This window comes from Streptomyces incanus, assembly GCF_042656345.1.
Taxonomy (GTDB): domain Bacteria; phylum Actinomycetota; class Actinomycetes; order Streptomycetales; family Streptomycetaceae; genus Streptomyces; species Streptomyces incanus.
Map to the genome: position 1 here is coordinate 99,585 of NZ_JBHSPC010000012.1, position 57,671 is coordinate 157,255.

Sequence of the window (57,671 nt, forward strand, 5' to 3'; positions counted from 1 at the left end):
GGGGGCCGAGCCCTGTGATGCGTCCGGGGGGGCCGGAGCCGCTCAGTTCGCTCCGGTGTCGTCCGTCTCTCCGGTCACCGACGCCGTCCGCGCGGGCAGCGCGTCCGCCGGCTCCACGTCCGGGCCGCCGACCACGGTCCGGGACTCCTGGCCGAGGTTGCGCGTCTCGGCCTTCCGGGCGAGCTGCGCGACCGCCGCGTTGAACTGGTCGATGGACGTCGGCTCGTCCGGGCCCAGCAGATAGCGCTTGAGCTCGCCCCGCTCCCCGGCCAGCGGATCGGCCCGCGGATCGCGGACCGCCTCGAGCAGCTCGGTCAGCCCGGCCGCGTCGTTGGACAGGATCACCGCGGCGCGCACCGCCGTGTTCTGCCGCTTGAACTCCTCCGCCCCCAGGGCGGCGGAGTCGGTGACCGCGTACGGCTTGCCGCTGGCGATGAAGTCGGAGACGACGCTGGAGATGTCGGAGACCATCGCGTCGGCCACGTTGAAGCAGTCGTACAGGCCCGGCTGGGCCCCCGTGATGACGCGGTGCTCCCAGTGGGGGAAGGAGTTCCAGTACACGGTGTTCCACTCGGCGCGCAGCCGGGCGGTCTCCTCGTACAGCGCCACGTCGATCACGCCGTCGCGGCTGGCCTCGGCCTCGTCGCCCTTGTCGACGGAGGCGCTCAGCTCGGCCAGCCGGGCCTCGATACGGGCCAGCTCGGCCCGCGCCCGGTCCTGCGCCGTCGTGTCGACGGTGAAACGGGGGTCGGCGGCGCGCTCGGCCGCGGCCTGCTCGACCAGCGCGGTGATCCGCTGGTGGGCGGCCTCGGCCTGCGCGCTGCGGGTGCCGGTGAAGGGGTGCGGCTTGTAGAGGACGCGGACCGCGGGGTCGGTCGCGATCAGCCGCTTCACGATGTTCTCGCCGGCCAGCAGGAGCGAGGTGTTGCCCGGGTTGTCGTCCCAGCCCTCCCAGGTGGGGGCGTACAGCACCGTCGGGCAGTGCTTCTCGGCGGAGCCCGCGGCCGTGGCCCGCCAGGTCTCGATGGGGGCCAGTTGCGGACGGCCGACCTCGACGATGTCCTCGTCCCGGACGCCGATGTCGGCGATGGCGTAACGGTCGCGGCCCGCGCGGCCCGCCGTCCACACCTCGTCGTAGACCTTGCTGAACGGGTTGATGCTGGCGATCTTGTCGCTGTCGCCGTGCCCGACGAAGACGTGTTTCATGGTCGGCACGCGCAGTAGGTGGATGTTCTTGCCGACGTTCGCCGCGTACAGCGCGACCCGCACCGTGGACAGGTCCAGGTTCATCAGGTGCACCCCTCCGGGCACGCAGACGACCGGCACCGCGGTGGGGGCCAGGTTGGCCAGTATGACCCGCTCGCGCAGGATGACCAGCGGCCGGGTGTCCAGCTGCTCCATGGTCTCCAGCCACATGTTGGCCTGGTACGTGGATTCCTTGGAGCCGGAGAAGTACAGCACCGTCTCGGGCCGGTACTCGCGCAGCCAGTCGTCGACCGCCACCAGAACCTGGTCGGCCTTCGGCGGTATCCGCCGGCCTCGTAGGTAGGGCACCAGGGCCAGCACGTAGGCGAGGCCCAGGACGAGGGTGATGCCGATACCGACGTACCCGACGAGGGCCGAGTCGAGGGCCGCGGCGAGGAGTATGCCGCCGACCGCCACCAGGTCGAGGTGGAGCATCTTCTCCGCGGCGCGGTGCGTCAGCACGCGCGGCGGCGCGTCCGGGATCCGGATACGGGACGCCAGGTCCACATTGCGGGTGGCCACCGGCATGCGCCGGCGGTTGCGGATCAACGTGGTCAGCGCGCCGTGCGGGGCCTGAAGACCGTAGAAGGCGATGAAGCAGGCGATCGCCCCGTAGTAGATCAGGTTGTCCGCGAGGGACAGCCGGGCCAGCAGCAGGACCAGCAGCAGTTGCCGGATCAGGAAGCGGATCGACAGGCCCGCCCGTACCTTGCTGAGGCGGCTGACCAGGTAGCTGCCCCTGCGGTGCAGATAGTGGTCCGCCAGGTACGTCACGGCGGCCGCTGCCGCGAAGGCGGGGACGCTCGGGACGAGCGCGGCCAGCATGAGGCAGGGGAAACCCAGCATCATGAGGACCGCCGCGGCCAGCTCGGCCGCGCTGCCCACCCGGGCGACGCGAATAGCGGTGGATATCAACGGAGAAACCTGCTCTTGGTGGGGGAGTGCGGGTTTGTACCTGTGAGTAATTCTTTGACGACGGATTCAGGCCCCCGCGAACACCCGCGCAGGAACTGCGTCAACGGGAGGCCGCAGAGGCCTGAATTACCGAAGTCTATTTGCCGCCGATTATTACACGCCATCCTGACGGTCCAGCACCGACGCCAGTGCCTGTTCGAAGCCGCTGGCACGGGCCGCGCCCGCCGTCGGGTCCTGCTGCCGCACGTCGATGACATGGCCGGTGAGCTCGGAGAGCAGCACGTCCAGGGACGTACGGGCCACCGCCTCGGAGGACAGCAGACTGCCCGCCGGCTCCTGGCCGAAAGCCTTGGTCCGCATCGGCGTGGCGGTGCGCTCCGGGTTGACGCAGTTGACGCGGATGCCCTCGCCGGCCCACTCGTCGGCCAGTGCCTGGGTGAGGTTCACCATCGCGGCCTTGGTCGAGGAGTAGAGGCTGTACTCGGCGCGCCCCCGGGTGTAGCTGCTGGAGGTGTAGAGCAGCAGCTGGCCCTTGCTCTCGGCGAGGTACTTGTACGCCGACCGGGCGATCTGCACGGGTGCCAGGTAGTTGACCTTCAGCGCCTCCTCGATGGTGGCGTTGTCGGTCTCGGCCAGCTTCCCGATGCGCAGCACACCGGCCGTGTTGACGACGTAGTCGATGCGGCCCGTCTCGGCGTACGCCTTGGACAGCGCGTCGTCGACCTCCTCCGGGTTCTCCACGTGAGTGCCGGTGGTGGAGCGGCCGAGCGCGTACACCGTGGCGCCGTAGGACTCGGCGAGTTCGCAGATGTCCTTGCCGATGCCGTACGAACCGCCGAAGACGACGACGGTCCTGCCGGTGAGCAGCTCGCGGTAGGCGGCCTCCCCCCTCTGCTCGGGGGTGGCCGTGGAGGCGAGCTGGAACAGCTTGTCGGCGATGAAGACGTCGACCGGCTGGGTGACCTTCATGTTGTACTCGTCGCCCGCGACGACGTGGATCGGCACGTCGGGCAGGTACTTGAGCACGACCGAGCAGTCGTCGGTGGCCTGGAAGTTGGGGTCGTTGGCGGCGACCTCGTAGGCACGGCGGATCGTGGACAGCTTGAACGCCTGCGGAGTCTGTCCGCGGCGCAGCCGGGAGCGGTCCGGGATCTCGGTGATGAACTCGCCGTCCTCGCCGTGGGTGCGCGTGACGATGATGGTGTCGGCGGACGGGATGGCCACGTCGACGGCCTGGTAGCGCTCCAGGGCGCTCACACAGTCGTCGATGACGCGCTGTGACAGCAGGGGGCGGACGGCGTCGTGGAAGAGGACGTTGCGGTCCTCACCCTCGGCCAGGCCCTCGCCGAGCGCCGAGATGGCCCGCTCGGTGGTCTCGTTCCGCGTCGAGCCGCCCTCGATGACCCGGGTGACCTTCTTGAACCCGGCCTTGGCGACGATCTTCTCGACGTCGGGCACATAGCCCGGCGCCATCAGCACGATGATGTCGTCGATCGAGTCGGTGTTCTCGAAGGTGGTCAGGGTGTGCTCGATGACTGCCTTGCCGGCGATCTTCAGCAGCTGCTTGGGAATCGAAAGACCCACCCGCTGACCGGTGCCACCGGCCAGGATCACTGCGGTGGTACGGGGCTTGGCTATGGACTGAGACACAGGTGACCTACCTTGGGGCATCAGGGAACTGCAAAATGGTCCCACTTGCGGTTACCGCGATGCAAGGTGAGCACCCCTCATCGCATATGTGCGCGCAACCTCTCATTCACTTTAGACCCCCGGTGGCCGGACCACGGTTCCCGGGTCGCCCGAACTGTCGCTGTGAGTGACCGCACAGGCGGGGAGCCCGTGGCCACGCGCACGCCGCCGGTCGCCGCGGCGGCCCGGCCCCCTTCCGGGAGGTACGGACCTTCACGGCCCGCAGGGCGGGACTGCACCTTTTCTTCATATTCGGGGCGCGACAAAGGGGGAAGCGCCCGACAACAGGAAATTCATCTTGTCCATCCACCCTTTACCGAAGAATTCCCTATGAAGATTCGGCGGCTTTTCGGTCTCGGTGAGGGAAACGGATCGGAGCCCGGACCGTGTCGGTCCGGGCTCCGATCCCGTCGAGTGGCGGCCCGACGAGCGCCGGCCGGCCATCGGTCGGCCATCGGTCGGCCGTCACACCACGTGGACGCCGGGGCGGCCCGCCTCCACCCGCAGCCGCGCCAGCGTACGGGGCGTGGCCTGCGGCTTCACCACGGTGTCCACCACCCGCACCCGCGCGTCGATGCCGCCCCGGCGGATGTCGAACAGGTGGTAGCCGCGGTGGGCGTCGAGCAGCTTCCAGTGCGGGTTGTCCGCGCGCCGCGGGTCCCACTGCTCACGGAAGGCGGCCTGGTCCTGGTCGCCGTTGCTGGAGACGGACGTACCGACGAACTCGGCGCCCACGACCGCGGAGGACGGGTCGGCGAAGTCCTCCTTGAGGTCGCTGATCATCGTCAGATGGCGGTCGCCGGCGAGCACGACGGGGTTGCTCACCCGCCGGAACTCCCGGAGCAGCGCGTTGCGTTCGGTCTGGTAGCCGTCCCAGGCGTCGTAGTACCAGAGCTTGCCCTCACCGACCTGGAGGTCGGTCTCGGCCATCATGATCTGGGAGGCGATCAGGTTCCAGCGGGCGGGCGAGTGGCGCAGTCCGTCGACCAGCCACCGCTTCTGCGCGGCGCCGAGCATGGTCAGCGACGGGTCCTGGGCCCCCTCCTGGCTGGTCGCCTGGTCGCTGCGGTACTGCCGGGTGTCCAGCACGTTGAGCCGGGCGAGGCGGCCGAACTCCAGCCGGCGGTGCATCCGGATGTGCGGGCCGTTCGGGACGGCGCTCGCGCGGACCGGCATGTGCTCGTAGTACGCCTGGTAGCCCGCGGTCAGCCGGGCCGTGAACGCGTCGTGCGGCTGCTTGCCGGGGTCCTGCGGGATCTCGCCGGCGAAGTCGTTGTCGATCTCGTGGTCGTCGAAGGTGACCACGAAGGGGGCGCCCGCGTGCATCGCCGCGAGGTCCGGGTCGGAGCGGTACTGGGCGTACCGGTTGCGGTACTGGGTCAGACTGTACGGCTCCCCGCTGCCCTCGTGACGGCGTACGCCGGTCGCCGACGGGCTGGACTCGTAGATGTAGTCGCCGACGAACACGACGACGTCCGGGTCCTGTTGGAGCATGTCGGCGTACGGCGTGAAGTAGCCGTGCTGCCAGTTCTGGCAGGAGGCGAGCGCGACCGTCAGGTGGCCGCCCGCGCTCTGCGCGGGGGGAGCGGTGCGGGTGCGGCCGGTCCGCGAGAGCTGTCCGCCGGCGCGGAAGCGGTACCAGTACCGCCGGTCCGGGCGCAGCCCGCGTACGTCGACGTGGACGCTGTGGCCGTAGGCGGGCCGGGCCCAGGCGGTGCCCCGGCGGACGATCCGCCTGAAGCGGGGATCCTCGGCGAGCTGCCACTCGACGGGCACCGTGCGGTCCGGCATGCCTCCGCCGTTCAGGGGGTCGGGGGCGAGCCTGGTCCACAGCACGATCCCGTCCGCGTGGGGGTCCCCCCACGCCTTCAAGGCAGTGGGGGAGGGTCACCGGAGGCGACTCCCAAGCTGAACACCCCGTCAGGCAAAGGTTTTTGCTCTGCCGCGCGAGCGGTGGCCGGCAGCCACAGCTGGGCGGAGGCCGCCGCGCCGAGTGCGGCGGCACCGGCGGTCAGAACGCGGCGGCGGTCGGGCGATACTGCTCCGGACATGGGTGGACTCCCCTGCCTCGCATGCGACGTGGACACGGGGAAGTTTTCGGTCCGGAAGGTCCGCGCACTGAACCCAGAGGGTCGCGCGCATGACAATAAAACGGACAAGGGGAAACCCGCCCCGGCACGGGAACGTCCCGTTGCCCGGACGGGTCCTGAAGGTGAGCGGCGGGCGACGGACGGAAATTTCCGCCGCCGAAGCCGCCCGGGGTCCTCCTCAGGCCTCACGGGGCCTACAGGCCCCTGCGGGCCCTACGACTTGTCGCGGAAGGGGTCGAACTCGTCGTACTCCTGCTCGGCCTCGTCCCGTTCGGCCTGCCGGTCGCGGCGGCGCTGGACAGCCGGGCGGGGCGCCTCGAAGCGGTGGTCCTCGCCGCGCCGGCCGAGCATCTCCGCACCGGCGGTCACCGTCGGCTCCCAGTCGAAGACGACGGCGTTGTCCTCGGGGCCGATGGCGACACCGTCGCCGCTGCGGGCGCCGGCCTTCATCAGCGCCGCTTCCACACCGACCCGGTTGAGCCGGTCGGCGAGGTAACCGACGGCCTCGTCGTTGCTGAAGTCGGTCTGGCGGACCCAGCGTTCGGGCTTCTCGCCACGTACCCGGAACAGTCCTTCGTCCTCGCGGGTGACGGTGAACCCGGCGTCGTCCACGGCCTTGGGCCGGATGACGATACGCGTCGACTCCTCCTTCGGACGGGCGGCCCGCGCCTCGGCCACCAGCTGGGCCAGCGCGAACGACAGTTCCTTCAGCCCGAGGTGGGCGACGGCGGACACCGCGAAGACCCGGTAGCCGCGTGTCTCCAGGTCAGGCCGCACCATCTCGGCGAGGTCCCTGCCGTCCGGCACGTCGGTCTTGTTGAGGACGACGACGCGGGGACGGTTGTCGAGACCGCCGTACTGCCGCAGCTCCTCCTCGATGACGTCGAGGTCGGAGACGGGGTCGCGGTCGGACTCCAGCGTCGCCGTGTCCAGCACGTGCACCAGCACACTGCACCGCTCCACGTGCCGCAGGAACTCGAGCCCGAGCCCCTTGCCCTGGCTGGCACCCGGGATGAGCCCCGGCACGTCGGCGATGGTGTAGACGGTCGAACCGGCCGTGACGACACCCAGGTTGGGCACGAGGGTGGTGAACGGGTAGTCGGCGATCTTGGGCTTGGCGGCGGAGAGCACGGAGATCAGCGAGGACTTGCCCGCACTCGGGTAGCCGACCAGCGCCACATCGGCGACGGTCTTCAGCTCCAGGCCGATGTCCCGCAGGTCCCCCGGCTCACCGAGCAGCGCGAACCCGGGCGCCTTGCGCCGCGCGGAGGCGAGGGCGGCGTTCCCGAGCCCGCCCCGGCCGCCCTGTGCGGCGATGTACGAGGTCCCGTGCCCCACCAGGTCGGCGAGCACATTGCCCGCCTTGTCCAGGACGACGGTCCCGTCCGGCACCGGCAGGACCAGGTCCTGGCCGTCCTTGCCGCTGCGGTTGCCGCCCTCGCCGGGCTTGCCGCTCGTGGCCTTGCGGTGCGGGGAGTGGTGGTACTCGAGCAGGGTGGTCACGGACTGGTCGACGGTGAGGATCACATCGCCGCCCCGCCCGCCGTTCCCGCCGTCCGGTCCGCCCAGCGGCTTGAACTTCTCACGGTGGACGGAGGCACAGCCGTGACCTCCGCTACCCGCGGCGACATGCAGCTCGACGCGGTCCACGAAGGTGGTCATGTGGGGTGCCTCCAGAGACAGTGGGGTGTACGTGCGTACGTGTTTCCTGTGTTAACACGCGAAAGGCGGACCCGCCTTCCCGCCAGGGAAGTGAGGTCCGCCTCGCGAAAGCTTCCGATCAGGCGACCGGAACGATGTTCACGACCTTGCGGCCACGGTGGGTGCCGAACTGCACCGCACCGGCCTCCAGCGCGAACAGCGTGTCGTCGCCACCACGGCCGACGCCGGCGCCCGGGTGGAAGTGGGTGCCACGCTGACGGACGAGGATCTCACCCGCGTTGACGGCCTGACCGCCGAAGCGCTTCACGCCGAGCCGCTGGGCATTGGAGTCGCGACCGTTCCGGGTGGACGATGCGCCCTTCTTGTGTGCCATCTCTCCTCAGTCCCTTACTTCGCAGCCGCGGGGATCTCAGTGACCTTGATCGCCGTGTACTGCTGGCGGTGGCCCTGACGACGGCGGTAGCCGGTCTTGTTCTTGTAGCGCAGAATGTCGATCTTCTGGCCCTTGTGGTGGTCCACGATCTCGGCCTGGACCTTGATACCGGCCAGCACCCACGGGTCGCTGGTCACGGTGTCGCCGTCGACGACGAGCAGGGTCGAGAGCTCGACCGTGTCGCCGACCTTGCCCGTGGAAATCTTGTCAACCTCAACGATGTCGCCGACAGCAACCTTGTGCTGGCGACCACCGCTGCGCACGATGGCGTACACGCGGATCTCACTCTCACTCGAAGAACGGCACCCCGCAGGCCAGCCACCCGACAGACACACGGGCGACCTCTCCCGAGCCGGTCCATGCACCCGGGAGGAAAAGGTTTACGGGGATGTGGCGGTCCCGATGGACACGCCGACGGTCAAGGTTACGGGGCATGGCCCCAGGGGGTCAAACCGGGTTCGGGCCACCGGTGGCGGTGACGGGCGCCCGGTGGCCGCGCCCGGTGGCCGGGGCCCCACCCGATGGGTCAGTTCTCGAGCAGGTGGGCGCGCCCGAACATGGTCGCCGCGACCCGCGCGGTCGGCGTGCCGGAGTCCAGATCCGCACCGGCCTCCCGCAGGACCCCGACCACCTCGTCCGCGCCCTTGAACAGGGCGCCGGCGAGGGGGGTCTGGTCCCGGGCGTTGCGCAGATCCGGGTCGGCGCCGAGCCGGATCAGGGCCCGCACGGTGTCGGCGTGGCCGTGATAGGCGGCGAGCATCAGCAGGGTGTTGCCGGCCGCATCCGTCACGTCCACCGGCAGCCCGTGCTCCACGAACTCCACCACCTGCTCGGTGCCGCCCTCGCGGGCCAGATCCATGGCGAGGGCCACGACGCGCTCCGTCTGCTCAGGCGTCAGACCATCCCTGCTCATGCGCATCTCTCCTGATCAAGCGGTAGTGCTGGTCAAGCGGTTGTGCCGGTCGTGCCCACGAGGGCGTCGGGCGGTGACTGCGCCGTGCCCGGCGCGGGCCACTGTGTGGTCCACGCCGGGCACGGTGCGGGGCGTACCGCCTGCCCCCTTGAGCGGCCGGGCTCAGAGGTTGCCGGCGGCCAGGGCCTCGATCGCCTTGCGGACGCCTTCGCCGTAGGCCGGGTCGGCCTGGGTGCAGTTGCCGATGTGTCGTTCCACGGTCTGCTCCGACGCGCCGTTGATGGCGCGCGCCGTGTTCTCGAAGAGAACCTGCTGCTGCTCGGGGCTCATCAGGCGGAACAGGTTCCCGGGCTGCTCGAAGTAGTTGTCGTCGTCCTCACGGAAGTTGAACCGGTCGGCGACGGCGCCCACGGCCTGGCTCGGCTCGCGGTAGGCCGGCTGCTCCGGCCAGCGGCCGTAGGAGTTGGGCTCGATGCCCGGGGTGGACCCCTGGTTGCCGTCGATCCGCATGGCGCCGTCGCGGTGGTAGGTGTTCACCGGGTTCTTCGCGGCGTTGACGGGGATCTGGTGGTGGTTCACGCCGAGGCGGTAGCGCTGGGCGTCGCCGTAGGAGAACAGCCGGCCCTGCAGCATCCTGTCGGGCGAGTAGCTGATGCCCGGAACCACGTTCGCCGGGGTGAAGGCGACCTGCTCGACGTCCGCGAAGTAGTTCTCGGGGTTGCGGTTGAGCTCCCACTCGCCGACCTCGATCAGCGGGTAGTCCTTCTTCGACCAGACCTTGGTGAGGTCGAAGGGGTGGAAGCGGTAGTTCTCCGCGTCGGCCTCCGGCATGACCTGGACGAACAGCTTCCACTTCGGGAAGTCGCCGCCCTCGATCGCGTCGTAGAGGTCGCGCTGGTGGGACTCGCGGTCCTTGCCGACCAGGGCCTCGGCCTCGGCGTCGGTGAGGTTCTTGATGCCCTGCTGGGTGCGGTGGTGGAACTTGACCCAGAACCGCTCGCCCTCGGCGTTGATCAGGCTGTAGGTGTGCGAGCCGAAGCCGTGCATGTGCCGGTACGAGGCGGGGATGCCGCGTTCGGACATCACGATCGTGACCTGGTGCAGGGCCTCGGGGAGGTTGGTCCAGAAGTCCCAGTTGTTCTCGGCGTCGCGGAGGTTGGTGCGCGGGTCGCGCTTCACCGCGCGGTTGAGGTCCGGGAACTTCAGCGGGTCGCGGAAGAAGAAGACCGGGGTGTTGTTCCCGACCAGGTCCCAGTTGCCCTCGTCCGTGTAGAACTTCAGGGCGAAGCCGCGGATGTCGCGCTCGGCGTCGGCCGCGCCGCGCTCACCGGCGACGGTGGAGAAGCGGGCGAACATCTCGGTCTTCTTGCCGATCTCGGAGAAGATCTTCGCGCTCGTGTAGCGCGTGATGTCGTGGGTCACCGTGAACGTGCCGAACGCACCCGAGCCCTTGGCGTGCATCCGGCGCTCCGGAATGACCTCGCGGTCGAAGTGCGCGAGCTTCTCCAGGAACCACACGTCCTGCAGGAGCATCGGACCGCGCGGACCGGCCGTCATGGAGTCCTGGTTGTTGGCAACCGGCGCGCCGGCGGCCGTCGTCAAGGGCTTCTGGTTGTTCTCGGTCAAAACTCGCTCCTCGGTGAGTGGTTCTTCGCTTGGGATCAAGGCCTGCGGTCCTGGCCGCCCGAGTATCCGCGCAAGCCGCTCCGCAGCTCGCATCGCATACCCTACGTTGGACAAGGTCTAAGTCAAGGCAACCTTCAGAACCATACCTGTTCTCGAGATGGGTTCCATCGCTGGTTAGGGTGACGTACATGAGTGATCTCTTGAAGAGGCTTCGGGAACGTGGCTGGCGCCTGACCGCACAGCGGCGTGTCGTCGCCGAGGTTCTCAGCGGAGACCACATCCACCTGACCGCCGACGAGGTGCACACGCGGGCGACGGAGCGGCTGCCCGAGATCTCCCGGGCGACGGTCTACAACACCCTGGGCGAACTGGTGTCCCTGGGCGAGCTCCTCGAGGTCTCGACCGACCACCGCGCCACGCGCTACGACCCGAACGCGCACCGTCCCCATCACCACCTGCTCTGCGACCGCTGCGGAACGATCCGCGACGTGCACCCGACGGGCAACGCCCTCTCGGCCCTTCCGGAGCCGGAACGCTTCGGATACACGGTCTCCGACGTCGAGCTGACGTACCGCGGCATCTGTCCGGACTGCACGGCGTGATGCCGGGGCCGGGGCGCGGCCGGAGGCGGCGGCCCGGCGCCAGGGCCCGGACGCGCGTCCACTCGTCCGCTCGTCCGCTCGTCCGCTCGTCCCGGCCACGGTGTCCTACGGGGCGGCGGGCCGGCGTTCGAGGTCCGGCCCGAGGAAACGTGCAGAGGCGCGGACACCGGTGACACCCGGTGTCCGCGCCTCTGCACGTGCCGCCCTGTCGGGCGGGTCCTGATCAGTCCTCCGTCGACGCCGTGACCGAGGGCGACGGCTGCTGGGCCGCTGCCGCGGTCTTCTTCGCCGTCGTCTTCTTCGCGGCCGACTTGGTGGTCTTGGCGGCGGCCTTCTTGGCCGTCGTCTTCTTGGCGGCGGTCTTCTTGGCCGTCGTCTTCTTGGCCGCCACCTTCTTCGTGGCGGCCTTCTTCACCGTGGCCTTCTTGGCCGCCGCGCGGGCGGTCTTTTTGGCCGGAGCCGTCTCCTCGGCGGATTCCTCGACGGCCTCCGCCTCGGTGGTGACCGCTGCCGCCTCGTCCGCCGGGGCCGCCTGGCCCCCCGTGGCCGACGGGACGACCACGACGGCCGCCTCCTCGGACGCGGTGGACACGGTCGGCTTGCGCACCGCGCGGCGGCGCGGGCGCGGCGGCGCGGCGGTCTCGGCCGGCTCGGCCGGAGACTGCCCGGCCACCGGCTCTGACACCTGCTCGGGCTCCGACGGGGCGGCCGTGGGGACGGTCTCCGTGACCGTCACCACCATGGCCTCGGCGCCCGCCGGGGAGCCGGCCGGCGCGGACACCTTGCGGGTGGCCCGGCGACGCGTACGGCCCTGGGGAGCGGCCTCCTCGGCGGCGGGTGCCCCGGCAGGGGCCTCGACGACCGGGTCCTCGACGGCGGCCGGTACGGCGTACGCCTCGGCGGCCGGCTCCGGCTGCACCGGACGCGCGGCTTCCTGGGCGACCGTCGTGTCCTGAGCCGTCGGCACCTCAGCCGTCGGCTCCTCGGCGGCGGACCCGCCCCGGCTCTCGGCGGCGGCCGGCTCGCGACGGCGTTCCTCGCGCCTCGGCGCGCCCGCCGGGGCCGAGGCCCTCCGGCTCACCCGGCGGCGGGTGCGTCCGCGGGTGGCGGCGGCCTCCGCCTCGGCGGCGCTGCTGTACAGCTCCTCGTCGGGGGTGTACTCGGGGGCGGGAAGCGCGATCGGCTCGGCGGCCTCGGCGGCGACCTCGGCCTCCGTCTCCGGCTCCGCTTCCGCCTCCTGCTCCCCCGTCACGGCGACGTCGGCCTCGTGTTCGTGGACGTGCTCCCCGGCCCCGGCCCGCGCCCGCTTCCTGCGCTTGCCGCCGCCTCCGGCGGAGGTGGGCTGGTCCAGGTGGACGATGACACCGCGCCCGTTGCAGTGGACGCAGGTCTCCGAGAACGACTCCAGCAGACCCTGGCCGACCCGCTTGCGGGTCATCTGCACCAGGCCCAGCGAGGTCACCTCGGCGACCTGGTGCTTCGTACGGTCCCGGCCCAGGCACTCAAGGAGGCGCCGCAGAACAAGATCCCTATTGGACTCCAGGACCATGTCGATGAAGTCGATGACGATGATGCCGCCGAGGTCGCGCAGCCGCAGCTGGCGCACGATCTCCTCGGCCGCCTCCAGGTTGTTCCTGGTGACCGTCTCCTCGAGGTTGCCGCCCTGACCGGTGAACTTGCCGGTGTTGACGTCGATGACGATCATCGCCTCGGTCCGGTCGATCACCAGCGAACCGCCGCTGGGCAGCCAGACCTTGCGGTCGAGCGCCTTGGCGAGCTGCTCGTCGATCCGGTACGTGGCGAAGACGTCGACCTCGCTGGTCCACCTCTGCAGCCGGTCGGACAGGTCGGGCGCGACATGCGCGACATACCCGTGGATGGTCTCCCACGCCTCGTCGCCACTGACGATGACCTTGGAGAAGTCCTCGTTGAAGATGTCCCGCACGACCCGGACGGTCATGTCCGGCTCGCCGTACAGCAGCGTCGGCGCGTTCGAGCTGCCGCCGCTCCTGGACTTCTTCTTGATGTCCTCCCACTGTGCCTGCAGCCGCTCGACGTCATGGCGCAGCTCGTCCTCGCTCGCGCCCTCGGCGGCGGTGCGCACGATGACGCCCGCGTCCTCGGGGACGACCTTCTTGAGGATGCTCTTCAGCCGGGCCCGCTCGGTGTCGGGCAGCTTGCGGCTGATACCGGTCATCGAGCCCTCGGGGACGTACACGAGGTAGCGGCCCGGGAGGGAGACCTGGCTGGTCAGACGGGCGCCCTTGTGTCCGATCGGGTCCTTCGTCACCTGGGTGAGGACCGACTGGCCGGACTTCAGCGCGGCCTCGATCCGGCGCGGACCGTTGGCCATGCCCAGCGCCCCGAAGTTGACCTCACCGGCGTAGAGCACGGCGTTGCGGCCCTTGCCGATGTCGATGAAGGCGGCCTCCATCGACGGCAGCACGTTCTGCACCTTGCCGAGGTACACGTTGCCGACGTACGAGGTGGCCTGCTCCTTGTTGACGTAGTGCTCGACGAGCACGCCGTCCTCCAGGACGCCGATCTGCGTACGGTCGCCGTACTGCCGGACCACCATGACGCGCTCGACGGCCTCGCGACGGGCCAGGAACTCGGCCTCGGTGATGATCGGGACGCGTCGGCGGCCCTGCTCACGGCCTTCCCGGCGGCGCTGCTTCTTCGCCTCCAGACGCGTGGAGCCCTTGATGGACTGCACCTCGTCCGACGGCTCGAAGGCCTTGCGCGGCTCGCGGACCTTGACGACGGTGCGCTCGGGATCGTCTCCGGAGGCCTCGGCCTCGCCACCGCTGTCCCCGGCCCGACGGCGCCGGCGACGGCGGCGCCGGCTGCTGCTGGAGCCGCCCGCGGCGCCCGTGTCGTCACGGTCCTCGTCCGACTCGTCGGTGTCCTCCGCGTCGTCGGCGGACCCGTCGGCGGTGTCCTCGGCGTCCTGTTCGCCGTCGTCCCCGGGCTCGCCGTCCTCGGCGTCGGCCTCGGTGTCGGCGGACTCGCCGCGCCTGCGGCGACGGCCACCCCGGCGGCGGCGACGGCGGGAGCCGGGGCTCTCGTGCTCGTCCTGGTCGTCGTCCGCGTGGTCCTCGGCCTGCTCGTCGGCGTCCGCGTCGGCGTCCGCCTCGTCCTCGGCGCGGGCCTCCACAGCGGGCTCGATACGGGTGCTGCCGCCGGAAGCGGCCTGGGCGGCCGGTGCCGCCTCGGCCTCGGCCGCGGCGCCCCGGCGACGGCGCCGGCGCCGGGAGGCGACGGGCTGCTCCTCCGGGAGCTCCTCGGTCTCCTCCGGCTCATCGGGCTCCACCGTGCCGACGGCCTCGGCGGCCGCTTCGGCGGCGGCCCGTTCCGCGGTCTGGAACTGGGGCTCGGTGAACACGGGAGCCTGGAAGACGGCGACCGGAGGACGTGCGGGACGCTTCGACGTCCTGGCCTCGGCGGCCCCGGCCGACCCTGCGGCGGACCGGGCGGGCTCGGCGAACCCGGCGGCGGCCTTGCGGACCGTACGGCGACGGCGGCGCGGAGCGGCGTCGTCCGCGGCAGGCTCCTCGGGCACCTCGGACGTCTCGGACGCCGTGGGGGGCTTCGGGGTCTCTCCGGTGGTCTCGGTCACGAGAGCCTTCGCCTCCTCGGCGGCGGCCTCGGCGGACGGAGCTGCCTGCACCGCCTCGGCGGTCGCGGGGGCGGAGGCACGGCGCGAGGCACGACGCCGGGTACGGCGGGGAGCCGCGTCGTCGGCGACGGCGGTCTCGGCGGTGTCCTCGGGTGCGGCCTCCGCGGGGGCGGCGGTGTCGGAGGCAACCGCGGTGTCGGCGGCCTGCGGGCTGTCCGCGGTCACGGCGCTCTGTGCCGGTTCGGTGGTTCCGCCGACGGTGGCCGTCGGCGAGGTCACACGGCGCGTGGCACGACGGCGCGCACGCGGCGGGGCCGCTTCCGCGGCCGGCTCGGCGGGCTCTGCGGCCGGAACGTTCGGCACGGCCGGGGTCTCGGTCGCCGGTACGACGGTCTCGGCGGCGTCCGCCGCCTCCGGCTCGCCCGCGGACGAGGCCGGCCGGCGCACCACACGACGGCGCCTGCGTGGAGCGGCGTCCGCTTCGGTCGGCGCCTCGGTCCGGGCCGTCACCGGCTCGGAGGATGCGGCCGTGTCGGTCCCGGTGCTTTCCTCGGCCGCGAGCTCGTCGTTCTCGTCGAGCGGCTCGGCGGCCGGTATGGCCGGGGCGGTCGTCTCATCCGCCGTACTGGGGGCCGTCCCGGGCGGGCCGGCCGGGCGGGACGCGGCCCGGCGCCGGCGGCGCGGCGGCAGGGTGTCGCTGGGGCTGTTCGGTTCGGAGCCCTCTGTGGGCTCGGTCGGTTCGAGCATGCGGGGGTTTCTCCCGTCAGGCTCCCGGGCGCCGCACCTGGTCCGGCGATGCCGGTGACGTCCGCGGTTCGCGCGAAGCGCGTGTACCGCCGTCCGGGGCGCGGGCGCCGCACGGGAACTCTCTGTGTCCTGTCTCACCGGTTCCGTACACCGAATGCGCACGGCCTGGCGAAAGTCTTGTGGTGGGTGCGCTGCCCGACCCAGGTGGCTCCCGAGGTACGAGGGCAACGCTACGACGTCCGTCCCTACGCGGAATTCCTTACGCCGGCACCGTCGCGGTGGCAGTGGCACCGGCCGGATGCGGCTCGGTCGCTGCTGCCTCGCGGTCGGGCGCGAGCGGGTCGGTCACCGTGCCGGTCTCTTCATCGAGCAGCCCCTGCGCCAGCCTGGTCACCGCTGCGGGGACCGGCGGCGCCAGATCGGCCACGGCGCGGAGACCGGACAGGACGTCGTCGGGTCGAACGGCAGGCGTCACGTGCCGAACAACCAGCCGCAGTATCGCACAGGGCCGGCCGGTCGGCCTATCAGCCGGTGAAGAGGGCGTTTCCGCACTCTCCAGTTTCACGACCGCGGAACGGGCGTCGAACGTACGGACGCCGTTCTTCGTCCGGCGCTGCACCTCGACGGTCTCCGCCGTGTTGAAGGCGCCCACCGCTCGGCGGGCCTCCTCGGCGTCGACACCGTCCAGCCGCAGCTCCCACACCGAGGCTGTGAGCCGGTCGGCGAGCCCCGAGGTGCGGGCCTCGGCCGCCTCCACGATGTCGAGGCCGGTGGGCAGCGACTCGTCGAGGAGCGTTCTGAGCAGTTCCGGATCGCGCTCCTGGGTGAGCGCGATCTCGAGGTACTCCGCCTCACTGCCCGTGCCGGTGGGTGCGGCATTGGCGTACGACACCTTCGGGTGCGGCGTGAACCCCGCCGAGTACGCCATCGGCACCTCGGCACGGCGCAGCGCGCGCTCGAAGGCACGCTGGAAGTCACGGTGGCTGGTGAACCGGAGGCGGCCGCGCTTGGTGTAGCGCAGTCGGATGCGCTGCACCGCGGGTGCGGGCGGCGGGCCTTCGGGCTGTCGCTTGCCCAGTGTCGTTCAGTCCTTCGTGAGTGCGGTCGTACTGCTACCAAGAGTACGCGTGTCACCGCCGATAGGTTCCCGTCGGTCCTCGCCCCGTGCCGGCCGTTGTTCCCCGACCAGCACCCGGCGGAGGTCGGCGCGCGCCTGCCGCAGCGTCAGGCGCGCGGAGGCGAGGGACTCCCGTACGGCCCGCCCCACGGCACGCGCCGCCGTGGCGGCGGGCCGCAGCACCACGTCCCGCACCACATGTCCCACCGGCGTCAGCACACGCGCGTACACCCAGCGCACCGGTTCCACGACGACCCACCGGAAGAGCTCCCTCAGGAACCGCCCCACCGCGAGCGAGACGTACCCGGCGACCCGCCAGGCATGCCCGAGGGCGTTCCAGATCTCCCGCGCGACGACGGCGAGCACCCGCCCCACCGGCACCAGAACCCAGCGCCACACGGCGAGCAGGGGCAGCACGAACAGGATCCGGGTGATCCAGTACAGCCCCGCACCGATGCCGGTGACGAGCATGCTCACCAGTCGTACCAGCCCCATGGCGCACCAGGCGACGGCATGTCCGACGGGCGTGAGCACCCACGTGTACAGCCACCCGCAGGGCACGACGACGAGGTAGCGCGCGAGCCGGGCGAGGACCGTGGACACCCCGCGCCCGAGCGCGGCCAGGACGGCCACGATCCCGCGCAGCACCCACATGACCCCGTGCCCGAAGGGCGTCAGCACGCGCGCGTACAGCCACACCAGCGCGAGCCCGGCCGGCACGAGCGCGTACCGGTACAGCCACCCGGCGGGCACGACGACCAGCAGGTTCCCGAGCCGGGCGAGGACCGTGGACACCCCGCGCCCGAGCGCGGCCAGGACGGCCACGATCCCGCGCAGCACCCACATGACCCCGTGCCCGAAGGGCGTCAGCACGCGCGCGTACAGCCACCCGGCGGGCACGACGACCAGCAGGTTCCCGAGCCGGGCGAGCGCACTGCCGAGCGGCACGAGGACATACCGCCACAGCCCCACCAGCGGCCACACGAAGATTGCGCGCCCGGCCCACAGCAGTGCTCGCCCCAGCGGACGGAACACGGCGCGGCCCAGCCACCGCGCGGCGACGGCACACGCGTCCCACGCCAGCCGCACCGGCAGGACCACGAGGAACACGACGACGCGCACCGGCAGGCGCATCGCCACGACCAGACATCCCTCGCCCGCCGCCTCCGGCTCCGACCGCTGTCGCGCCGGCCGCCGCGCGGACGGGGTCTGTCTTTCGGCATCCGGCTTCTCCAGGTCCATGGCGGTGAAGACGCACCGGCAGCCCGTACGGATGCACCGGCGACGGCGCGGGTTCTCTCCGCCCCCACGTCAGAACACCCACACCCCATGCACACCACATCTACAATGCTGTAGAAATCGGCTCTGGAGTGTCACCACCGCGCAAACCCTCCGCCCCGTCCGCACCACGGGCATGGCGCGCGGCACGAAGGAGCAGATAGAGCACGATGAACGACCACCCTGCCCCCACGGGCGCCATGCCCCGATCCCTGCGCCACGTCCTGGCGCAGAGGGCCCGCGCCCTCACCGAAGCCCGCTGGTTCGCCCTGTCCGTCTTCACCCTGATCATCGTCAACGCGGTCCTGCTCGGAGCCGAGACCTACAGCGGACTCACCCGGGACTGGCACCACTGGTTACGCCTCGCCGAACACCTCTGCCTCGCCGCCTTCACCGCCGAGATAGCCGTGCGCGCCTGCGCCCACGCCGACCACCCCCGCGACTTCTTCCGCGACCCCTGGAACCTCTTCGACCTGGCCGTCGTCGTCTGCGCGTTCCTGCCCCTCGTCCGCGAGAACACCACCGTCCTGCGGCTCCTGCGACTCGCCCGCGTCCTGCGCACCGCCCGCTTCCTGCCCCAACTGCGCATCGTCATCGTGGCGGTGGCCCGCAGTCTGCCCGGCACCGTCAGCTTCCTGCTGGTGGGCGCGCTCCTGCTGTACGTCTATGCCATGGTCGGCTGGGTCTTCTTCAGCGAGGCGAACCCGGGCCAGTACGGCTCACTCGGCCGCGCCGCCCTCACCCTCTTCCTGCTGATGACCCTGGACGGCCTCGGGGACGCCGTCCACGCGGGCCTGGAGGTCTCCCGCTGGAGCATCGTCTACTACGCCTCCTACGTACTGATCGCCTCGTTCGTCCTGGTCAACGTCCTCATCGGAGTCGTCCTCAACTCCTTGGAGGAAGCCCGCGAACTGGAACGCGAACAGTCCCCCGCTCCCGCCGCTCCCCCGCCCCTCTCCCCCACCTCCGAGTCACCCGCCCCGGACCCCGCCGTGGACCTGCGCACCCGAATCACCATCGCCAGAAGGGCCTTGGACGACCTGGAAGCCGTCCTCCCGCCCCTCCTCACCACCCACCCGCCCGAGCAGGCCCTGACCCCCACATCTGACACGGCACGGCCGTAACACCGCACCCCGTCGCAGGCCGCGAACGCCGGTGGGCCCACTCCGATGTTCCGGAGTGGGCCCACTGAACGTCTCAGGACGAACGTCTCAGGACGTCGCACCGCTGGGGGCGGGTGCCGTGTTCTTCACCGTCAGCGGGAGCAACTTCTTTCCCGTCGGTCCGATTTGAATACTTGTGTCGAGCTGAGGGCACACGCCGCAGTCGAAACACGGGGTCCAGCGGCAGTCCTCGACCTCTGTTTCGTCGAGGGCGTCCTGCCAGTCCTCCCAGAGCCATTCCTTGTCGAGACCGGAATCGAGGTGGTCCCAGGGGAGGACCTCCTCGTAGGCGCGTTCGCGGGTGGTGTACCAGTCGAGGTCCACGCCGAACTGGGCCAGGGACTTGTCGGCGCAGCGCATCCAGCGGTCGTAGGAGAAGTGCTCGCGCCAGCCGTCGAAGCGGCCGCCGTCCTCGTAGACCGCGCGGATGACCGCGCCGACGCGGCGGTCGCCGCGGGAGAGCAGGCCCTCGATGATGCCGGGCTTGCCGTCGTGGTAGCGGAAACCGATGGAGCGGCCGTACTTCTTGTCGCCGCGGATCTTGTCGCGCAGCTTGGTCAGGCGGGCGTCCGTCTCCTCGGCCGACAGTTGCGGGGCCCACTGGAAGGGGGTGTGCGGCTTGGGGACGAAGCCGCCGATCGAGACCGTGCAGCGGATGTCGCCCGAGCCGGAGACCTCACGGCCCTTCTGGATGACGTTCATCGCCATGTCGGCGATCTGGAGGACGTCGTCGTCGGTCTCCGTGGGCAGGCCGCACATGAAGTACAGCTTCACCTGCCGCCAGCCGTTGCCGTAGGCCGTGGCGACGGTCCTGATCAGGTCGTCCTCGGAGACCATCTTGTTGATGACCTTGCGCAGGCGCTCCGAGCCGCCCTCGGGGGCGAAGGTGAGACCGGAGCGGCGGCCGTTGCGGGTCAGCTCGTTGGCCAGGTCCACGTTGAAGGCGTCGACGCGGGTGGAGGGCAGCGAGAGGCCGATCTTGTCCTCTTCGTAGCGGTCGGCGAGACCCTTGGCGATGTCGCCGATCTCCGAGTGGTCGGCGGAGGAGAGGGAGAGGAGGCCGACCTCCTCGAAGCCGGTCGCGCGGAGCCCTTTCTCGACCATGTCGCCGATGCCCGTGATGGAGCGCTCGCGCACCGGGCGGGTGATCATGCCGGCCTGGCAGAAGCGGCAGCCGCGGGTGCAGCCGCGGAAGATCTCCACCGACATGCGCTCGTGCACCGTCTCGGCGAGCGGGACGAGGGGCTGCTTGGGGTAGGGCCACTCGTCGAGGTCCATGACCGTGTGTTTGGAGACGCGCCACGGCACGCCCGACCTGTTCGGTACGACGCGGGCGATGCGGCCGTCGGGGAGGTACTCGACGTCGTAGAAGCCGGGGACGTACACGCCGCCGGTCCTGGCCAGGCGGAAGAGGAGTTCCTCGCGGCCGCCGGGGCGGCCCTCCTCCTTCCAGGCGCGGACGATCCGGGTGACCTCGAGGACGGCCTGTTCGCCGTCGCCGAGGACGGCGCAGTCGATGAAGTCGGCGATCGGCTCGGGGTTGAACGCGGCGTGGCCGCCGGCCATGACGATCGGGTCGTCCAGGCCGCGGTCCTTGGCCTCGAGCGGGATGCCGGACAGGTCCAGGGCGGTGAGCATGTTGGTGTAGCCGAGCTCGGTGGAGAAGCTCAGGCCGAACACGTCGAAGGCCTTGACCGGGCGGTGGCTGTCGACCGTGAACTGGGGGACGCGGTGCTCGCGCATCAGCTCCTCCAGGTCCGGCCAGACGCTGTAGGTGCGTTCGGCGAGGACGCCGTCCTGCTCGTTGAGCACCTCGTAGAGGATCATGACGCCCTGGTTGGGCAGTCCGACCTCGTACGCGTCGGGGTACATGAGCGCCCAGCGGACGTCACAGCTGTCCCAAGGCTTGACCGTGGAGTTGAGCTCTCCGCCGACGTACTGGATCGGCTTCTGCACATGCGGGAGCAGAGCTTCGAGCTGTGGGAACACAGACTCGGCGGCTTCGGCAGGCATCTCGGGAACCTTTGTGTGCGGGCTGGGGTCCCCCGGCCGGGGCTGGGGGCGGGTGACCATCCAGCCTAACCCGGCCGGGGAGGTTCCCCCGCATGCCGGCCGGAGGCGGTGGACGGCGTCAGAAGTCGGTGCTGTTCCTGATGGATGTCCAGGTTTTCGGGAGCGCCGCCTCGGTGATCTCCGCGCGGCGTTCCTCGTGTCCGTACAACACCCCGTATGTGAAGGTGCTCTCCTCCGCCGCGTGGGCGACGGCGGACAGTTCGCGCAGGGTCCGGCGGGCCATGACGCTGTCCTGGTGGTCGCCGAGCAGGCTCTGGAGCGCCTTCATGTTCTTGACCAGGTCCATGGCGGGAGCCTTGAGGGCCGGGCCGGCTGCCTCGGCGGCGTAGCGGGTGCGCTTGGTCTTCTTGCGGGCCTCGTGGACGGCGACGTCGCGGTCGTGGCCGGGTGGGAGGTCCAGGGCCTGGGCGACGAGGCCGGACACCTTGGCGAGGTCCTTGCTCACGGCCTTGGCGAGGACCTTGTCCGGGTCGCCCGCGGCCTTCTTCCGCAGGGGCGGGTCGGCCAGCAGGGCGTCGAGGGTGTCGAGCAGGGTGAGGTAGCGGCGGGAGTCGAGGACGGCGGTGACCTTGCCGTGGGCTCCTCTGTGGCCGGTCTCGGACCAAGCGGTCAGCCGCCCGCGGACGGGGCCGGAGACGAGGGCGTCGGGCAGTTCGTCCAGGGCCGACAGCAGGCGCTCGGCGAGTACTTCCTGGTCGCGGTCCAGGCCGAGTTCGGCGGCCAGCCACTTCAGGTCGACGCCGATCGGGTCGGTGGTCCTCCGGTCCAGGACGGACCGGAAGGAGCGGAAGGTGCTGCGCAGGCGGCGGGTGGCGACCCGCATGCGGTGCACGGAGTCGGGTACGTCCTGGCGTACGGCGGGGTCGAGTTCGACGAGCGCGTCCCGCTGGGCGCGGACGTAGGCGAGGACGTGGTCGCCGGCGGTGACGGGTTTCCCGACCGGGCGGCTTCGGTGCTTCTGCTTCGGTGCCGCGGCCGGGGCGGTTGCGGGAACGGGAGCGACGTCCTCGGAAAGGCCGGTCGGTGCGGTCTCGGCGAGGGCTCGCGCCAGCTTGGAGGGCGCCTTCGACGGGCGGATGCCCGCCTTGCGGAGCCGTTTGTCGACCTTGTCGAGGAAGGCGGGGTCGCCGTCGTCGGCGAGTTCGACCTCGATCTCGGTCCACTGGGCGGTGCCGCCGTCGCCGGTGAGACGTTCGGCGCGCACGGCGTCGACGCTGATCTCGGCGAGGAGCTCGCCGGCGGCGTCGAGGAGGTGGCGCAGGTCCCGGTCGGAGCGCAGCCGGACCACGGGGCTCAGTTCGGTGCTGCGGACGCGGGAGCGGACGAGCCGGGCGAGGCTCTCCGGGACGGTGTCGGAGAGCGGGGCGTGGATCTCGTCGCGCACTCCGGGAGCCACGGGGAACTTCAGGTGCCAGCCGGCGTCGGAGCCGCCGGTGCGCCTGCGGAGGGTGAGGGAGGCGGCGGCGAGGCGCTCGTCGGCGGTGTCGTAGTAGGTGGCGTCGAGGTGGGCCACACCCCGGTCGACGATGGACTCGACACCGGGAACGCCGGTCAGGTCGGGGAGTCCGTTGTCGCCGACCTCGTACTTTCGCTCGACTTCTCGTTTTGTGTCCGCCATGACCCGAATCTACTCGTCGCCGGTGGTCTCACCGACCGGTTTCCCCGGTCGGTGCCGGGGAAACCAGGCGAACGAGGGAGGCCTGTCGGCCAGATCAGCCAGATCGGCCAGGCCAGCCGGACCAGCCGGGTCGGCCAGGTCGGCCAGGTCGGCCGAATCAGCCAGGCCAGCCGGGTCGGCCAGGTCGGCCAGGTCGGCCAGGTCGGCCGGACCAGCCGGACCAGCCGGGTCGGCCGGGTCGGCCAGGTCGGCCGAATCAGCCAGGCCAGCCGGGTCGGCCAGGTCGGCCGAATCAGCCAGGCCAGCCGGGTCGGCCAGGTCGGCCAGGTCGGCCGGACCAGCCGGACCAGCCGGGTCGGCCGGGTCGGCCAGGTCGGCCGAATCAGCCAGGCCAGCCGGGTCGGCCAGGTCGGCCGAATCAGTCAGCCGGGTCGGCCGGGTCGGCCGGGTCGGCCAGGTCGGCCGAATCAGCCGGGTCAGCCGGGTCGGCCAGGTCGGCCGAATCAGCCGGGTCAGCCGGGTCGGCCAGGTCGGCCGAATCAGCCGGGTCGGCCGGGTCGGGTTAAGCGGACAGCGGGCGTTGCAGTCTGACCGACTGCAGGAGGCCCACGGCCAGCCACACCGCGAACATCGACGAACCGCCGTAGGACACGAACGGCAGGGGCAGACCGGTGACCGGCATGATGCCGAGGGTCATGCCGATGTTCTCGAAGGCCTGGAAGGCGAACCAGGCGACGATGCCGGCGGCGACGATGGTGCCGTACAGGTCGGTGGTGTTGCGGGCGATGCGGCAGGCGCGCCACAGGATGATGCCGAGCAGGACGATGATGAGCCCGCCGCCGACGAAGCCGAGTTCCTCTCCGGCGACGGTGAAGACGAAGTCGGTCTGCTGCTCGGGCACGAACTGGCCGGTGGTCTGCGAGCCCTCGAAGAGTCCGGAGCCGGTGAGACCGCCGGAGCCGATGGCGATGCGGGCCTGGTTGGTGTTGTAGCCGACGCCGGCGGGGTCGAGCTCGGGGTTGGCGAAGGCGGCGAAGCGGTTGATCTGGTACTCGTCGAGCACCCCGAGCTGCCAGACGGTGATCGCGCCGATCGCGCCGGTGCCGATCAGGCCGAAGATCCACCGGTTGGAGGCGCCGGAGGCGAGCAGGATGCCGAGCACGATGACGACCATGACCATGACCGACCCGAGGTCGGGCATCAGCATCACGATCAGCATGGGGACGGCGGCCAGTCCGAGTGCCTGGAGGACCGTGCGGTGGTCGGGATAGGGCTTGTCGCCCGCGTCGACCCGGGCGGCGAGCAGCATCGCCATGCCCAGGATGATCGTGAGCTTCACGAACTCGGAGGGCTGGACCGAGAAGCCGCCGCCGAGCTTGATCCAGGAGTGGGCGCCGTTGATGGTGGAGCCCAGCGGGGTGAGCACCAGCAGGATCAGCAGGATCGAGAAGCCGTAGAGGACCGGCACGGCGGTGCGCAGGGCGCGGTGGCCGAGCCAGAGCATGGCGATCATCAGGGCCAGGCCGATGCCGGTGTTCAGCCAGTGCCGGATCAGGAAGTAGTACGGGTCGCCCTGGTTGATCTCGGTGCGGTTGCGGGTCGCCGAGAAGACCAGGAGGGAGCCGAGCAGCGACAGGGCGATCGCGGCCAGCAGTATCGGCCAGTCGAGGCGCCGGGCCAGGGAGTCGCGGGCGAAGAGCCGCGTCCAGCCGGCCCGCTCGGGTCCGTATCCGGAGATGTGGAAGCTGTTGACTCCGCCGGTCATGTCGCCGACCTCCGGTCTGCCGCGCGGCGCGCCCGGAGGACCCCGCGCCGACGTCCGGCGGGCGACCGTCCGTCCCCCTGTCGTCCGTCGCCCGACGGTCGGTCACCCTGTCTGCCGCCGCCCCGTCGTGTGCCTCCGCGCCGTGCGTCGCGGCGGCGGGTGTCGCGATCGGCGGGCGGGGGCGTGGTCGTGGTCGCGCCCTGGTCCTGAACCTGGCCGTCGGGTGCCTGCTTGTTCTCCGCGGCGGCCCTCTGGTCCTTGGCCGGGTCCTTGGAGATCTTCGGGGAGACGATGGTGCCGTCCGTCCTGACCTTGGGCAGCGTCTTCTGCGGGGTGGGCAGCAGTGCCCTCTTCTTGTCGATGGCGCCGTCCGGGGAGACGCCGTACAGCGCGTTGTAGATGTTGCGCACGGCGGGGCCCGAGGCGCCGGAGCCGGTACCACCCTGGGAGATCGTCATGACGACCGAGTAGTCCTTGGTGTAGGTGGCGAACCAGGAAGTGGTCTGCTTTCCGTAGACCTCCGCGGTACCGGTCTTGGCGTGCATCGGGATCTCGTCCTGCGGCCAGCCGCCGAACCGCCAGGCGGCCGTACCGCGGGTGGCGACTCCCTCGAGGGCTCCGTCTATTTCCGCGAGGGTCTTCTTGGTCACCGGCAGCTTGCGCTTCGCCTCGGGCTCGATCTCCGTGACCTGCTTGCCGTCGGGGCTGATGACGGCCTTGCCGACGGTGGGCTGGTAGAGCGTTCCGCCGTTGGCGATGGCCGCGTAGACGGAGGCCATCTGGATGGGGGTGACGAGGGTGTCGCCCTGGCCGATGGAGTAGTTGACGGAGTCACCGGCGCGCAGGCGGTTGCCTTCGAGGCAGTTCTCGTAGGCGATCTGCTCGACGTAGTTGCCGCCCTTCTTGCCGGACTTGCACCAGGCGTCCTTGTTGGCCTCCCAGTAGGCGAGCTTCCACTGGCGGTCGGGGATCCGGCCGGTGACCTCGTTGGGCAGGTCGATGCCGGTCGGCTCGCCGAGGCCGAACTGGTGGGAGGTCTTGTAGAACCAGTCCTTGGCGTTCTTCTTCGGCTTGTTGCCGCCGTCGCGCTTCCACTCCTCGTGGGCGAGGCGGTAGAAGACGGTGTCGCAGGAGACCTCGAGGGCACGGCCGAGGCTGATGGCGCCGTGGTCCTGGGACTCGAAGTTCTTGAAGACCTGGCCGCCGATGGAGTACGAGCTGGAGCACTCGTAGGGCCCGTCGAAGGAGTACCCGGCGTTGATCGCGGCGGCGGTCGGGATGACCTTGAAGATGGAGCCGGGGGCCGACTGGCCCTGGATGGCGCGGTTCAGCAGCGGGTAGTTGGAGTCCTTGCCGGTGAGGTTGGCGTAGTCCTTGCCGGAGATGCCGCCGACCCAGGCGTTGGGGTCGTAGCTCGGGTTGGAGGCCATCGCGACGACCCGGCCGGTCTTGGCCTCCATGACGACGACGGCGCCCGAGTCGGCCTCGTAGAGGCGGCTGGTGTTGCGGTCCATCTCCTTGCGGGCCTGTTTCATCGCCTCGTTCAGCTCGTACTCGGCGACCCGCTGGACACGGGCGTCGATGCTGGTGACGAGGTTGGCGCCGGGTTCGGCGGCGTCGGCCTCGGCCTCACCGATGACCCGGCCGAGGTTGTCGACCTCGTAGCGGGTGACGCCGGCCTTGCCGCGCAGTTCCTTGTCGTACTCGCGCTCGAGGCCGGAGCGGCCGACCTGGTCGGAGCGCAGGTACGGCGCTTCGGTGTCCTGCGCCTTCTGGAGTTCCTCGTCGGTGACGGGCGAGAGGTAGCCGAGGACCTGGGCGGTGTTGGCCTGCCCGGGTGCCGCGTACCGGCGTACGGCCTGGGGCTCCGCGGTGATACCGGGGAAGTCCTCGGCGCGCTCGCGGATCTGCAGGGCCTGCTTGGCGGTGGCCTCGTCGGTGATGGGGATGGGCTGGTACGGCGAGCCGTTCCAGCAGGGCTGGGGGGTCTCGGCGTCGCACAGCCGGACCTTCTCGATGGCGTCCTTGGCGGGCATGCCGAGGACACCGGCGAGCTTGGTGAGGACCGCCTTGCCGTCGTCCCGCATCTTCATGAGCTCGGTGCGGGAGGCGGAGACGACCAGCCGGGTCTCGTTGTCGGCGAGGGCCACTCCGCGGGCGTCCAGGATGGAGCCGCGGACCGCGGGCCGGACGACCTGCTGGACGTGGTTGCCGGAGGCCTTCTTGGCGTACTCGGCGCCCTCGCGGATCTGGAGGTACCACAGGCGCCCGCCGAGGGTGCCGAGGAGAGAGAGAACGAGGACCTGGATGACGACGAGCCGGATCTGGACCCGTGTGCTGCGCCCGGTCTCGGGAATGTTGGTCACGCGGCTTCCTCCTCCTCTCCGCGCGCGTACGGCGGTGCGTGTACGACTGCTGGGCGTGCGGCCGCTGGGCGTGCGAGTGCCGCGTGTACGAGTGATGAACGGCGGGGCCGCCCGGCGGGGTTCCGCCGCCGTTCACCCTTTCCGGTGAAATCCTGTCCGCTGAAGTCCCGCGAGGTCAAAGGCGCTTCACCCCTTTGATGCGGCCCGCGCGGGCCACCCGTGCCCGCGCCGCCTTCGCGCGAAGGCCCCGCTGGGCGCCGATGCGCAGCCCGGTGCCGCCGGAGCTCCAGCCGGAGGCGACATCTGCGGACTTGGCGGAGCTGTTCTCGGCGAGCGGATCGTTCTCCGCGCGGCGGGCCAGGGCCATGACACCGGGGACGACGAACGGGGCGAGCAGCAGGTCGTACAGGGCGGCGCTGAAGAGCAGTCCGCCGAGGCCGACATGGCGGGCGGCGGTGTCACCGACGAGGGCACCGACGCCGGCGTAGAGCAGGGTGGAACCGACCGCGGCGGCGACCACCACGGCCATGGGGCCGGTCACCGATCTCACCTGGCCGGACTCGGGCTTGACCAGCCCGGCGAGGTAGCCGATGACGCACAGCACGAGGGCGTAGCGGCCGGCGGCGTGGTCGGCGGGCGGTGCGAGGTCGGCGAGGAGCCCGGCACCGAAGCCGACGAGGGAGCCGCCGACATGACCGTAGACCAGGGCGAGGCCGAGGACGGTGAGGAGGAGCAGGTCGGGGACAGCGCCCGGGAGGTGGAGGCGGGCGAGGACGCTCACCTGGATCACCAGGGCGACGACGATCAGCGAGCTGGAGAGCAGGATCCGGTTGACGCGCATGGGGTGACAGCTCCTACTGCTCTTGCTGGCGCTGGCCGTCGGCAGGGGCGGACGGGGTGACGGTCACCGTGACGGTCGGGGTGGGCGTCGGTTTCGGCTTCTCGGGCAGCACCGTGTCGCGCGGATCCTTCTTCGGGGCCTGGACGACGACGCCGACGATGTCGAGCTTGCTGAAGCTGACGAACGGCGTGACGTAGAGGGTGCGGGTGAGGTCGCCGCCGGAGGGGTCGACGCGGGAGACGGTGCCGACGGGGACGCCGGGCACGAACGGCTTGTCGGCCTGGGAGCCGAAGGTGACCAGCCGGTCGCCCTTCTTGATCTCGGCCTTGCCGTTGAGGAGTTCGACGCGCAGGAGCCGGTCGCCCTGGCCGGAGGCGAAGCCGAGTTCGTCGCCGGCCTCCATGCGGGTGCCCACGGTGAAGTCGGGGTCGTTGGCGAGCAGCACGGTGGCGGTGTGCGGGCCGACGGTGGTGATCCGGCCGACGAGTCCGTCGCCGTTGAGGACGGTCATGTCGCGCTCGATGCCGTCGTTGGCGCCGACGTCGATGGTGATGGTCCAGGAGAAGCCCTGGGCCGCTCCTATGGCGATGACCTGGGCGCCCTTGATGCCGTACTGGCCCTGGCCGGCGACCTTCAGCACCTTGTCGAGCTGCTTGGTTCTGCTGCGGTTGCGGTCGTCGCTGCCGAGTTCGGCCTTGAGCGCGGCGTTCTCCCGCTCGAGTGCGGCGAGCCGGTCGTGCCGGTCGCCGGAGTCACGGACCGCGGCGACCGCGTTGCCGATCGGGTCGACCGCGCCGGACACTCCGTTCTCGATCGGGCCGAAGACCGTGGCCGCGGCCTGCCGGGCACCGTCGACCGGTGAATCCTCTCCGCCGCGGATGTCCACCGTGATCAGTGCGAAAGCGGTGGTGATCAGCAGCACCAGGAGCAGCCGGCTCTCTCGTGTGTCCCTCACGTGCGGCGGCCGTGCCTTCCTCGTCGAAACGGGTAGCGAGAACGGGAGTCGTCAGTAGTCGTCAGGAGCGGGAGTGGTCGGGAACGTTCGGGGGTCTTGGGGAACTGCCGGAAAGTATGGATGGAGCTCATGCCTCTATATCAACGATCCGCCGTACGAGAGGAGATCGTCCCGTACGGCGGAATCGAAGAGCTGTGTCATCTGCGCGGCTGGGCGTCCAGCACCTTCTGGAGCGCTTCGAACTCCTCGACGCACTTTCCGGAACCGAGCGCCACGCTGTCCAGCGGGTCCTCGGCGATATGGATGGGCATGCCCGTCTCCCGGCGCAGCCGCTCGTCCAGACCGCGCAGCAGAGCGCCGCCACCGGTCAGCACGATGCCCCGGTCCATGATGTCGCCGGACAGTTCCGGCGGGCACTTGTCGAGGGTGGTCTTGACGGCGTCCACGATCGAGTTGACGGGCTCCTCGATCGCCTTGCGGACTTCGCCGGCGGAGATGACCACGGTTTTGGGCAGCCCGGAGACAAGGTCCCGGCCGCGGATCTCGGTGTGTTCGTCGGAGTCGAGGTCGTACGCCGAACCGATGGTGATCTTGATCTGCTCGGCCGAACGCTCACCCAGCAGAAGGGAGTACTCCTTCTTGACGTACTGGATGATCGCGTTGTCCAGTTCGTCGCCCGCGACCCGGATGGACTGGGCGGTGACGATGCCGCCGAGGGAGATGACCGCGACCTCCGTGGTGCCGCCGCCGATGTCCACCACCATGTTGCCCGTGGCCTCGTGGACCGGCAGGCCGGAGCCGATCGCCGCGGCCATGGGCTCCTCGATGATGTGCACCTGGCGGGCGCCGGCCTGGGACGACGCCTCGATGACGGCACGGCGCTCCACACCCGTGATGCCGGAGGGGACGCAGACGACGACCCGCGGGCGGGCCAGATGACGCCGCTTGTGGATCTTCAGGATGAAGTAGCGGAGCATCCGCTCGGTGATCTCGAAGTCGGCGATGACGCCGTCCTTCAGCGGACGGACGGCAACGATGTTGCCGGGGGTGCGCCCGATCATCTTCTTCGCCTCGGACCCGACCGCGAGGATGCCACCCGTATTGGTGTTGATCGCGACGACGGACGGCTCATTGAGTACGATTCCGCGACCCCTGACGTACACCAGCGTGTTGGCGGTCCCGAGGTCGACAGCCATGTCACGGCCGATGAACGACATAGAGTTCCCCATGAGGATTCGTCTGGCCTTCCCACTGGCTTTTGAGGGCTTTTCAGGTAGGCGAGGTGGGTGCGGTGACGCGAAGGCTTCCATCGTAGACGCGCCTTCGCGAACACGGCGCGAGGGTCTTCGCCATTGTCATCAGATGGCGGGTCCCGTTGCTTGTGGAGACGGGCCATCGGGGGCACTCGTTCCCCCGAACGCCGCTCGTATGTCAAAAAGGTCTGGGGGCAAAGCCCCCAGACCGTCGCCAGGCGGCCAAAACCGCAGCCCACGGCCGCTATGCGATTGTTATGCACGGCCTCGGCGGGTGCTCGTCGCGCACGGCCCTCGCACCGCTTGCCGTACGCGTGTCGTACACAACCGTCGTACGCACTCGTTATGCCCGGCGGTTACGCCACATGGGCCTACACGGGCGAGCGACACGCACGGCCGTCACGCACACCGTCGATCGACGGACACGGCCGACACCCGCGGGGCCGTCACACGCGGCCGACACGAACGGTGTTGCCCGCGGCCGTCAGGCGCGGTCCGGGAAGAAGATCTTCACCTCGCGCTCGGCGGACTCCTCGGAGTCCGAGGCGTGGATCAGGTTCTCCCGGACGATGACACCGAAGTCCCCGCGGATCGACCCCGGGGCCGCGGCGACCGGGTCGGTCGGGCCGGCCAGTTGGCGCACGCCCTCGATGACCCGCTCACCCTCGACGATCATCACCACGACCGGGCCGGAGACCATGAACTCCATCAGCGGCTCGTAGAACGGGCGGCCGACGTGCTCCGCGTAGTGCTGCTCCAGAGTGGCACGGTCCAGGGTCCGCTGCTCCAGCGCGGTGAGCTTCCAGCCGGCCTTGCGCTCGATGCGGCTGATGATCTCGCCGGTCAGGCCACGACGGACGGCGTCGGGCTTGAGGAGGACGAGGGTGCGCTGGGTCACGGCGGAGCTCCTTATGTTTCAAGGGTGGTACGGGATGTTTCAAGGGTGGTACGGGGTGGTGTGAAGGTTACCGGGCAGGACTCAGGGCCTGTCACGCAGCGTCAGACTGCCCGGCTCGGGCGGCGAACCGGGCCTTCGCCTCGTCGATCTTCCGCCCGTAGTGCACCGAGGCCCACCACAGCACGGCGAAGAGCGCGCCCAGGATGAACATCATCGGGACGAAGACGCCGGAGGCGAGCAGGGCGATCTGCAGGGCCCAGCCGAGGGCGACGCCCCCGGGCCGGGTGATCACCCCGCACAGTGCCACGGACAGGAACATGGCGATGCCGCAGACCGTCCACACGGTGCCGACCGCCAGGTCCGGGTCCTTCATCGCGACCAGTCCGGCGAAACCGATGACGAAGAACTCGCTGATCAGGGTCGACGCGCAGAGTGTACGCACGGTGTCTCAGCCCTTCCCCAGAAGCAGTCGGGCCTCGCCGACGGTGATGACGGAACCGGTGACGAGCACACCGGCGCCGGTGAACTCGCCCTCCTCCTCGGCGAGCGTGATCGCCGCCTCCAGCGCGTCGGGCAGCCGGGGTTCGACCTGGACGCGGTCCTCGCCGAACACCTCGACGGCGATCCCCGCCAGTTCGTCGGCGTCCATCGCGCGGTGGCTGGAGTTCTGCGTGACGACGACCTCGGCGAAGACCGGCTCGAAGGCCTCCAGCAGCCCGCGCACGTTCTTGTCGCCGCTCGCGCCGACCACGCCGATGAGCCGGCTGAACTGGAACGCCTCCCCGATCGCCCCGGCCGCGGCCCGCGCGCCCGCAGGGTTGTGGGCGGCGTCCAGCACGACGGTGGGCGACCGGCGTACGACCTCCAGCCGGCCCGGTGAGGCGACGGCGGCGAAGGCCTTGCGGACGGTGTCGATGTCCAGCGGCTCGGCGCGCTGGGCGCCGACGCCGAAGAACGCCTCCACGGCGGCGAGCGCCACGGCGGCGTTGTGCGCCTGGTGGGCGCCGTGCAGCGGCAGATACACCTCGGGGTACTCGCCGCCGAGGCCGCGCAGGGTCACCTGCTGGCCGCCGACGGCGACCTGCCGGGCGACGACGCCGAACTCCAGCCCTTCCCGGGCCACGGTCGCGTCGGCCCCGACGGCCTTCCTCAGCAGCACCTGGGCCGCGTCGACCGGCTGCTGGGCCATGATCACCGTCGCGTCCGGCTTGATGATGCCGGCCTTCTCGGTGGCGATCTCGGCGGGCGTGGTGCCGAGCCGGTCGGTGTGGTCGAGGTCGATCGGCATCACCACGGCGACGCTGCCATCGATCACATTGGTGGCGTCCCAGCTGCCACCCATGCCGACCTCGACCACGGCGACGTCCACCGGCGCGTCGGCGAAGGCCGCGTACGCCATGCCGGTGAGCACCTCGAAGAAGGACAGCCGGTGCTCCTGCTGCGCGTCGACCATCTCGACGTACGGCGCGATGTCCCGGTACGTCTCCACGAACCGCTCGGCGGAGACCGGCGCGCCGTCGAGGCTGATCCGCTCGGTGACCGACTGGACGTGCGGCGAGGTGTAGCGCCCGGTGCGCAGTTCGAAGGCGCCGAGGAGGGCCTCGATCATGCGGGCGGTGGACGTCTTGCCGTTGGTTCCGGTGATGTGGATCGACGGGTACGCGCGCTGCGGCTCGCCCAGGACGTCCATCAGCGCGGCGATCCGGCTCAGGGACGGCTCCAGCTTGGTCTCGCCCCAGCGGGTCGCCAGTTCCCCCTCGACCCCCCGCAGCGCCTGGGCGACCTCGGGGTCCTCCGGCCGCGCGGGGATGTCGGACTCGGGCGGGCCGCCCTGCGTGCGCAGGGTGCGGCTGCCGGCTTCGATCACCGCGAGGTCGGGGTCCCGGTGCGTCTCCGCCTCGATGATCTCCTCGAAGGAGTCGAGAGGGTAGAGAGGGTCCGGCCGGTCGTCGTGGTCGTCGTGGTTGCCGTTCGGGGGGAGGTCGCTCACGGGGCCAGTCTACGTATCCGCCCGCATCCACCTCACGGCAGCCGAAAGCCCCCGGAACCGCTCGGGCTCCGGGGGCTTTCGAGGAGGTGGGGAGGCCCGGGGCCGGGGTCTTTCGCTGGGATCGGGCCGGATCGGGGAGGGGGTCCGGTGCTGGGGGCGCCGCCCACGCCCTTCAGGCAGTGGGTGAGCGCCGCGAGGCAGTGGGTGAGCGCCGCGAGCCGGCGGGGAGAGCCGCGAGCCGGCGGGGAGAGCCGCGAGCCGGCGGGGAGAGCCGCGAGCCGGCGGGGAGAGCCGCGAGCCGGCGGGGAGAGCCGCGAGCCGGCGGGGAGAGCCCAGTGGGCTCTCCCCGCCTCCGGTGGCGCCTCCCAGCAGCCGGGGAGGAACCGAGAGCTCGGGGAAGGAGCCCCCTGGACCGACGACAACGCGGCGAGACGCTGGACGGGGCGGTGCGGATCAGGCCGGCCCCCGCGGGGGGCCGGCCTGATCCGCACCAGAGGCCCTACGCCTTCGGGAGCCGCTCCAGCTGGGCCCCGATGCGGGCGAGGTCCTCGTCCGCCTTGGCGAGGCGCGTGCGGATCTTGTCGACCACGTGGTCGGGCGCCTTCGCCAGGAACGCCTCGTTGCCCAGCTTGGCCTCCGCCTGCCGGCGCTCCTTCTGCGCGGCCTCGAGGTCCTTGGTGAGGCGCTTGCGCTCCGCCTCGAAGTCGATCACCCCGGACAGGTCCAGGGCGACCTCGACGCCCGCCACCGGCAGGGTCGCCGTCGCGGTGAACGCGTCGCCCTCCGGCTGGAGGCGCAGCAGCTGGCGGATCGCCGCCTCGTGCGGGGCGAGCGCCGAGCCGTCGAGGGAGAGCCGGGCGGGGACCCGCTGGCCGGGCTGCAGGCCCTGGTCGGCGCGGAAGCGGCGGACCTCGGTGATGACGGACTGGAGGGTCTCGATCTCCCGCTCGGCACCGGCGTCCCGGAAGGCACTGTCCTCGGGCCAGTCGGCGATGACGACCGACTCGCCGCCGGTCAGCGTCGTCCACAGCGTCTCGGTGACGAACGGGACCACCGGGTGCAGCAGCCGCAGCGTGACGTCCAGGACCTCACCGAGGACCCGCTTGCTGACCTCGGCCGGTTCACCGCCCGCCTGGAACGTCGTCTTGGACAGCTCGACGTACCAGTCGAAGACCTCGTCCCACGCGAAGTGGAACAGGGCGTCGGACAGCTTGGCGAACTGGAAGTCCTCGTAGTACGCGTCGACCTCGGCGACGACCGAGTTGAGCCGGGAGAGGATCCAGCGGTCGGTGGACGACATCGTCGACGCGTTGGGCAGCGGGCCGTCCACCGTCGCGCCGTTCATCAGGGCGAAGCGGGTCGCGTTCCAGATCTTGTTGGCGAAGTTGCGGGAGCCCTGGACCCAGTCCTCGCCGATCGGCACGTCGACACCGGGGTTGGCGCCGCGCGCGAGGGTGAAGCGGAGGGCGTCGCTGCCGTACTTGTCCATCCAGTCCAGCGGGTTGACCGCGTTGCCGAAGGACTTCGACATCTTCTTGCCGAACTGGTCGCGGACCATGCCGTGCAGGGCGATGGTGTGGAACGGCGGGGTGCCGTCCATCGCGTACAGGCCGAACATCATCATCCGGGCGACCCAGAAGAAGAGGATGTCGTAGCCGGTGACCAGGACGGAGTTCGGGTAGAACTTCGCGAGCGATTCGGTCTGTTCGGGCCAGCCGAGCGTCGAGAAGGGCCACAGGCCGGAGGAGAACCAGGTGTCGAGGACGTCGGTGTCCTGGTGCCAGCCCTCACCGGTCGGGGCCTCGTCGTCGGGACCGACGCAGACGACCTCGCCGTCCGGGCCGTACCAGACGGGAATCCGGTGACCCCACCACAGCTGCCGGGAGATGCACCAGTCGTGGAGGTTGTCGACCCAGTCGAAGTACCGCTTCTCCATCTCCTGCGGGTGGATCGTGACCCTGCCGTCGCGGACGGCGTCACCGGCGGCCTTCGCCAGCGGGCCGACCTTGACCCACCACTGCATGGACAGCCGCGGCTCGACGGTGGTCTTGCAGCGCGAGCAGTGGCCGACGCTGTGGACGTAGGGCCGCTTCTCGGCGACGATCCGGCCCTCGGCGCGCAGCGCGGCGACGATGGCGGAGCGGGCCTCGAGCCGGTCCAGGCCCTGGAAGGGGCCGTGGACGGTGATGACGGCGTGCTCGTCCATCACGGTGAGGAACGGCAGGTCGTGGCGGCGGCCGATCTCGAAGTCGTTCGGGTCGTGGGCCGGGGTCACCTTGACGGCGCCGGTGCCGAACTCGGGGTCGACGTGCTCGTCGGCGACGACCGGGATGGAGCGATCGGTCAGCGGCAGCTTGATGAGCTTGCCGATCAGGTGCCTGTACCGCTCGTCCTCGGGGTGGACGGCGACGGCCGTGTCGCCGAGCATCGTCTCGGCGCGGGTGGTGGCGACGACGATGGTGTCGTCCCCGTCGCCGTACTTCATGGAGACGAGTTCGCCGTCGTCGTCCTGGTACTCGACCTCGATGTCCGAGATGGCGGTCAGGCAGCGCGGGCACCAGTTGATGATGCGCTCGGCGCGGTAGATCAGCTCGTCGTCGTAGAGCCGCTTGAAGATGGTCTGGACGGCCTGGGACAGCCCCTCGTCCATCGTGAAGCGCTCGCGGGACCAGGCGACACCGTCGCCGAGGCGGCGCATCTGCCCGGAGATCTGGCCGCCGGACTCGCCCTTCCACTGCCAGACCCGCTCGACGAAGGCCTCCCGGCCGAGGTCGTGCCGGGACTTGCCCTCCTTGCCGAGTTCCCGCTCGACGACGTTCTGCGTGGCGATGCCGGCGTGGTCCATGCCGGGCTGCCACAGCGTCTCGTACCCCTGCATGCGCTTGCGGCGGGTCAGGGCGTCGATGAGGGTGTGCTCGAAGGCGTGGCCGAGGTGCAGGCTGCCCGTGACGTTCGGCGGAGGGATGACGACGGTGTACGGGGGCTTGTCGCTCTTCGCGTCCGCCTCGAAGTAGCCCCGCTCCACCCAGCGCTCGTACAGCGGCCCCTCTACATCGGCCGGCGCGTACTGGGTCGGCAGTTCGGAGGTGGGCGGCTGCGGCTGCTGAGAGTTCTCGGTCACGAGCCTCAGTTTAGAGGTGTCACGGCCCAGTCCCGAAACGCGATTCGTTTGTAACGGTGCACCCCCCGATGGCCTGATCACGCCACTGCTGAGACAGGATGTCAACGACACATAAGCATCTGGAGGGGAACCCAGACGATGAGCTACAACCAGCCGGGCCCGTACGACGGGCAGCCCCAGCAGCCCGGACCGTACGGTCAGCCGGGTCCCTACGGCCAGCAGCCGCAGGCTCCGCAGCCCGGCTACGGCTACCCCCAGCAGGCTCCGCCGCCCGGCCAGCCCGGGTACGGCTACCCGCCGCAGCCCGGCCAGGGTGTCCCGCCGCAGCAGCCCCCGTACGGCCAGCCCCCGTACGGCCAGGCCCCGTACGGCGCGCCCCAGCCCCCGCCGCCGGGCGGCAGCGCCAAGAAGGCCGGCTGGATCATCGGCACGGTGGCGGTCGTGGCGGCGATCGGTGTCGGCGTGTACTTCGTGATCGGCGGGGGCGGCGGCGCGGGCGATCTGAAGGACGACGGGCCGCACAAGCTGTCGGCGCCGGAGAAGGTGATGGGCGAGTACACGCGGGTCGGTGAGGCCGGCGAGGACGCGAGTTCCAGTACCACCAAGGACCTGGCCAAGGGCGGTGTGAAGAACGGCAAGTCGGTGGGCGCCCAGTACTCGACGGCCGACTTCAGCAGGTACGACCCCACGGACCCCGACCCGGCCGACATCCCCGGCAAGGAAGAGCTGCTCAAGGCGAAGGGCGTGACGTTCCTCGGCGCCTACGGCGAGGTCGAGGACCCCGAGGCGGCCGTGGACAAGCTCTTCGCCAACATCAAGAAGGAGACCAAGGAGAACTCGTCCAACGAGCTCATGACCGAGCTGGTGGGCGAGCCCGAGGCGGTCGACCTCGACGGTGCGGTCATGAAGTGCCAGGCGGGCAAGGGCAACAACAACCTCACCAAGAAGCCGACCACCAACTGGTTCTGCATCTGGGCCGACTACAGCACGGTCGTCGTCGTCTCCCCCGGTGACAACACCAAGGACATCACCAAGGACGCCGCCGCGGACATCACCACGAAGCTCCGCGACGACGTGCGCGTCCCGGCGTAGTACGTCGCGCGTCCCGGCGTGGTACGTGAAGCGTGAAGGGCCCCGGTCGCTCGACCGGGGCCCTTCACCTGTGGGGGGAACGGCGGTTGCCGCTCCGCCGTTACGCCGTCTTCTGCTCGCCCGGTCCGCGGCCGCGGGCGTCGCGCGGGATCAGGGTCGGGTTGACGTTGGAGAGGACCACGTCCGCGGTGATGACCACGCGGGCGACGTCCTTGCGGGACGGGACCTCGTACATGACGCCCTGGAGGACTTCCTCCATGATGGCGCGCAGGCCGCGGGCGCCGGTCTGGCGCAGGATGGCCTGGTCGGCGATGGCTTCGAGGGCCTCGCGCTCGAAGTCCAGTTCCACGCCGTCGAGTTCGAAGAGGCGCTGGTACTGCTTGACCAGCGCGTTGCGCGGCTCGACCAGGATCTGGAGCAGGGCCTCGCGGTCGAGGTTGTGGACCGAGGTGATGACCGGGAGCCGGCCGATGAACTCGGGGATCATGCCGAACTTGACCAGGTCCTCCGGCATGACCTGCTCGAACTGGTCCTTGGACTCGATCTCCCGCTTGGAGCGGATCGTCGCGCCGAAACCGATGCCTTTGGCGCCGGCCCGGCCTTCGATGATCTTCTCCAGGCCCGCGAAGGCACCGCCCACGATGAACAGGACGTTCGTCGTGTCGATCTGGATGAACTCCTGGTGCGGGTGCTTGCGGCCGCCCTGCGGCGGGACGGACGCGGTGGTGCCCTCGAGGATCTTCAGCAGGGCCTGCTGGACGCCCTCGCCGCTGACGTCGCGCGTGATCGACGGGTTCTCGCTCTTGCGGGCGACCTTGTCGATCTCGTCGATGTAGATGATGCCGGTCTCGGCCTTCTTGACGTCGTAGTCGGCGGCCTGGATCAGCTTCAGCAGGATGTTCTCGACGTCCTCGCCGACGTACCCGGCCTCGGTGAGGGCGGTGGCGTCCGCGATCGCGAACGGGACGTTCAGCATGCGGGCGAGGGTCTGGGCGAGGAGGGTCTTGCCGGAGCCGGTGGGGCCCAGCAGCAGGATGTTGGACTTCGCCAGCTCGATGGCGTCCTCGCGGCTCTGTGCGCCGCCGTTCTCCCCCGCCTGGACCCGCTTGTAGTGGTTGTACACGGCGACGGAGAGGGCCTTCTTGGCCGATTCCTGGCCGACCACGTATCCCTCGAGGAACTCGTAGATCTCGCGGGGCTTGGGAAGTTCCTCCCAGCGGACCTCACTGGTCTCGGCGAGCTCTTCCTCGATGATCTCGTTGCAGAGGTCGATGCACTCGTCGCAGATGTACACACCGGGCCCTGCGATGAGCTTCTTGACCTGCTTCTGGCTCTTGCCGCAGAACGAGCACTTGAGCAGATCGCCGCCGTCACCGATGCGTGCCACGGTGTGCTTCCCCTTCGCCTGGGAACCGCCTGGACGTCAACGTCCAGCGACTCCTGGTGCTGCCTTATGTCCGACGGTACCTTGCCGGGCCCCCCGTTCGGGCCCCCCTTGGCACGGTTCGCTTCGACGCGAACCGTCATGAACCATGCCAAGGGGCGGCAGACGATACAGCCTCCCGGGCCCCACGCGTCAGCGCAGGCTGGAGTTGTCCATCTTCCGGGTGGTGATGATCTGGTCGATCAGGCCGTAGCTCAGCGCGTCCTCGGCCGTGAGGATCTTGTCGCGCTCGATGTCCTCGCGGATCTTGTCGACCGGCGTGGTGGAGTGCTTGGCCAGCATGTCCTCGAGCTGCGAGCGCATCCGGAGGATCTCGTTGGCGGCGATCTCCAGGTCGGACACCTGGCCGCGGCCGGTCTCGCTGTACGGCTGGTGGATCAGCACGCGCGCGTTCGGCAGCGCCATGCGCTTGCCGGGGGTGCCGGCGGCGAGCAGCACGGCGGCGGCGGAGGCCGCCTGGCCCATGCAGACCGTCTGCACGTCGGGCTTCACGTACTGCATGGTGTCGTAGATCGCCGTGAGGGCGGTGAAGGAGCCGCCGGGGCTGTTGATGTAGACGGAGATGTCCCGGTCGGGGTCCATCGACTCCAGGCACAGCAGCTGCGCCATGACGTCGTTGGCGGAGGCGTCGTCGATCTGCACGCCGAGGAAGATCACGCGCTCCTCGAAGAGCTTCGCGTACGGGTCGTACTCGCGGATGCCCTGGGAGGTGCGCTCGACGAAGCGCGGGATGACGTAGCGGGACTCGGCCGCGGGGCCGGTGTACTCGGCACGGGTGCGGTCGTACAGGCCGCTGCCGGGGAAGTCGTTCACGGTGTCTCCTGGAAAGGGGCTGAGGCGGTCGGCCGGGGCTGCTGGGGCTGCCGTCGGGCCCTGGAACGGGTCCCGACGGGGGTCCTACGGGGCCGTGGGGCTCCCGTGGGCCGCTCAGGCCGCCCCGGTGCCGCCGCCGCCCGGCATGCCCGCGGCCGTGGGGATGACGTCGTCGATGAGGCCGTACTCCTTGGCCTCGAAGGCGTCGAACCAGCGGTCGCGGTCCGAGTCGCGGGTGACCTGCTCGACCGACTGGCCGGTGTGCTGCGAGGTGAGCTCGGCCATGCGCCTCTTGGTGTGCAGCAGCCGCTCGGCGTGGATCTTGATGTCCGAGGCCGAGCCGGCCAGGCCGGCGGAGGGCTGGTGGATCAGGATCTCGGCGTTCGGCAGCGCGAAGCGCTTGCCGGGCGTGCCCGCGCTGAGCAGGAACTGACCCATCGAGGCCGCGAGGCCCATGGCGATGGTCACCACGTCGTTCTTGATGAACTGCATGGTGTCGTAGATCGCCATGCCGGCGGTGATCGAGCCGCCGGGGCTGTTGATGTAGAGGTAGATGTCCTTGTCCGGATCGGCGGCAAGGAGTAGCAGCTGTGCGGTGATCTTGTTGGCGATGTCGTCGTCGACCGGCTGGCCGAGGAAGATGATCCGCTCGTTGAGCAGCCGGTTGTAGACCTGGTCGCCGAGGCCACCACCGATGGAAGGCTCGCCGGCGGCTGAAGGCATCAGATTCGTCACGTATCCACCTGCTCGTCTTACGACGGCGCCGGGCCGTCTCACGTGTTCTGCCGGGGCGTGGGGCCGTCCGGCCGTGCTCGCGGACTCCCCTGCCCTCGTACTCATGGACCCTAACGCGCGGGCCCCTTCGGGGAATCCCGCAGCGGGGGGTGTTCGCTGTGAGCGCAGGGTGCTCCACCGGGTGCACCGGGTCCTCACGCCGTGGGCGGATCCGCCGGTGGGGGTCTGCGGGCCGCGGGCGGCCGGCCGCGCCCCTGGGTGTGCCGCTCTGCCGCACGACAGCCGCTCTGCCGCACGGCAGACGGGCCCCGGCGCACATGTCCGGGGCCCGTCTGTCGTACGTCCGTCAGAGGCGACGCGAGGTTCAGCCCTCGGTCTTCTCCTCGGCCTTGTCGGCCTTGGCGTCGGCCTCGGCGTCGTCGGCCTTGGCCTCGGCGGGGGCCTCTTCGGCGTCCGCGGCGGGGGCCTCGGCGGTCTCGTCCTCTTCCTCGTCGTCGAGGTCGATGATCTCGCCGTTGGTGTCCTTGACCACGGCCTTCTCGACCACGGCGGCCAGGGCCTTGCCGCGGGCGACCTCGCCGACCAGGAGCGGAACCTGACCGCCCTCGACGACCGCCTGCGCGAACTGGTCGGGGGACATACCGGAGGAGGCCGCGCGCCGCATGAGGTGCTCGGTGAGCTCCTCCTGGTTGACGTTGTGCTTCTCCTGGTTGACCAGCTGGTCGAGGACGAACTGGGTCTTGATGCCCTTGACCGCGGCCTCGCGGGTCTCGGTGTCGAACTCCTCGGCGGTCTTGCCCTGGATCTCGAGGTACTTCTCGAGGTCGAGGCCCATCTGGCCGAGCTGGTGGTGCTCGAGGTTGTGCTTACGGGTGTTGATCTCGTCCTCGAGCAGCTTCTCGGGGACGGGGACCTCGACCAGCTCGAGCAGCTTCTCCAGGACGCGCTCCTGGGCCTGCGTGGCCTGGTCGTACTGCTTCATGTTCTCCAGGCGCTTGCGGCTGTCCGCGCGCAGCTCCTCGAGGGTGTCGAACTCGGAGGCGAGCTGCGCGAACTCGTCGTCCAGCTCGGGCAGTTCACGCTTGGCGACCTGGGTGACCTTAACGGTGACCTCGGCCTCCTTGCCGACCGCGGAGCCGCCCTTCAGCTCGGAGGCGAAGGTGGCCTCCTGGTCGGCCGACAGGCCCGTCACCGCGGCGTCGACGCCGTCCAGCAGCTCGCCGGAGCCGATGGTGTAGGAGACGCCGTTGGCGATGCCGTCCTCGAGGACCTCGCCTTCGACCTTGGCCTCGAGGTCGATCGTGACGACGTCGCCCTCCTCGGCGGCACGCTCGACCGGGGCGGTGGAGGCGAAGCGCTCACGCAGCTCCTCGACGGCCTTGTCGACGTCCTCCTCGGTGACCTCGACGGCGTCGACCTCGACCTCGATGCCGGAGTAGTCCGGGATCTCGATGGTCGGGCGGATGTCGACCTCGGCGGTGAAGTTCAGCGTCTCGCCGTCCTTCAGCTCCGTGATGTCGACCTCGGGCTGGCCCAGCGGGTTCAGCTCGGCCTCGTTGACCGCTTCGGTGTAGAACTTCGGGAGCGCGTCGTTGACCGCCTCCTCCAGCACCGCACCGCGGCCGAAGCGCTGGTCGATGACCCGGGCCGGGACCTTGCCCTTGCGGAAGCCCTTCACCGTGACCTGCTGGTTGATCTTCTTGTACGCCGCGTCGAGGCTGTCCTTGAGCTCCTCGAAGGGCACCTCGACAGTGAGCCGAACCCGAGTCGGGTTCAGGGTCTCCACGGCGCTCTTCACGGTTCGGTCTCCTTGTGGCTGACTTCTGGATTTCCACCGGGACCAGAACGGTCCGGCCGTTTCGCAGCCCGGAGACTTCAGACGATGAGACACACGGGCGTGCAGCTTGCATAGTAACGGCAGCGACTACAGCGCCCCAAAGCCGATCACTGGTGGTGATCAGGTGACTGGTCGGGGTGGCGGGATTTGAACCCACGGCCTTCCGCTCCCAAAGCGGACGCGCTACCAAGCTGCGCCACACCCCGTCTGGTGCGACACGTAGGGTACACGCCGCCGCCCGGTCGGGCCGCCGCATTCCACCGGGCGTGATGCGACCCTGGGGCCGGAGTGGACACGCGGTGTGCGGCAGGGGCGCACCACCCGCTACGATGCATGTCAGTACCACGCCCCAGGGCGTTCGGTGCGCGATGTGCGGGCGTAGCTCAATGGTAGAGCCCTAGTCTTCCAAACTAGCTACGCGGGTTCGATTCCCGTCGCCCGCTCCATACGACTCAGGGCCAGGTCAGAGGATCATTCCTCCGCCTGGCCCTGATCGCGTTCCGGGGTCCCGATCGATCCACCGCGTCCCCCGCGTGCCCCTCAGGCTCTCGATCTTCTTCTTCCGCGCCCGTTCGAATCTTCTTCCGGCCCTGGTTGACGAGACCGGACACGGCGTCGGCGATCAGCCGATCCCGTTCGGCGCCGGCGTGCCGATGGATCAGCGCGGCGCGGGCAGTGCTGTGGCCCATGCGCGCCATCAGCCCTCGCGTGCCGGCTCCCGTCGACGCGGCGAGCGTGTTGCCGGTGCGCCAAAGATCATGGAAGCGCAGACCTTTGACGCCGGCGTCGCCGCACGCATTGCGCCACAGCCGGTTGAGGTGGTTCCGGCGCGGGGTCGCACCCTTCGCCCCGACGAACACCCGTCCGTCCGCGCCCGGCTCCGCGTACCGCGTCAGATGTTCGCGGATGCCCGGGACGATCACGGCCGGGAGGGACACCGGGCCCGTCGGTGAACAACTGGCGCGGTTTTCGCCAGACCACCGCAGGCCAGGGACATACCAGCGCGCCACTTGAATCCCGACGGGCCCACCGTCCTCTTGCCGACGGCGCTCTTGGGAGCCTTGACCCCCCTTTGTCCGTTGTCGAGTTCCGCGACCGACCGGCGAACGCGCACGGCGCCGTGGTCGAGGCCGAGGTCACGGCGGTGCAGACCGATCAGCTCTCCCCAGCGCAGCCCGAGGAAGCCGGTCATGAGCACGAGCGCCCGGTAACGCGGCTGGATCGCGTCGGCGACGTCACAGACCTCCTGCACGGTCGCGGTCGGCCGTTCCGGGATGTGCACGACGCCGGCGCCCTTGATGGTGCATCGAACAAACCATCCGATGGTCGGACCGTCGAGCGAGCCCTGCCGTTCACCTCGCAGCTGTCATGACTTCGCGCACCCTCGCACCTCGTGACCAGTAGTTAGATCACTCTTACGCACCGTTACTTCGCCACGCGCCGGGGGGAGACCTACATCACAGTGGTCCCACGTAAAAGCCCACCCATCGCTGCACAGGCTTCCCGGCAGGAGCAGCGGTCGGCGGGCGGGCACCCAGGAGGTACTGCTATGAGTGTGACCTCGGCGAACCCACTTCCAATCCCCCGACTGCGACCCCGGGCTGCCGTCCTCGTCGTCATCGTGGTCGTCTACGTCCCCGTCGCACAAATCCAGGACGTTCTGACCAGCTTGATCGCGCTGTCAGCAGTCCTGGTCTGCGGCTCTGCGGTGAGCGCAGTATCAGCCCGACGGCCGCAGACCACCGCGTGACCGTCGGCTAGACCCGACGAGGCCCTCCTCCCCGGCCTCCCCTCCCCGGGAAGGCCGGGAGAGAGCCGCCCGCGCCCCCAGCGCGCCCGATCCAGCAGGAACGGACGGGGAGCAACGGGGAGCAACAAGGAACATCAGCCAACGAATCGAAACAGTCCGGGTCAGCGTCTCACCAGGTCGGGCAAGGCCCGGTTACGCGATCTTCCGGACTGGCCAAGCGGGTTCGCTTCCCGTCGCCCGCTCCACACGGTTCAGGGCCGGCCGGGGTTTCCTTCCTCCGCCCGGCCCTGATCGCGTCCTCAGAAGCTGATCGAATTGATCATGTCCGCTATCGAGTCGAGGAAGCGGGTGATCGACGGGGCCAGGCCGCTGGAGGCGAGGAAGAAACCGAAGAGGATCGCGACGATCGCGGGCCCGGCCTTGATGGATCCGCCTCTGATCAGCACTACAAGGATGATCGCCAACAGCAGCACCACAGACAGTGAAATGGCCACAACTGATCACACCCTTGGTCGGTCCGCTCGTCCGGTCCGGGCGACGCATCCCCGCGCACCCCGCCAGAAGCATCGTGCCACCAACAGAGCCACCCTATGCGGCTCATGACGCATCATCCGCCTCACATCGGCCACGTCTCGCGTGCGCGCGCCCGCCCGCGCGAAAGGACGGACGAGTGCCGGACGGGCCCCACGCGGAGCCAACGGTGCAACCTCGCACGGTAATTCGACTCGCCACCCACGGATGAAATGCGATCGGTCCGGTGCCGTATCCATACAACACCTCCGCGACTATTTCCCATTGCCGCCCCGCTTATCCCAACGAGCCCCCAGGCGGGCCTCGAAGGGGAATGAAGCGGACATCTCTCCGGGATTCGATCGGTGGGACATATGCGCCATTCGCGCGGGACGAATCACTCCAGAAGGGGTGCAATGGATGCTCTGAAGCCCTGCCCACGCGGTGCGTTCGGCATGTGTCGACCGTCACGTCGGCAAACCCGTCAGCATTCACGGATCGCGGGTATCCGGAATGGACAACCGGAATGACGTGGGAGTTTCACGCCTCCCCGCAGTGAACGCTAGGGTGCCTCAGATGTTCCACGCTGCCCCGTCCCCCAGAAGCGCAGCGAGTGCGCCGACCCCCTCCCCGAGTTCCTGGCGGGTGGCCCTGTGACGGACTCGCCACGACCGAACGGCAACCGCAGAACGCCGCTTCCCCCGGCCTCGCCGCCGGGAACCGCTACTTCAAGGACCGATACGCCCAGGACCGATACGCCGAGGAGCGGAGCGTCGAGCTCCAAAAAGCGGCGGGACGCGTTCTTCGACAACGCCAAGTACCTGGCGATCGTGCTGGTGGCCGTAGGCCACTTCTGGGAGCCCATCAAGGGCGACAGCCGGTTCATGGAGGCCGCGTACACCGTCGTGTACGCGTTCCACATGCCGGCCTTCATCATCATCTCCGGCTTCTTCTCGCGCAGCTTCGACATGCGCCCCGACCGGCTGCGGCGGCTGATCACCGGCGTCGCCGTGCCGTACATCATCTTCGAGACGGCCTACCCGCTCTTCAAGCGGGTGGTCGACAGCGACCCGGGGCAGGAGATCAGCCTTCTCGATCCCTGGTATCTGACCTGGTTCCTGTGCGCGCTGTTCGTCTGGCGGCTGACCACTCCGATCTGGAAGGCGGTGCGCCACCCGCTGCCGCTGGCGCTCGGCCTCGCCATGCTGGCGAGCGTCTCCCCGCAGATCGGCGACGACCTCGATCTGCAGCGTGTCCTGCAGTTCCTGCCGTACTTCGTGCTCGGCCTGTGCATGAGGCCCGAGCACTTCCACCTGGTGCGCCGGCGGTCGGTGCGGATCCTGTCGGTGCCCGTGTTCGCCTCCGCGCTGGCACTCGCCTGGTGGGCCGAACCGCGGATGACCACCGGGTGGCTCTACCACCGTGACTCCGCGCAGGAGCTGGGCGCGCCGTGGTGGGCCGGCCCGGTGATGATGCTGGTGCTGTTCGGCTGCTCCCTGCTGCTGACGGCCTGCTTCTTCGCCTGGGTGCCGGGCCGCCACATGTGGTTCACGGCACTCGGCGCGGGCACGCTGTACGGCTATCTGCTGCACGGCTTCGTGGCGAAGGCCGGTGAATACCGGGGCTGGTTCGAGCCCTCGGTGCTGCACGAGCCGGTCGGCGCGGTCGCCGTGACCGTGTTCGCGGCGGTCCTGGTGACGTTCCTGTGTTCCCTTCCGGTGCAGCGGGTCTTCCGGTTCGCGTTGGAGCCGAGGATGGAGTGGGCCTTCAGGCGCGACGCGGCCGAACCGGCCCGCGAGCGCGAGCAACGGGAGAAGCGGGCGAAGCAGGAGGCCGGGGAGACGCGGGAGTCCCGGGAGGCTCAGGAGCAGGTCTCCGCCTAGCCGGCCGCACCGCGATGCGGTTGGGTCGGCCTGGCCGGGCCGGGGCGTCCGGTCAGGCCGGCCGGTCCGGCCGCTCGCCCGCCACGAGACCGAGGAGTGTGCGCATCCGCGTGTACTTCTCGGTCAGTCGTGTGCGGGTCGCCTCGTCGAGTACCGCCAGCCGCGCCGGATCGGCGTTGTGCGCCAGGTCCGCCTCCTTCACCAGCAGCGCGCCCGGGGTCGCGAGGATACGGGCCGCGTACGCCTCGGGCGGCTCCCCGGACCGCTTGGTGACCGCGAGGACGATGTCCCTGGTACGCCGGGTCAGTGCCGCTTCCCGGAGCCACTCCTGAGACAGTTTGCCGTCCTCGACGGTGTCGTGCAGCCAGGCCGCCGCGATCTGCTCCTCGTCGCCGCCGCGTGCCCGGACGCCCTCGGCCACGGCCCGGAGGTGCTCGGCGTACGGCACGCCCGCCTTGTCTCTCTGGCCTTTGTGCACGGCACGGGCGGCGGCCTCGATCTGGGTCGTTGTCAGCAGGTTGTGTGGTGTCCCGGTCACCCTTCCAGTGTCCCCCCGCCTGCGGGGCCGCACGGCTCGGGAGGGGGCAGGAGAGTGGCGGCGGTCAGGACGGTGGCGGCGGTCCGCTGGACCGGACGCCGGGCACGAGCGCGGGTACGGCCACGGTCTCGTCCCCGTCCGGTCAGCGGGTCGCGGCGGCTGTGGGGCCCTCGCGGCAGATCAGCAGGAGCGCCCGGTCGTCGTTGACGTCCTTGGCGACCGCTTCGATGAGGTGCCAGGCCGCTCCGTGGAAGCCGCCGGCGACATAGCGGTCGGCCTCGCCGGTGAGGCGGTCGATGCCTTCGACGATGTCCCGGTCCGACGTCTCCACCAGGCCGTCGGTGAACAGCATCAGCACGTCGCCGGCGCGCAGCGAGCCTTTCACCGGGTCGAACTGGGCGCCGTCGTACACGCCGAGGAGCGGGCCGTCGCCCGCCTTCTCCTCCCATTTGCCGCTGCCCGCGCTGAGTTGGAGGCCCGGCGGATGCCCGGCGGAGTACAACTCGTAGTCGCCGGAGTCCAGGTCGAGGACGAGGTGGATGGAGGTGGCGAAACCCTCCTCCCATTCCTGGCGGAGCAGGTAGCCGTTGGCGGCCGGCAGGAAGGCGTGCGGCGGGAGGCTGCCGAGCAGGCCACCGAAGGCGCCGGACAGCAGCAGGGCGCGCGATCCGGCGTCCATGCCCTTGCCGGACACGTCGGTCAGGACGACTTCGAGCGTGCGACCGCCGTTGGTGCGGGCGGCGACCACGAAGTCGCCCGAGAAGGACTGGCCGCCCGCGGGGCGCAGGGACATCTCCCGGTGCCATCCGCTCGGCAGGGCCGGCAACTGGCTCTGGACGCGGATGCGTTCACGCAGGTCGAACAGCATGGTGCCGCCGCGCCGCCAGGGCACGCCCACCCGGCTGCGGAACTGGGCGACGACCAGGCCGAAGAAGCCTCCGGCGGCCACGACGAGGACGACGCCCGGGGTGACCCGGGAGGCGCCCTCGGTGTACGGGCCGAGTTGGACGGCCTCCACGATCAGCGCGGTCGCCGCCGCCGCGTACAGGCCGAGCAGGCTCGCCGGGCGCAGCAGCAGCCCGCCGGCGACGATCGGCAGGACCAGCGCGGACGGCGCGAACCACACGGAGTTGGCGAGGGTCGCCACCGCGATGAGCGGGATCATCAGCAGCAGTCCGGCGAGGGCTATCCAGTCGGAGCCGTCCCCGCGGAAGTAGTCGACGGCAGCCCGGCGCACGCCGACGCGGGCCCGGTGCCATTGCTTCTTCACCCGGGCCGTCAGCGTGTCGGCTTCTGCGCGCCTCTCTCGTCCTGCTGCCATTAGTTCGGGACCCTATCCATCGGACCGGCCACTTGGCACGGGAGGTCCTGGTTGTCCCTCATTGGGGAACCTACTTCACAGTCGACTTCACCGGGCACCGTCGTGGAGGCGTCCGGCGGAAATTCTCCAGGGTCTGTCCGGCGGATCAAGTCGGAGGTGACCGGCGGCATCTTTCCGGCTGGGTCGAGCGGGGCTGGTGCGTGCGGCTGCACAGCGGAGGAGGGGGTCGACGCGGAGCGATGGGGACCCCTCCCTCTCGTGGAGGTCCCCCGCTCATGGAGGTCCCCCGCTCATGGAGGTCCCCCGCTCATGGAGGTCCCCCGCTCGAGCGAAGTCGAGAGTGGGGGAAAAGCCGGGATCGGGGGAGGCGAGTGACGACAACGCCGCTGGGGGCGCCTCCTGCTCGAAGAGCTGGGAGGAGGGCGTGCCGGCCCTCACGTCTCCGGCATGATCCGCCGGACAGGCCCTAGCGGTGTTGGCAGGCGGGGCACCAGAAGAGGTTGCGGGCGGCGAGATCGGCGGTGCGGATCTCGCCGCCGCAGATGTGGCAGGGCCGATGGGCCCGGCGGTAGACGTACACCTCGCCGCCGTGGTCGTCGACGCGCGGCGGGCGGCCCATCACCTCCGGGGTGTGTTCCGGACGGACGGTGTCGATGCGGTTGTCGCGGACGCCTTCGCGCATCAGCCCGACCAGGTCGGTCCAGATCGCGTCCCACTCGGCGGGGGCGATGTCCCGGCCCGCTCGGTAGGGGTCGATGCGGTGCCGGAAAAGAACCTCGGCGCGGTAGACGTTTCCGACGCCGGCGATGACCTTCTGGTCCATGAGGAGCGCGGCGATCGTCGTACGGCTTCGACTGATCCTGCGGTACGCGGCGTCCGGTTCCGCGTCCGGGCGCAGGGGGTCGGGGCCGAGACGGCCGTGTATCGCCCGCTTCTCGGCGCCGGTGATCAGGGCGCAGGTGGTGGGTCCGCGGAGATCGGCGTACGCGGCGGGGTGCGCGAGGCGCAGGCGGACGGTGTCCGTGGGCGGGGGCGCGGGGGCCGGGCCCAGGGCGACCTTGCCGAAGAGGCCGAGGTGGATGTGGACCCAGTCGGTGTGCTCGGGGTCGGGGTCGCGGAAGCCGAGGAAGAGGTGCTTGCCGTGAGCGTCGGCGGTGTGCAGGGGGGTGCGGTCCAGGAGGGCGGCGGCGTCACTGAACTTGCCCTGGGGGCTGGTGACTCGCAGGGGGCTGCCGTCGGCGAAGGCGGCGGCGTAGTCCTCGGCCAGCCGGTGGATGGTGTGGCCCTCCGGCACGGGTCCGGTCCCTTCCCTCTCTGCTCTCGCTGCCTTCCGAGTGCCCTCCGACTACCGGGGCCGACCGCGTCCGTCGGCCCCGCCGTGGGAGCCGTCGCTCCCCGGCGGGTCGGGTACGGGCCGGTCGCCGGTTACTGCTGGGGGTGGTGGGGCGGGATCGGGGGGAGGTCGCCGGTGGTCTCGTACTCCGTGAGCATGTCGATGCGGCGGCTGTGGCGCTCGTCGCCCGAGAACGGGGTGCCGAGGAAGATCTCGACGAACTTCGTCGCCTCGTCCGTGGTGTGCATGCGCGCACCCACCGCGACCACGTTGGCGTCGTTGTGCGTGCGGCCCAGCGCCGCGGTCTCCTCGCTCCACGCCAGGGCCGCCCGTACGCCCTTCACCTTGTTCGCGGCGATCTGCTCGCCGTTGCCGGAGCCGCCGATCACGATGCCGAGGCTGCCGGGGTCGGCGGCGGTCCGCTCGGCCGTGCGGAGGCAGAAGGGCGGGTAGTCGTCCTGGGCGTCGTAGATGTGGGGCCCGCAGTCGACGGGCTCGTGACCCGCGTCCTTGAGCCACGCGGCGAGGTGGTTCTTGAGTTCGTATCCGGCATGGTCGGAACCGAGGTACACGCGCATGCTCCGAGTGTGACACGGGGGATCGCGCGCAGGCGCGTCGGGGCAGGGGGCAGGGGGCACGGGCGCGCGAGGCGGGGATCAGAGCACCGTGAAGCTCTCCTTCGCCTTCTCGTACGTGCCGAGCGCGGTGGTCCCGGTGTGCGGCTGGTACCAGGTGTTGATCTGGTACGACTTCCCGTCCACGTTGAAGCCGAGCAGGCGTGCGTGCCAGGCGACGCCCTTGAGGGTGAACGTGTACTCCCAGACCACCGCCGGGTGGTCGCGGAAGGTCGTCTCCTCCAGACGGATCTTCCGGTAGTCCTGGCCCTGATGGGCGTTGCGTTCCGAGGTCTGCCAGGTCTCCAGCAGGTCGCCGCGGGCCAGGGAGGACTTGGCGACGAGTTCCTGGCTGCCGTCCGGGGAGGTGTAGTGGACCTCCGCCCCGGTCTGTACGTCCCGCCGCCAGCCCTCGGGCGGGGCCCAGGCGAACCCGCCGGCCTCCCGGCGGGTGCCCGGCGGGAGGCCGGCCGGGCGGGAGGTGCCGTCGACGGTGGGCGGGGGGTCGCCCGCGGTCGCCGTACCGGACGACGTGGACGGCGCGGACGACGCGGGCGTGGTCCGCGCCGTCGTGGAGGAGGTCGCGGCCCGGTTGCCGTCGTCCGGGGAACCGGCGTTCGACGCCAGGAGGGCGGCGACGACGGCACCCGCGGCGAGCACCGTGCCGCCGGCGGCCGCGAACACGGTACGGCGACGGCCGCCGCCGTGCCCGCGCCCGTGCCCGCGCGGAGCGGCCGGCGGGGCGGGGCCCGGGGGCTCCCCCGGCGGCATGGGGTCGGGCGCCGGTACGGGATCGGGGTGCGGGCGCTGCTCGGTGACCGCCCGGGCACGGTCGAGGGAGACACCGCGAGGGCGGGGCGATGCGGATGGGGTTGCGGATGGGGATGGGGATGGGGATGGAGGCAGGGACGTGGACGGGGACGGGGATTCTGCGGAGGTGGCGGGGGCGGGGCTCTCCCGGTCCGGCGGCCCCGGTGTCTCCTTCGGGGCGCTCGCGGGTTGCCGTGACGCCGGGATGTCCCTCGCGGTGACCGGGAGGGTGGGGGTCGCCTTCAAGAAGGCGACTGGTTCCAGGGCGGATTCCACGTCGTCCAGGCCCGGGCGGTCCGACGGCTCCTTCTTCAGGAGGGCGGTGAGGATCTCTCGCAACGGGCCTGAATCGGGCGGCAGTTCGGGCTCCTCGTAGAGCACGGCGTGCAGGGTCGCCAGAGTGGTGTCACGGGTGAAGGGCGACCTTCCGCCCAGGGCGGCGCAGAGGGTGGCGCCCAGGGACCAGAGGTCGGAGGGCGGACCCTGGGGACGGCCGGAGATCCGCTCGGGGGCCATGTAGTCGGGCGATCCGACCAGCATCCCGACCATGGTGAGGGCCTTGGCGTCCTGGATGGCCGCGATGCCGAAGTCCGTGAGGACGACCCGCCGTTCGCGGGGCCGGCCGTCGCCGTTCTCCACGAGGACGTTCCCTGGTTTGATGTCGCGGTGCAGCACACCGCGCGCATGCACCTGCCGCAGGGCGGCGGCCAGGCCCAGGCCGACGCGGGCCGTCTCGGACGGGCTCAGCCGTCCCTGTTCGGCGGTGATCCGCTCCAGGGAGTGGCCGGCCACCAACTCCATGACGATCCACAGGCGTTCACCCTCGTCGACCACGTCGTAGACCCGTACGACGTTGGGGTGGTCGATCCGGGCGGTGGCCCTGGCCTCGCGCAGGGTGCGTTCGCGGCGGGTCCGGGCGTCCTCCGCGTCGAGGCCGTCCATCCGCATCTCCTTGACGGCGACCCACCGGTCGAGCATTTCGTCGGCGGCTCGCCACACCCGCCCCATTCCCCCCTGCCCGATACTCTCTTCCAGTCGATAGCGCTCCGCCACCAGAATCCCCGCGACACCGTCACTGCCCGCGTTTCCCGGCAATTCGCTGCACCCCCTCCGCGATACGCCGAGCGAAACACAATGGTCACACTTTCGGCCGTCCCAGCATAGTGCGGACAAATCTTGTGGTACCTCTTCGAATACGCGGATTCAGGCGCGGGCAAGGGGGGCGAACATGAGTTCTCGTCGCATGACGACCATCACAGGATCGCTGGTGGCAGCATCTTTCTCGATGGTTCTGATCCTTTCCGGCACAGCCGGTGCGGAGGGCGGGGGACCCGGGAGCGACAAGGGGGGAAAGCCCGTCGACCAGGCACCGTCAGGGGTCGAACTGACCACACGGCTGCCGGAGAAGATCTCGGTCGACAACAGCTCGGAAAAGACGGCGATAACCGCCACGGTGAAGAACGAGGGAAACAAGGACAGCGGGAAGATCAATCTTTTGGTGGTGGGTTTCGACGGGCTCACCGTCAAGGGCGTGAAGGGCTGCACACCCATTCCCGCGAACAGCCTTCCCGAAGGTTCGAACAGCGGCTTCCGTTGCGCTCTCGACCATCTCTCAGCCGGTGCCTCGAAGTCGTACACCGTCGACGCCACGTACGACCTCGGCAAGGCCGGGAAGATCTGCCTGCCCGTCCAGTCCGGGGACGGGTCGAAGACGTACTGGCAGCAGGGCCCGGTGCCGTTCGGCACCACCAACCCGTCGCCCAACGCCCCGGCCACTCCTCTGCTCCTAGGTACCGACAACCAGCCGGTGAACCCGGGCGCGGACGAGTTGCCCAGGACCGGCCCCGCGCGGGAGCTGCTGCCGCTGGGCACGACGGGGGCCGCGCTCCTCGCGGCCGGGGCGGCCGGGCTGTGGTGGTCGTCGCGGCGGCCACGGCGGCAGGAGGGCTGACCGGCCCCGGGAACGCGAGAGGAGGCCGGCCGGGCGCTGGACGCGCGCCCGGTCGGCCTCCTTCCTTCGCCACGAATCAACGCGGAGGAGTCCGACCGTCACCGCTTGTTGACGAACCGCCAGGCGGTGGGCAGTACGCCCATGGCCAGCGCCGCCTTCAGGGCGTCACCGATGAGGAACGGGGTGAGACCGGCCGCGATCGCGGCGGAGGCGGACATGCCGGTGGCCAGCGCCAGGTAGGGCACGCCGACGGCGTAGATGACCGCCGAGCCGAGCAGCATGGCGCCCGCCGTCCGCCAGACCGAGCGGTCGGCGCCGCGGCGGGCGAGGGAGCCCACGACGACCGCGGCCAGCAGCATGCCCAGGACGTAGCCGAACGACGGCATCCCGATGCCGGACGTGCCCTCGGCGAACCACGGCACACCGGCGGCGCCCGCCATCGCGTACAGCGCGAGGGCGAACAGACCGCGCCGGGCGCCGAGGGTGGTGCCGACGAGCAGCGCGGCGAAGGTCTGACCGGTCACCGGGACCGGGGAGCCCGGGACGGGGACGGCGAGCTGGGCGGCGACGCCGGTGAGCGCGGCACCTCCGACCACGAGGGCGACGTCCCGTACGCGGGACGCCGGGACGAGATCGGCGAGGACCAGACCGACTCGGGTCCCGCCTTGCTGGGGCAGAGCGGATGTGGCGGCTGCGGTGCTCATGGGGACTCCGCGGAGGTGAGGACGGTTCGGGACACGGCGACGCTATCCCAGCGCCCTCGCGCCGATCACCGTCAGCGCTCGACAAAGGCCCCCACGCGCTCATGGTGGACTCCGGACAAAGAACGCCCACCAACCGGGGTGCGGCGTGATGCCGGTCACTGCGGTGACGTGGTCTCTCTTACAAGGCCCGTCCGGGCGGCGTCTGTAGAGTTCCACCAAAGTGGCCGGTTCCGGCTTTCCCTGCCGTCTCGTGTGCACGCCGTCTCGTGTGCACGCCGTCTCGTGTGCACGCCACCGAGCACATCGGGCTGATCGCGACGGCGTCGACGTCGTGCAACTCGCCCTACGACCTGGCCCGCAGGTTCGCCTCGCTGGACATCGTCAGCGGGGCAGGGCGGACTGGCACATCGTCACCACCGCCGGTGCGGAGGCCACCCGCAACCAACGACTACGACTACGCCGTCGCCGACGCCGACGCCGACGAGGCGATCGACGAGAGGGAGGCGGTCCGGCGCGCCCGGTTCACCTCGATCAAGTACCGCACCGTCCACCCGGTCGTCCGCGTCCACCCGCTGACCGGCGAGCGGGGCCTGTTCATCGGCGGGTTCGCGCAGCGGATCGTGGGACTGTCGCCGGGCGAGTCCCGCAAGGTCCTCGACCTGCTCCAGGCGTACATCACCCGGCCGGAGAACGTGCCTCCGTCGGCACTGGTCGCCGAACCGGCTCGTGCTGTTCGGCAACCGCATCACCCAGCACTACGCCGTCGACAACCACGACGGCCTGCCGCGTCGCCCGCACCGGGTGACGGTCGCCGGTGACGTCCCGGTCGGTATCGACGGCAGGGCGAGCCACTCCATCGAGGGGAACGCCTCGCACTGCACGTCGGTCGTGGAGCAGGCCGCCGACGCACTGAAGGCGGAGGCGGCCGGCGACCCCGCGGCTACCGCGTAACCGGAAAAACACCCTCCGGCAACCGTGCGTCCACATACTGGGCGGCCTCTCCCTCACCCGGGAGAGGCCGCCCAGACTGACGTGGCTTTTACCCTCTCCCGTATTGGACGAGCCGTGTCCGTGCCCAGCCCCTCCACCGAGACACCCGGAACGCCCGGAGCACCCGGGACGCCCGGGACGCCACCGCGGGAGCAGGGCGGAGCCCCCCTCTCCCACGGCCTCAAGCAGCGCCATCTGTCGATGATCGCCCTGGGCGGGGTGATCGGTGCCGGGCTGTTCGTGGGCTCCGGCGCGGGCATCGCCGCCGCGGGACCGTCGATCGTCATCGCCTACGCCCTCTCCGGCCTGCTGGTCATGCTGGTGATGCGGATGCTCGGCGAGATGTCGGCCGCGTACCCGTCGTCCGGTTCGTTCTCGGCGCACGCGGAACGGGCGATCGGGCCCTGGGCGGGCTTCGCCTCGGGCTGGGCGTACTGGGTGCTGCTGTGCACGGCGGTCGGCCTGGAGGGCATCGGCGCCGCGAAGATCGTCACCGGCTGGCTCCCGGGCACGCCCGAGTGGGCGTGGGTGGCGCTGTTCATGGTGATGTTCTGCGCCACGAACCTCGCGGCCGTGAAGAAGTTCGGCGAGTTCGAGTTCTGGTTCGCGGCGCTCAAGGTCGGCGCGATCTCGCTGTTCCTGGTGCTCGGCGTGCTGGCCCTCACGGGCGTACTGCCGGGCACCGACTCCCCCGGCACCTCCCACCTCACCCCGCTGCTCCCCAACGGCGGCGAGGGGCTGGTGATCGGCCTGCTCGCCTCCCTCTTCGCGTACGGCGGCCTGGAGACGGTCACCATCGCCGCGGCCGAGTCGGAGAACCCGGTCAAGGGCGTCGCGAGCGCGGTCCGTACGGCGATGTGGCGGATCGCGCTGTTCTACGTCGGCTCGATGGCCGTCGTCGTCGCCCTGGTTCCGTGGGACTCGCCGGCGGTCGTCGAGCAGGGCCCCTACGTCGCCGCCCTGGAGCGTCTGGGCATCCCGGGCGCCGGGCAGCTGATGAACGTCGTGGTGCTGGTGGCGCTGCTGTCCGCGATGAACGCCAACATCTACGGCGCCTCGCGCATCGGCTACTCCCTGGTGCAGCGCGGGCAGGGCCCGAAGGTGCTGGGCCGGGTGTCGGCCGGGGTGCCGCGGATCGCCGTGCTGGCCTCGTCCGTCTTCGGGTTCCTGTGCGTGTTGCTGAGCTATTGGCGGCCCGACGACGTCTTCTCCTGGCTGCTCAACATGATCGGCGCGGTGATCCTGATCGTCTGGATCTTCATCGCCGTCTCACAGCTGCGGCTGCGCCGCATCCTGGAGCGCGAGGCCCCCGAGAAGCTGGTCGTCCGGATGTGGGCGTTCCCGGCGCTGACGTGGATCGCGCTGGCCGGGATGGCCGCCGTCTTCGTCCTGATGGCCCGGGAACCGGACACGCGCGTACAGCTGTACTCGACGGGCGGCATGACCGTGGCCCTGGCGGCCGCGGGCTACGCCTGGCAGCGGTCCAGGGCCCGCACGCGAACCGAGGGCTGAACTCTTCACCCCTCCCGCCGCTCCTGCGGCGAGGGCCCCCGCACGGACGACGAGTGCGAGCGGGGGCCCTTTTCCATGCGTGCCGCTGTGCTCACCGGGCGCACGGAAAGCCCTTTCGCTGCTAGCGTGCAGTTGCAAGCTCATTGCAATAAGAGGCCGAAGGGGGCCGTGCCCGTCCACACGCCGCCCGACCTGCCGCCCGACCTGCCGTACGACTGCTACGAGCCGTCGAGCGGCTGCCCGTGAATGTCCTGCCCCGTGATCGTCTTCTCACCGTTCACCCGGCAGGCGGAAAGACGGAAGCTCCCGCGAGGACTCGACTCGCGGGGGCTTCCGGTATACGGCATTCCGGGTCAAAGTGTCCCATGATGACACTCAGGACCAAGAGGTACCCCTGCTCGACCTGCGACGCGGAGCAACCGCATCGTCAGCTGACCAGGGCGGAACAGGAACAGCTCAAGGAACGGCTGGGCCGCGCCGGGGTGAACGACTTCTGGATCTGCGAGAACGTGCTGGACCCGGACACCGGCAAGCAGTGCCGCAACCTGCGCACGGGGTGGCTCATGAAGCCGTTCCCCAAGCCCATCCGCCTGCCCGCCCCGGAGTGACAGACCCGACGTGACGAGCCCGGAGTCGCTCCAGGCCCCCGGAGCGGCCGGCCTCGGGGCATTCCGTCACAGGTTGGCCGACCATCCGTCACTGAAGCGACGGGCTTGCACAACGGACGTCACTGGGTGTGACGCCGCGTCTGCGTCCAGCCCCGGCCCGCCGCGCGCGCACCGGTGGTGGGGCAGGGGCCGTTGACGGGACCCCGCGTCGCCACAACTCCCGCGCACGGGCGCGGATGTCGCGGGAGCCGTTGCGGTCTGCGTGATCAACGAATCCGCAGGACCGGCACGCGAACCGGGCCTGAGAGACCTTGTTCGCCCTGTCGATGTGCCCGCATTCGGCACAGGTCCGGGTGGTGTACGTCGGATCGACGTACACCACCGGCACCCCGCCCTGCGGGCTTTGTACGCGATGAACTGCCCGAGTCGGCGGAACGCCCGGGAGGGCAGGGTGGCCCGTTGGGGCTTGCGAGGCCGTACCCTCTGCCGGATGCCCGTGAGATCTTCCAGGGCGAGCCCGCGAGGGGCGTTCAGCCTCGGCCGCCCCATGCTTCGCGATCACCGATCGTAGACATCCGTGCGAGCGGCCATCGCGCGTCCCCCGCCTCCTCCATCACACCGAGTGATCATTCGACAGCACGCTCGGTCACCTCATGGACAGCCTTCCAACGCACCTGGACGCCGCGCAGGGGTCCAGCCACTGCGCGGCCGTACAAGTGCAGCGAAATCGCGGCGCTCCGCACCACAGTCTTGAGGATGCGATTCCTCCCGGGCATGAACGCCCGGGATCCTCACAGGTTGCTGAAGTCGGGGCCGTTCGTCCGCGTGCGCTTGAGCTCGTAGAAACCGGGGACGGAGGCCACGGCGAGGGTGCCGTCCCAGAGGCGGGCGGCCTCCTCGCCCTTGGGTGCGGGGGTGACGACCGGGCCGAAGAAGGCGATCTGCTCGCCGTCGGCGCCGGGCACGGCGATGACCGGGGTGCCGACGTCCTGGCCGACCTTGTCGATGCCCTCCTTGTGGGAGGCGCGCAGCTGGGGCTCGTAGGGAGTGGAGTCCCAGTGCTCCATGAGGGAGTCGGGCAGGCCGACCTCCTTCAGGGCGGCGGCGACGGCCTCCTTCTCCGGCCCCTCACCCTGATTGTGGATGCGGGTGCCGAGCGCGGTGTAGAGGTCGCCGAGCACCTCGGCGCCGTGCTCCTCCTGGGCCGCGATGACGACGCGGACGGGGCCCCACGCCTTGGTCGCGAG

The 57,671-nt window shown here is 70.4% G+C and carries 43 protein-coding genes, 2 tRNA genes and 3 pseudogenes (1 of these 48 only partly in view); 11 read left to right on the forward strand and 37 right to left on the reverse strand.

What is annotated here, in order from left to right; genetic code table 11:
• Positions 1–42 precede the first annotated feature (42 nt).
• The 8 genes and pseudogenes from ACFP2V_RS03970 to ACFP2V_RS04005 all read right to left on the reverse strand — a co-directional run bounded on the left by ACFP2V_RS03970 (position 43) and on the right by ACFP2V_RS04005 (position 10,573).
• A complete protein-coding gene (locus tag ACFP2V_RS03970; protein WP_381205587.1) occupies positions 43–2,130 on the reverse strand; it encodes a hypothetical protein in 2,088 nt (695 codons plus the stop codon).
• Positions 2,131–2,313: 183 nt separating this feature from the next.
• Entirely contained in the window at positions 2,314–3,810 is a 1,497-nt protein-coding gene (locus ACFP2V_RS03975; RefSeq protein ID WP_381205404.1) for a D-ribitol-5-phosphate cytidylyltransferase, read from the reverse strand.
• A 504-nt stretch (positions 3,811–4,314) separates the two neighbouring features.
• Positions 4,315–5,900, reverse strand: a pseudogene (locus ACFP2V_RS03980) (alkaline phosphatase D family protein).
• Positions 5,901–6,152: 252 nt separating this feature from the next.
• Positions 6,153–7,601: a GTPase ObgE gene (gene obgE / locus ACFP2V_RS03985; RefSeq protein WP_381205407.1), complete on the reverse strand. Its 1,449-nt coding sequence runs from the start codon at positions 7,599–7,601 to the stop codon at positions 6,153–6,155.
• Positions 7,602–7,719: 118 nt separating this feature from the next.
• On the reverse strand, positions 7,720–7,974 hold the full coding sequence (gene rpmA / locus ACFP2V_RS03990; RefSeq protein WP_007449530.1) for a 50S ribosomal protein L27: 255 nt from the start codon (positions 7,972–7,974) through the stop codon (positions 7,720–7,722).
• Between the two features lie 14 nt (positions 7,975–7,988).
• Positions 7,989–8,309, reverse strand: a complete 321-nt coding sequence (rplU, locus tag ACFP2V_RS03995; RefSeq protein WP_381205411.1) for a 50S ribosomal protein L21 — start codon at positions 8,307–8,309, stop codon at positions 7,989–7,991.
• Positions 8,310–8,560: 251 nt separating this feature from the next.
• Positions 8,561–8,947 (reverse strand): ankyrin repeat domain-containing protein, encoded by a 387-nt coding sequence (locus ACFP2V_RS04000; protein ID WP_381205414.1) that lies wholly within the window; start codon positions 8,945–8,947, stop codon positions 8,561–8,563.
• Between the two features lie 162 nt (positions 8,948–9,109).
• Positions 9,110–10,573 carry a catalase gene (locus tag ACFP2V_RS04005; RefSeq protein ID WP_381205417.1) on the reverse strand — a complete coding sequence of 488 codons (1,464 nt, stop codon included), beginning with the start codon at positions 10,571–10,573 and terminating at the stop codon, positions 9,110–9,112.
• Between the two features lie 188 nt (positions 10,574–10,761).
• Here ACFP2V_RS04005 and ACFP2V_RS04010 point away from each other — a divergent pair, with 188 nt between their 5' ends.
• Positions 10,762–11,175: a Fur family transcriptional regulator gene (locus tag ACFP2V_RS04010; protein WP_381205420.1), complete on the forward strand. Its 414-nt coding sequence runs from the start codon at positions 10,762–10,764 to the stop codon at positions 11,173–11,175.
• Between the two features lie 223 nt (positions 11,176–11,398).
• Here the strand turns inward: ACFP2V_RS04010 and ACFP2V_RS04015 are convergent, their stop codons facing one another.
• The 3 genes from ACFP2V_RS04015 to ACFP2V_RS04025 all read right to left on the reverse strand — a co-directional run bounded on the left by ACFP2V_RS04015 (position 11,399) and on the right by ACFP2V_RS04025 (position 17,900).
• Positions 11,399–15,541, reverse strand: coding sequence for an Rne/Rng family ribonuclease (locus ACFP2V_RS04015; protein WP_381205423.1), 4,143 nt, complete (start codon positions 15,539–15,541; stop codon positions 11,399–11,401).
• A gap of 259 nt (positions 15,542–15,800) precedes the next feature.
• Positions 15,801–16,577: a TIGR03936 family radical SAM-associated protein gene (locus tag ACFP2V_RS04020; protein WP_381205426.1), complete on the reverse strand. Its 777-nt coding sequence runs from the start codon at positions 16,575–16,577 to the stop codon at positions 15,801–15,803.
• A 48-nt stretch (positions 16,578–16,625) separates the two neighbouring features.
• Positions 16,626–17,900 (reverse strand): hypothetical protein, encoded by a 1,275-nt coding sequence (locus tag ACFP2V_RS04025; RefSeq protein ID WP_381205429.1) that lies wholly within the window; start codon positions 17,898–17,900, stop codon positions 16,626–16,628.
• A 206-nt stretch (positions 17,901–18,106) separates the two neighbouring features.
• On the opposite strand from ACFP2V_RS04025, the gene ACFP2V_RS04030 reads away from it, so the two are divergent.
• Positions 18,107–19,060, forward strand: coding sequence for an ion transporter (locus ACFP2V_RS04030; protein ID WP_381205433.1), 954 nt, complete (start codon positions 18,107–18,109; stop codon positions 19,058–19,060).
• A gap of 87 nt (positions 19,061–19,147) precedes the next feature.
• Here ACFP2V_RS04030 and ACFP2V_RS04035 read toward each other — a convergent pair whose 3' ends face one another.
• The 11 genes from ACFP2V_RS04035 to ACFP2V_RS04085 form a co-directional block, all read right to left on the reverse strand.
• Positions 19,148–21,112 (reverse strand): TIGR03960 family B12-binding radical SAM protein, encoded by a 1,965-nt coding sequence (locus tag ACFP2V_RS04035; protein ID WP_381205436.1) that lies wholly within the window; start codon positions 21,110–21,112, stop codon positions 19,148–19,150.
• 118 nt (positions 21,113–21,230) lie between these two features.
• Positions 21,231–22,790 carry a CYTH and CHAD domain-containing protein gene (locus tag ACFP2V_RS04040; RefSeq protein WP_381205439.1) on the reverse strand — a complete coding sequence of 520 codons (1,560 nt, stop codon included), beginning with the start codon at positions 22,788–22,790 and terminating at the stop codon, positions 21,231–21,233.
• A 562-nt stretch (positions 22,791–23,352) separates the two neighbouring features.
• Positions 23,353–24,555, reverse strand: coding sequence for a rod shape-determining protein RodA (gene rodA, locus ACFP2V_RS04045; protein ID WP_381205442.1), 1,203 nt, complete (start codon positions 24,553–24,555; stop codon positions 23,353–23,355).
• Positions 24,552–26,921 carry a penicillin-binding protein 2 gene (gene mrdA, locus ACFP2V_RS04050; RefSeq protein WP_381205446.1) on the reverse strand — a complete coding sequence of 790 codons (2,370 nt, stop codon included), beginning with the start codon at positions 26,919–26,921 and terminating at the stop codon, positions 24,552–24,554. The genes rodA and mrdA overlap by 4 nt, the downstream gene beginning before the upstream one ends.
• A gap of 175 nt (positions 26,922–27,096) precedes the next feature.
• Positions 27,097–27,762, reverse strand: coding sequence for a rod shape-determining protein MreD (gene mreD, locus ACFP2V_RS04055; RefSeq protein WP_381205449.1), 666 nt, complete (start codon positions 27,760–27,762; stop codon positions 27,097–27,099).
• Positions 27,763–27,775: 13 nt separating this feature from the next.
• A complete protein-coding gene (gene mreC, locus ACFP2V_RS04060) occupies positions 27,776–28,717 on the reverse strand; it encodes a rod shape-determining protein MreC (protein ID WP_381205453.1) in 942 nt (313 codons plus the stop codon).
• Between the two features lie 197 nt (positions 28,718–28,914).
• Entirely contained in the window at positions 28,915–29,934 is a 1,020-nt protein-coding gene (locus ACFP2V_RS04065; RefSeq protein WP_381205456.1) for a rod shape-determining protein, read from the reverse strand.
• Positions 29,935–30,454: 520 nt separating this feature from the next.
• Positions 30,455–30,868, reverse strand: coding sequence for a nucleoside-diphosphate kinase (gene ndk, locus ACFP2V_RS04070; protein ID WP_381205459.1), 414 nt, complete (start codon positions 30,866–30,868; stop codon positions 30,455–30,457).
• 91 nt (positions 30,869–30,959) lie between these two features.
• A complete protein-coding gene (locus ACFP2V_RS04075) occupies positions 30,960–31,310 on the reverse strand; it encodes a DUF4233 domain-containing protein (RefSeq protein WP_381205462.1) in 351 nt (116 codons plus the stop codon).
• 6 nt (positions 31,311–31,316) lie between these two features.
• Positions 31,317–32,858, reverse strand: coding sequence for a bifunctional tetrahydrofolate synthase/dihydrofolate synthase (gene folC, locus ACFP2V_RS04080; RefSeq protein ID WP_381205465.1), 1,542 nt, complete (start codon positions 32,856–32,858; stop codon positions 31,317–31,319).
• Positions 32,859–33,357: 499 nt separating this feature from the next.
• Positions 33,358–35,979, reverse strand: coding sequence for a valine--tRNA ligase (locus ACFP2V_RS04085; protein ID WP_381205468.1), 2,622 nt, complete (start codon positions 35,977–35,979; stop codon positions 33,358–33,360).
• A gap of 138 nt (positions 35,980–36,117) precedes the next feature.
• Here ACFP2V_RS04085 and ACFP2V_RS04090 point away from each other — a divergent pair, with 138 nt between their 5' ends.
• Entirely contained in the window at positions 36,118–37,071 is a 954-nt protein-coding gene (locus ACFP2V_RS04090) for a hypothetical protein (protein ID WP_381205471.1), read from the forward strand.
• Positions 37,072–37,171: 100 nt separating this feature from the next.
• Here the strand turns inward: ACFP2V_RS04090 and clpX are convergent, their stop codons facing one another.
• From clpX to ACFP2V_RS04115, 5 genes are all read right to left on the reverse strand, one after another.
• Positions 37,172–38,458, reverse strand: coding sequence for an ATP-dependent Clp protease ATP-binding subunit ClpX (gene clpX / locus ACFP2V_RS04095; RefSeq protein WP_055570715.1), 1,287 nt, complete (start codon positions 38,456–38,458; stop codon positions 37,172–37,174).
• A 189-nt stretch (positions 38,459–38,647) separates the two neighbouring features.
• Positions 38,648–39,328, reverse strand: a complete 681-nt coding sequence (locus tag ACFP2V_RS04100; protein ID WP_381205476.1) for an ATP-dependent Clp protease proteolytic subunit — start codon at positions 39,326–39,328, stop codon at positions 38,648–38,650.
• Positions 39,329–39,442: 114 nt separating this feature from the next.
• Entirely contained in the window at positions 39,443–40,051 is a 609-nt protein-coding gene (locus tag ACFP2V_RS04105; RefSeq protein WP_381205590.1) for an ATP-dependent Clp protease proteolytic subunit, read from the reverse strand.
• Between the two features lie 376 nt (positions 40,052–40,427).
• On the reverse strand, positions 40,428–41,861 hold the full coding sequence (gene tig / locus ACFP2V_RS04110) for a trigger factor (protein WP_381205479.1): 1,434 nt from the start codon (positions 41,859–41,861) through the stop codon (positions 40,428–40,430).
• A gap of 168 nt (positions 41,862–42,029) precedes the next feature.
• Positions 42,030–42,106, reverse strand: a tRNA-Pro gene (locus ACFP2V_RS04115).
• A gap of 166 nt (positions 42,107–42,272) precedes the next feature.
• Here ACFP2V_RS04115 and ACFP2V_RS04120 point away from each other — a divergent pair.
• A tRNA-Gly gene (locus tag ACFP2V_RS04120) sits at positions 42,273–42,346 on the forward strand.
• A gap of 6 nt (positions 42,347–42,352) precedes the next feature.
• Here ACFP2V_RS04120 and ACFP2V_RS04125 read toward each other — a convergent pair.
• Positions 42,353–42,823, reverse strand: a complete 471-nt coding sequence (locus tag ACFP2V_RS04125; RefSeq protein WP_381205482.1) for an integrase — start codon at positions 42,821–42,823, stop codon at positions 42,353–42,355.
• A gap of 149 nt (positions 42,824–42,972) precedes the next feature.
• Between ACFP2V_RS04125 and ACFP2V_RS04130 the strand changes: the two genes are divergently transcribed.
• Positions 42,973–43,272, forward strand: coding sequence for a hypothetical protein (locus tag ACFP2V_RS04130; RefSeq protein WP_381205485.1), 300 nt, complete (start codon positions 42,973–42,975; stop codon positions 43,270–43,272).
• A 677-nt stretch (positions 43,273–43,949) separates the two neighbouring features.
• Here the strand turns inward: ACFP2V_RS04130 and ACFP2V_RS04135 are convergent.
• A complete protein-coding gene (locus ACFP2V_RS04135; protein ID WP_381205488.1) occupies positions 43,950–44,144 on the reverse strand; it encodes a hypothetical protein in 195 nt (64 codons plus the stop codon).
• Positions 44,145–44,813: 669 nt separating this feature from the next.
• Between ACFP2V_RS04135 and ACFP2V_RS04140 the strand changes: the two genes are divergently transcribed.
• Positions 44,814–46,043 carry an acyltransferase family protein gene (locus ACFP2V_RS04140; RefSeq protein ID WP_381205491.1) on the forward strand — a complete coding sequence of 410 codons (1,230 nt, stop codon included), beginning with the start codon at positions 44,814–44,816 and terminating at the stop codon, positions 46,041–46,043.
• A gap of 52 nt (positions 46,044–46,095) precedes the next feature.
• Here the strand turns inward: ACFP2V_RS04140 and ACFP2V_RS04145 are convergent, their stop codons facing one another.
• The 5 genes from ACFP2V_RS04145 to ACFP2V_RS04165 form a co-directional block, all read right to left on the reverse strand.
• Complete coding sequence (locus ACFP2V_RS04145; RefSeq protein WP_381205494.1) at positions 46,096–46,581, reverse strand: HD domain-containing protein; 486 nt, start codon at positions 46,579–46,581, stop codon at positions 46,096–46,098.
• A 142-nt stretch (positions 46,582–46,723) separates the two neighbouring features.
• On the reverse strand, positions 46,724–47,902 hold the full coding sequence (locus ACFP2V_RS04150; protein WP_381205497.1) for a PP2C family protein-serine/threonine phosphatase: 1,179 nt from the start codon (positions 47,900–47,902) through the stop codon (positions 46,724–46,726).
• A gap of 466 nt (positions 47,903–48,368) precedes the next feature.
• Positions 48,369–49,196, reverse strand: a complete 828-nt coding sequence (locus tag ACFP2V_RS04155) for an Fpg/Nei family DNA glycosylase (protein WP_381205500.1) — start codon at positions 49,194–49,196, stop codon at positions 48,369–48,371.
• A 131-nt stretch (positions 49,197–49,327) separates the two neighbouring features.
• Positions 49,328–49,813 carry a ribose-5-phosphate isomerase gene (locus ACFP2V_RS04160; protein WP_381205504.1) on the reverse strand — a complete coding sequence of 162 codons (486 nt, stop codon included), beginning with the start codon at positions 49,811–49,813 and terminating at the stop codon, positions 49,328–49,330.
• A 78-nt stretch (positions 49,814–49,891) separates the two neighbouring features.
• Positions 49,892–51,667 carry a serine/threonine-protein kinase gene (locus tag ACFP2V_RS04165; protein ID WP_465269201.1) on the reverse strand — a complete coding sequence of 592 codons (1,776 nt, stop codon included), beginning with the start codon at positions 51,665–51,667 and terminating at the stop codon, positions 49,892–49,894.
• Between the two features lie 235 nt (positions 51,668–51,902).
• Here ACFP2V_RS04165 and ACFP2V_RS04170 point away from each other — a divergent pair, with 235 nt between their 5' ends.
• Positions 51,903–52,610 carry a hypothetical protein gene (locus ACFP2V_RS04170; protein ID WP_381205507.1) on the forward strand — a complete coding sequence of 236 codons (708 nt, stop codon included), beginning with the start codon at positions 51,903–51,905 and terminating at the stop codon, positions 52,608–52,610.
• 98 nt (positions 52,611–52,708) lie between these two features.
• Here ACFP2V_RS04170 and ACFP2V_RS04175 read toward each other — a convergent pair whose 3' ends face one another.
• Positions 52,709–53,314 carry a biotin transporter BioY gene (locus ACFP2V_RS04175; protein WP_381205510.1) on the reverse strand — a complete coding sequence of 202 codons (606 nt, stop codon included), beginning with the start codon at positions 53,312–53,314 and terminating at the stop codon, positions 52,709–52,711.
• Positions 53,315–53,601: 287 nt separating this feature from the next.
• Here ACFP2V_RS04175 and ACFP2V_RS04180 point away from each other — a divergent pair.
• The 4 genes and pseudogenes from ACFP2V_RS04180 to ACFP2V_RS04195 form a co-directional block, all read left to right on the forward strand.
• Positions 53,602–53,756, forward strand: a pseudogene (locus ACFP2V_RS04180) (LLM class flavin-dependent oxidoreductase); the annotation flags it as partial.
• Positions 53,752–54,265: pseudogene (locus tag ACFP2V_RS04185) on the forward strand (TauD/TfdA dioxygenase family protein); the annotation flags it as partial. The pseudogenes ACFP2V_RS04180 and ACFP2V_RS04185, both read left to right, overlap by 5 nt.
• 120 nt (positions 54,266–54,385) lie before the next feature.
• The gene (locus ACFP2V_RS04190; RefSeq protein ID WP_381205513.1) at positions 54,386–55,816 is read left to right on the forward strand and encodes an amino acid permease; all 1,431 of its coding nucleotides are present in this window, start codon (positions 54,386–54,388) and stop codon (positions 55,814–55,816) included.
• Between the two features lie 365 nt (positions 55,817–56,181).
• Entirely contained in the window at positions 56,182–56,424 is a 243-nt protein-coding gene (locus ACFP2V_RS04195) for a hypothetical protein (RefSeq protein WP_381205516.1), read from the forward strand.
• 88 nt (positions 56,425–56,512) lie between these two features.
• Here the strand turns inward: ACFP2V_RS04195 and ACFP2V_RS04200 are convergent, their stop codons facing one another.
• Both ACFP2V_RS04200 and ACFP2V_RS04205 read right to left on the reverse strand, forming a co-directional pair.
• Positions 56,513–56,986, reverse strand: a complete 474-nt coding sequence (locus tag ACFP2V_RS04200) for a zinc ribbon domain-containing protein (protein ID WP_381205519.1) — start codon at positions 56,984–56,986, stop codon at positions 56,513–56,515.
• 229 nt (positions 56,987–57,215) lie between these two features.
• A protein-coding gene (locus ACFP2V_RS04205) for a mycothiol-dependent nitroreductase Rv2466c family protein (RefSeq protein WP_381205522.1) crosses the window boundary here: on the reverse strand, positions 57,216–57,671 show its 3' portion. It continues 195 nt past the right edge of the window; 456 of the gene's 651 nt are visible here — the last part of the coding sequence; its start codon lies off the right edge, out of view — the gene reads right to left on this strand; its stop codon occupies positions 57,216–57,218.

Bases quoted from the DNA above. Each gene is read 5' to 3' on its own strand.
- rpmA (WP_007449530.1), bottom strand. From the start codon at position 7,974: ATGGCACACAAGAAGGGCGCATCGTCCACCCGGAACGGTCGCGACTCC.
- ACFP2V_RS04000 (WP_381205414.1), bottom strand. From the start codon at position 8,947: ATGAGCAGGGATGGTCTGACGCCTGAGCAGACGGAGCGCGTCGTGGCC.
- ACFP2V_RS04010 (WP_381205420.1), top strand. From the start codon at position 10,762: ATGAGTGATCTCTTGAAGAGGCTTCGGGAACGTGGCTGGCGCCTGACC.
- ACFP2V_RS04165 (WP_465269201.1), bottom strand. From the start codon at position 51,667: ATGGGGCGGGTGTGGCGAGCCGCCGACGAAATGCTCGACCGGTGGGTC.
- ACFP2V_RS04015 (WP_381205423.1), bottom strand. From the start codon at position 15,541: ATGCTCGAACCGACCGAGCCCACAGAGGGCTCCGAACCGAACAGCCCC.
- ACFP2V_RS04065 (WP_381205456.1), bottom strand. From the start codon at position 29,934: ATGTCGTTCATCGGCCGTGACATGGCTGTCGACCTCGGGACCGCCAAC.
- obgE (WP_381205407.1), bottom strand. From the start codon at position 7,601: ATGACCACCTTCGTGGACCGCGTCGAGCTGCATGTCGCCGCGGGTAGC.
- ACFP2V_RS04170 (WP_381205507.1), top strand. From the start codon at position 51,903: ATGACGACCATCACAGGATCGCTGGTGGCAGCATCTTTCTCGATGGTT.
- ACFP2V_RS04035 (WP_381205436.1), bottom strand. From the start codon at position 21,112: ATGCCTGCCGAAGCCGCCGAGTCTGTGTTCCCACAGCTCGAAGCTCTG.
- ACFP2V_RS04030 (WP_381205433.1), top strand. From the start codon at position 18,107: ATGAACGACCACCCTGCCCCCACGGGCGCCATGCCCCGATCCCTGCGC.
- ACFP2V_RS04040 (WP_381205439.1), bottom strand. From the start codon at position 22,790: ATGGCGGACACAAAACGAGAAGTCGAGCGAAAGTACGAGGTCGGCGAC.
- ACFP2V_RS04090 (WP_381205471.1), top strand. From the start codon at position 36,118: ATGAGCTACAACCAGCCGGGCCCGTACGACGGGCAGCCCCAGCAGCCC.
- ACFP2V_RS04105 (WP_381205590.1), bottom strand. From the start codon at position 40,051: ATGCCTTCAGCCGCCGGCGAGCCTTCCATCGGTGGTGGCCTCGGCGAC.
- mreD (WP_381205449.1), bottom strand. From the start codon at position 27,762: ATGCGCGTCAACCGGATCCTGCTCTCCAGCTCGCTGATCGTCGTCGCC.
- ACFP2V_RS04025 (WP_381205429.1), bottom strand. From the start codon at position 17,900: ATGGACCTGGAGAAGCCGGATGCCGAAAGACAGACCCCGTCCGCGCGG.
- ACFP2V_RS04175 (WP_381205510.1), bottom strand. From the start codon at position 53,314: ATGAGCACCGCAGCCGCCACATCCGCTCTGCCCCAGCAAGGCGGGACC.
- ACFP2V_RS04150 (WP_381205497.1), bottom strand. From the start codon at position 47,902: ATGGCAGCAGGACGAGAGAGGCGCGCAGAAGCCGACACGCTGACGGCC.
- rodA (WP_381205442.1), bottom strand. From the start codon at position 24,555: ATGACCGGCGGAGTCAACAGCTTCCACATCTCCGGATACGGACCCGAG.
- ACFP2V_RS04195 (WP_381205516.1), top strand. From the start codon at position 56,182: ATGATGACACTCAGGACCAAGAGGTACCCCTGCTCGACCTGCGACGCG.
- ACFP2V_RS04160 (WP_381205504.1), bottom strand. From the start codon at position 49,813: ATGCGCGTGTACCTCGGTTCCGACCATGCCGGATACGAACTCAAGAAC.